This is a genomic window from Segeticoccus rhizosphaerae, assembly GCF_005222685.1.
Lineage (GTDB): Bacteria > Actinomycetota > Actinomycetes > Actinomycetales > Dermatophilaceae > Segeticoccus > Segeticoccus rhizosphaerae.
This window is the reverse complement of sequence record NZ_SWMA01000004.1, coordinates 1-57,671: the sequence shown is the minus strand read 5'-3', so window position 1 is coordinate 57,671 and position 57,671 is coordinate 1. Positions and strand designations below refer to the sequence as shown.

Sequence of the window (57,671 nt, the reverse complement as noted above, 5' to 3'; positions counted from 1 at the left end):
ACCGGGTGTGGGGCAGCGAGAAGAAGCCGGTCGTCCAGCCGGCCTGCACACCGGTCACGCCCACGCCGCCACCCACGGTCAAGGCCGGCCTCGTCTACGTCAACGTCTTCAACGCCAGCGACCGGGCCGGGCTGGCCGACGAGACCGCACGGCTGCTCGAGCACCGGGGCTTCCACGTGATCTCGGTCAAGAACGACCCCGTGCCGCGCTCCGTCCAGGGCGTTGGTGAGGTGCGCTACGGACCGAACGGCGTCACCGTGGCCAACACGATCGCGGCCCAGGTGGACGGGGTGAAGCTGGTCGAGGACAACCGGGCCGACCCGTCGGTGGACCTGTCCCTCGGTCCGAAGTTCCAGCACCTGAACCCGCTCCCCCCGGCCAAACCCGGCAGCTTCACGCTCAACGTCTACAACACGACGTGGAAGCCCGGGCTGGCCGGCGACACCGCCGCGGCCCTCAAGAAGCGCGGCTTCCGCATCGGCGTGGTCGGCAACGACCCGCAGAAGTCGTTCATCACCACGGTCGGTGTGCTCCGGTTCGGCGAGTTCGGCAAGCCGGCCGCGGGGCGGGTGGCGCTGCAGATCAAGGGTCTGAAGCTGGTCGAGGACAACCGCAAGAACAGCTCAGTGGACCTCGTGCTCGGCACCAAGTTCGACAGCTTCGTGCCCAAGGCGCAGGCCACGGTGCCGCCGAAGCCCACCCCCACCCCCACGCGGGAGTCCCGGGCCGGCTGCACCCCCTGAACCGTGGCACGGGCCACGTCAGCCCGAGCGGTCAACCCGTGCTGAGCAGTCAACTTGTGGCAGGGCGCGCGCGGGCGATCAGCGCCCGGGCGATCTGCTCCGCGGCGCCACCGAGGTCGGGTCGCGCACCACCGAACCGTCGGCTGTTGGCGTCGTGCAGCAGCAGGGCCACGAAGGTGTCCGCGGCCTGCCGGCGTCGCGTGCGGTCCAGCCGGCGGGGGCTGGAGGCGTCCAGCGCCTTCTCGGTGAGCTCGATCAGGCCCTGGTGCAGGGTTCGTAGGTGGCCACCGACCTCGGCATGGGTGCTGGCCTCGCGGAAGAGGATCGTGCGCAGCACGGTCGACTCGTGCCCGCCGAGGTTGAGCCGGTCGGCGAGCCGGACGAGGCTCCCACGCACGTCGCCCCGCACGGCTATCCCCGCGAGGTCACACAGCGGGTGTGGTGGCAGCCGTTCGGCCAGCAGCGCCAGGAGCAGATCCTGCTTGCGGGGGAAGTAGTAGAAGAGCAGACCCTTGGCCACGGACGCCTCGGTCGCGACCCGGGCGGTCGGTGTGGCGTCGAAACCGTCACGGGCGAAGAGCCGCTCGGCCGCGTCGAGGATGCGGGCACGGGTCGCCGAGTCCCCCCGCCTGGCGGCGGGAGGACGGCGGGCGGCCTGGTCGCGTCGCATCAGTGCGTGGCGACCGCCTTGTGGTGCACCCGGCGCGTGATCTGCAGGTCCGAGGCTCCGATCAGGAAGGTGACCACTCCGACGACCCAGGCCGTCCAGGCCATCGGCATGACCTCGGCCCGGAAGGTCAGGACCCAGGGTGCGATGAAGAACAACACGCCGAGGACGACGAGCAGTCCTTCGGTCGCCATCAGGTCGGGCTTGACGATCTCGGTCAGGGCCGCGAGGGCGGTGATGATGCCGAGCACGATCATCGTGGCCGTGGCCTTGCCCACGGTCGGTGTCCAGATGGGTGACAGGAAGGCGTAGATCCCGACGAGCAGGGCCAAGCCGTCTTGTGGGTGAATTCCGCGACGCATTGTCACGCGCCACCTCTCGTGTTGATGGCCCGTCGTTCCCATGGGCGGGCCGACACTTCAGTATCCGCCTTGATTGACCGCCCGGTCAACACTGTGCCGCCTTGGCGAGCGTATGCCGGTTGGGCGCCAGCCGGGTCAGGCGCCGCGGGCGCGCAGCACCCTGCGCAGCTGGTCCGTGCCGTTCCGCACCGACCGCGCGACGATCGGGCTCACTCCCGGGGACTGTGCCGCGTCATCGGCGCGGTCGGCGAAGGCCGCGTCGACCCCCGCCCGGGGAAACAGCGTCTGCGAGACCGACAACGACGGAATCATCCCCGCGAGGTGCAGGGTCGGCAGCAACGTGAGGTAGCGCTCGGCATACGGAGCCAACAGGTCTGTCTGGCTTCGTTGCCAGAACGCCCGGCGGATCAGGTGCATCGAGCCCATCGGCACCCGGTGCTCGTCCACGATGGCGGTCCACGCCTCCTCCTTGCCGGCCCGTTCGGGCCGTGCGGCATTCACGGCGAGCTCCCGCACCCATGAGTCGGGGTCGGGGTCAGCCCGCCGGAGCGCCGCGACCTCGGACTCGTCGGCCCGCCCCTGTTCGGCCAGACGCAGCTGGATGCGCCAGCGCAGGTCGATGTCGTCGCCGGCAAGCTCCCGGACCCGGTCCAGGTGTTCGTCGGTCACCGCGCAGGCGGCCAGCGTCCGGACAGCCGCGTGGCGAGCGGTCGGGTTCTCCACCAGCACGAGGCACGTGTCGGACACGTGTGACATCAGCTCGTCTCGCTGCGCGTCGGGCGACCACTCGCTGGCGGCGTCTCGTGCGAGGTGCAGGTAGGGCTCGATGACGCTGTCGACGTCCTCCGTCCGGAGAATCCCTGTGAGGCACCGCACGACGTCGGCCGTCGGGAGCTCGCCCCGCACCAGCAAGTCCCACGCGGTCGTGGCCGCGACCGCCCGCGAGATCGCCGTGGGCAGGGCCGCGGCGGAGTCGACCATCGCCTGCACGGAGGCGTCGTCGGGCTGCACGGAGGCGAAGGTGAGGTCTTCGTCGTTGACCAGCACCAGATCGGCGTCGGCCGCATCCGGCACCGGCGTGGACTCCCCCGTCGTCTCCACCGTGACCAGGCGCTGACGCACGAGCGAGTCGCCCTGCCAAGCATAGCGGCCCAGTCCGATGCGGTGAGGTCGCGGTGCGGTGCCCTCGGGCCCGCTGGCGCGCAGGACGGTCCCCTCGCCGGACTGCTCGAGGACCAGCCGGTCGGTGCCGGCGGTGTCGAGCCAGCCGTGGACCCACGCATCGAGGTCACGGCCGCTGGCCTCGGAGAACTCGGCCATCAGGTCCTCGAGCGTGGTGTTGCCCCAGGCGTATTTGCGGAAGTAGCCGCGCAGGCCCTCCACGAAGGCGTCCTCACCGAGGAAGGCGTGCAGCTGCTTGAGCACTGCCGCACCCTTGGGGTAGGTGATCATGTCGAAGCCCGCCGCCGCGGCCGCGACGTCATCGACGGCCTGGCGGATCGGGTGCGTCGTGGGCGCGATGTCGGCGGCGTAGCCTGCCAGCTCGTTGCTCGCCAGGAACCCGGCCCAGGCGTCGGTGAACCGGGTGGCTGCCTCGGCCGCCCAGTGGCAGGCCCACTCGGCGAACGCCTCGTTGAGCCACAGGTCCTCCCACCAGCGCATGGTGACCATGTCGCCGAACCACATGTGCGCCATCTCGTGCAGGAGCACGAGCGCGCGAGCCTCGCGTTCGGCGTGCGTGGGTGCGTTGCGGTACATGACGGCATCGGTCCAGATCACGCAGCCGTAGTTCTCCATCGCGCCGCCCATGTCGGGCACGAAGACCTGGTCGTACGTGCGCTGCGGGAAGGGCAGGCCGAACCGCTCACCGAAGAACGCCAGTCCTTGCGCGGTCACCTCGAACAGCTCGTCCGCGTCGCGGTCCAGGAACGTCGCGAGCGACTTGCGCGTCAGCAGGCCGAGGTCGTAGCCCGCGCGCTCCGAACGGACCTCGTGGAACGGCCCGGCAGTGATGACGGGCAGGTAGGTGGACAGAGGCGGCGTGTCCGGAAAAGTCCAGCGGCGCGCTCCGTCCACGTCCTCCACGACCGGGCCACCGCTGTTGGACACCACCCGCCACTTCGCCGGCGCGGTGACCGTGAAGGCGTGCGGAGCCTTGAGATCCGGTTGGTCGAAGCAGGCCCAGGCGCGGCGGGCGTCGTCCGGCTCGAAGGAGGTCCACACGTAGACCTCCTGGTCGGAGGGGTCGACTGACCGGCGGACGTACTCCCCCTGGGACGTGGAGGACTGCACCGTCTCGACGACCAGCTCGTTGTCGGCCGCCAGCTCGTCGAGCCGGATCCGGGCACCGCCCACCGCGTCGGCGGGGACGGGCGTGCCGTTGAGCGTGGCCGACAGCACGTCCAGCGCGGCGTCGACGAACGTGGAGGACCCAGGTCTGCGGCAGGAGAACCGCACCCTGGTCACCGCCTTGAAGTCGGCACCCGTGACGAGGTCGGTCAGGTCGACGGCGATGTCGTATCGCTCGACGGCAAGGAGCGACGCCCGCTCACGCGCCTCGGTGTGCGTCAGGCTGGGCAGCTCGGGCAACGACTCCACCAGGGGGTCTCCTCTCGGACCGGTCGACACCCGCGGATCTCCCGAGCGCCGAGCAGACCTTACCCAGTGGTGTCGTCACCTACCGCGGGATCGTCGCGACGGGTCGTTGGCGCCACGTCGTCGTCGCGACGCGCGGTGGAGACCTCCCGCCCGCGCCGGTTCGGGTCGACGTCCTTGATGCTGACCACGCTGTGCCGCCCGAGGCCGACCGAGGCCAGGAAGACGACGACCACGCCGAGCCCGACGAAGAACCCGAACTCCTCGAGCGCAGCCTGGTTCGCCGACGTGCTGGCCGGGGCGCCGGCGGCCGGGACCCCGTCGTTGAACAGCCGGCTGAGAGTCGGTCCGACGGCGAACCAGGCGCCTGCCACCGCGGCCAGCCAGCCCCCGAACAGGGTGATCGCACGGTTCGCGCTGGCGAGCAGGAGGAGCCCGCCCACGATCGTGGCGGCGGCCGGCAGGACCTCCAGGAACAGTCGGCCGTTCGTGTAGTGCCACGCGACGTCCGGTGTGTAGGCGTAACCGAAGAGCGGGCCGACGAAGGGCACGAGCCCTCCCCAGATGCCGAGCAGGACCAGCAGGATCCCGCTGATCATCCCTCGGCTGCGTGCGACGTGGAGCCGGCCGGCCCCGCCGCGGGGGTGTGTCGAATGAGTCATCGTTGTCATCTGGACCACCTCGATGTCCCGAGGGACCGTGAGAGCGTCTCCCAACACGGCCCACCCTTCGATGATCACTCCGCCAGCACCGCCACGCAATGCGGAAAAAGCCCCTACTACGCTGAGAGACGCCGACCTCGAGGCCAGGAGGCACCACCGGTGAACGACACCACGTCAACGCCTGCCATGGGTTCCACCGTGCTGGGCTATCCGCGCATCGGTCCAGCGCGCGAGATCAAGTTCGCCCTCGAGCGCTACTGGTCCGGCACGATCGACCGGGCCGCCCTCGAGGAGGCCGGCCGCACCGAGCGGCGGCGCACCTGGGAGGAACTGCGCGACGCGGGCCTCGACAGCATCCCGTCGGGCACGTTCTCGTTCTACGACCACGTCCTCGACACCGCGGTGCTGCTCGGCGCCGTCCCGGAGCGACACCGGGCCGTCCACGAGCAGGACCCGCTCGACGGCTACTTCGCCATGGCCCGCGGCACTGCGCAGGTCGCGCCCCTCGAGATGACCAAGTGGTTCGACACCAACTACCACTACCTGGTGCCCGAGATCGGCCCGGACACCGCGTTCCGGCTCGACGCCACGCGGATCCTGTCCGAGCTGGCGGAGGCGGCGCAGCTCGGCATCGCCACCCGGCCCGTGCTCCTCGGCCCGGTGAGCTTCCTGTTGCTCGCCAAGGCGGACGCCGAAGCACCGGGTGGGTTCTCGCCGCTGGATCGGCTGGGTGACCTGCTTCCCCTGTATGCCGACCTGCTGGCCCAGCTGCGCGGCGCAGGGACCACCTGGGTCCAGCTCGACGAGCCCGCGCTGGTGCAGGACCGCACGACGGCCGAGCTCGAGGCAACCGGCACGGCATACCGGACGATCGGCGACCTGAGCGACCGTCCATCCCTGTTCGTCGCCTCCTACTTCGGGCACCTGGGCGAGGCGCTGCCCGTGCTGGCCGACACCGCGGTGGAGGCGATCGGCGTCGACCTGTGCTCCGGCACCACGGTGGACCAACTCGCCGCCGTGCCCGCGCTGCGGCACAAGACCCTGGTCGCCGGCGTCGTCGACGGCCGCAACATCTGGCGCACCGACCTGCGCGTCGCCCTCGACACGCTCGAGCGCCTGCGTACCGTCGCCGGCACGGTCGCGACCAGCACCTCGGCGTCGCTGCTGCACGTGCCCTACTCGCTCGAGCACGAGGACGCGCTCGACCCGGAGCTGCGCTCGTGGCTGGCGTTCTCCCACGAGAAGGTGCTCGCGGTGGTCGCCCTGCAGCGCGGACTGGACGAGGGCGAGGCCGCGGTGGCGGCCGAGGTGCAGGCAGCAGGGGCCGCGCTCACCTCGCGTGCCGAGTCACCCCTGACCGCGATCCCCTCGGTGCGCGCCCGCGTGGCCGGCCTCACCGAGAGCGACCGCAGCAGAGGCGAGTTCAGCGATCGCGCAGCCGCGCAGGCCGAGCGTCTCGGACTGCCGGTGCTGCCCACGACCACCATCGGGTCGTTCCCGCAGACCCGGGAGATCCGTTCTGCGCGAGCCGATCACCGCGCCGGGCGAATCGACACCGAGGCCTACACCGCCGTCATGAAGGCAGAGATCGAGCGGGTCATCGCGCTGCAGGAGTCGCTCGGCCTGGACGTGCTGGTCCACGGCGAGCCGGAGCGCAACGACATGGTGCAGTACTTCGCCGAGCTGCTCGACGGCTTCGCCACCTCGGCGCACGGCTGGGTGCAGTCCTACGGCTCCCGGTGCGTGCGGCCCCCGATCCTCTACGGCGACGTGCGCCGCCCCGCACCGATGACCGTGCCGTGGGCCTCCTACGCCCAATCGCTGACCGACCGCCCCGTCAAGGGCATGCTCACGGGTCCGGTGACGATCCTCGCGTGGAGCTTCGTGCGCGACGACCAGCCGCTCGCCGAGACCGCACTGCAGGTCGCGCTCGCCGTGCGCGACGAGACGGTCGACCTCGAGGATGCGGGCATCGCGATCATCCAGGTCGACGAGCCGGCGCTGCGCGAGCTGCTCCCCCTCCGGGCAGGTGAGCAGCCGGCATACCTCTCCTGGGCAGTGGACGCCTTCCGGGTGGCGACCGGCGCGCTGGCCGACAGCACCCAGGTGCACACCCACCTGTGCTACTCCGAGTTCGGTGAGGTGGTGGGCGCCATCGACGCGTTGGATGCCGACGTGACCAGCCTCGAGGCGGCACGCTCGCGGATGGAGGTGCTGCCCGCCCTGACTCGCGGGGGCATGAACCGCGGTGTCGGCCCCGGTGTCTATGACATCCACTCGCCGCGGGTGCCGGACGTCGAGGAGATCAAGGCCCTGCTGACCCGAGCCTCCGGATCGGTGCCGGTCTCGCGTCTGTGGGTCAACCCGGACTGCGGCCTCAAGACCCGGGGCTACGAGGAGGCCGAGGCGGCGCTGAACAACCTCGTCGTGGCCGCCACCGCTCTCCGAAAGAGCCTCCCGTCCGTTTGACCGGGTCGCTTCCGGCTGCTTCCGGCTCAGGTGCGGTCGGAGCGCTCCCGCAGACGGAACTTCTGCACCTTGCCGGTGGTCGTGGTGGGGAGCTGCTCGGCGGTCAGGAAGGTCACCCCGCGGGGCACCTTGAACGGCGCGAGGTGAGCCCGGCAGTGCGCCACCAGCTCGCCGGGGTCGAGCGTGGCTCCTTCTCCCGGCACGACGTAGGCCCAGGTGACCTCGCCGTAGCGGTCGTCGGGCACCCCGACCACGTGGGCCTGGCTGACCCCGTCGTATGACGTGAGGACCACTTCCACCTCGACCGGAGCCACGAGCTCACCCCCCACCTTGAACAGCTCGCTGCTGCGACCGGTGAGCTCGAGGTAGCCCTCGGCGCTGACCCGGCCGAGGTCGCCGGTGCGCAACCATCCGTCCTCGTCGATCAGCTCCGCGGTGCGCTCGGGGTCGTCGAAGTAGCGGCGGGTCACCTGCGGTCCGCGCACGCTGAACTCACCCGGTTCACCCGCGGGGAGGGGTTGCCGGGTGAACGGGTCGACCGTGCGGTACTGCGCGAGCTTGCCGTCGAGGCCCACGCCCTCGGCGGCGACCCCACCGAGCTTGGGCGCGCCGACCACGGAGGCGACGGTCTCGATGCCGTCGCCGGGGTGGGTCAGCGCGGTGGCCGCGGAGACCTCGGTCTGGCCGTATCCGGTGTAGATCATGGTTGGGCGCAGATCGCGAATCACCCTCTCCCACAACCAGGTCGGTGCCGGAGCAGCCGCCGAGAAGACCGACTGCAGGCTGCTCAGGTCGTAGTCGCCCGAGGCCGCCAGGTCGACGACGGCGATGGTCATGGTGGGGACGAAGAGCACCTCGTTGACGCGGTGCTCCTCGATGGACTCCAGCACGGTCTTGGGGTTGAAGACCTGCTGCGGGACGACAGCCCCGCCGGCATACATCGCTGCGAGCAGGCCCTCGATGTAACCGAATACGTGGTAGAGCGGCAGGGCGAAGCTGATCCGCCAGCCGTCGTCGAAGGCGCGGTGATACGCCGAGCCGTAGGCGCTGCGCAGCACCATGTCGTGCGTGAGCTCGGCACCGAGGACGTGGCCGGTCGTGCCCGAGGTGAACACGATGTCGCACACCGCGTCCGGGTCGACGAGGGCACAGCGGGCGGCCACCGCGTCGTCTCCCACCGACCGCATGGCCAGCCCGTCCAGGTCGAGCGCCCCGTCACGGACCGGCTCGACGGTCACGACATGCTCGAGGTCCGGCAGCTGCCGACTCTGGGCGCCTTTCTCCCAGCCGGGAAGGATCCGGTCCAGCACCGCGAGGAAGTTCGTCGCCCTGGTCGCGTCCACGGTGACCAGGACCTTGGCCCGGGCCTGACGCAGTCGCGCCGACACCTCGTCGCCGGTGTAGGAGTAGTTGAGCGGCACGGCCACCGCTCCGGCACGCGCGATGGCGAGCTTGACCGCGGCATACTCGGGGCGGTTGTCGACCAGCAGGGCGACCCGGTCACCGAGCTCGACGCCGAGGTCCATCAGACCTCCCGCCAGGTCAACCGAATGTCGTTGCACCTGGGCATAACTCAGGGCGTGAGCTGCAGTGATGACGTAGGGGCGGTCGGGGAACTGCCGCGCCACCTCGTCGAAGGCTGCGGCGAGCGACCGCGGCGTCCACGCGCCGACCCGACGCTCCAGCGCCTCCCGGCGACGGGCGACCTCAGCGGGCGTGATCCCAGCCACGGTCCGACGATACCCCGGGATCGGAAGTGCCGCCCCGGACTGGAGGCTCAGACCTGCACCATCTCCGGGTGGTGTGGGCGGACCTTGACGAGCTCGAGAGCGGCCTGCTCGATCTCCTCCTCGGAGACCAGGACCAGGTTGGCCGCGTCTCCCAGCGGCACGTAGCTGTCTGCCCCCGCGACGCAGGACAGCGCACCACCAAAGCCCCGACGCACCAGGGAGCTGAGCACGGCCTCGGAAACCCCTCCGGTCTGGCGGGTTTCGTCGACCACCAGCACCCGCCCGGTCGCGTTCGCCTCGCGCACGATGTCATCGACCGGCAGCGGTGCGAGCCAGCGGAGGTCCAGCACCCGGCAGCGCACCCCCGCACGGGCGAGGCGGTAGGCGACGCGCAGGCTCATCAGCAGGCCGTTGCCGAAGGTGACGATGGTCAGGTCGGACCCGTCACCGTGGGTGCGGCCACGGCCGAGCGGCACGTGCGCGTGCTCCCACTCCTCGGGCGCCGCGTAACCGGACAGCCAGGCGTCGTCGCCCTCTTCGTGCAGGTTACGCGTGTGGTAGAGCGCGATCGGCTCGAGGAAGGCGCAGACCCGGCCGTCCACCTGGGCTGCCGCCACGCAGGTGCGCAGCATCGCGGCCGCGTCGTCGGGGCGGGCGGGCGAGGCGATGACCAGGCCGGGGATGTCACGCAGCACCGCGACCGAGCTGTCGTTGTGGAAGTGCCCGCCGAAGCCCTTCTGGTAGGCGTAGGAGGCGATCCGGACCACCATCGGGTTGAGGTACTGCCGGTTGGCGAAGAACGGCAGGCTCGCGGCCTCCCCCCGCAGCTGGTCCTCGGCATTGTGCAGGTAGGCGAGGTACTGGATCTCCGGGATCGGCAACAGCCCGGAGACGCCGGCGCCGAGCCCGAGCCCGAGGATCGACTGCTCGTCGAGCAACGTGTCGAAGACGCGGGCCGGACCGGCCTTGGCGGACAGCCCGCGGGTGACGCCGTAGACCCCGCCCTTGCGACCGACGTCTTCGCCGAAGACCATCGCCCCGTCATACGCCGCCAGGACGTCACCCAGTGACCGGTTGATGGACTGGGCCAGGGTGAGTGGTCCTTCGTCCTCGGGCAGGCGGGAGCCGAAGAAGTGGGAGCGCGCCTCCGGGCTCGCCGACCGGGACGCTCGGACGCGGACGGCGTCTGCCCGGTCGACCGCGAGCGGGGCGACCACCTGCTGCCGCGAGGTGAGCTTCGGCCGGCCCAGGGCGTCCTGGGCGACTGCCCTGACCTCCCCCCGTTTGCGCTCGTAGGCGCTGACGACGTCCTCCGCGGTGAGGATCCGCCGGGTGACCAGCAGCTGGGCGGTCCCGAGCAACGGGTCGTGGTCGAGCTCGTCGTTGATCTCCTGCTTGCTGCGGTAGGCCAGCTCGACGTCGGAGCCGGCGTGGCCCATCAGCCGGACGGTCCGCAGGTGGAGGAACGCGGGAGCCCGGTGGCTGCGCACCCAACGGGCAGCCTCGGTCGCCACGGCGAACGTCTCGTCAAGGTCGTAGCCGTCCGCGGTGAAGTACCGCAGCCCGGGACGGTGCGCGTAGTTGGCGGCGATCCACCCGTCGGGAGTCCTGACACTGATGCCGATCCCGTTGTCCTCACAGACGAACAGCAGGGGCAGCGGCAGCCCCTGGAAGCTGCACTGCATGGCCGCGTTGAGGGCGCCGACGGCGGTCGAGTGGTTGGCCGACGCGTCGCCGAAACTGCATACGGTGACCGCGTCCCGGGGCCATGCCGTGGGCACACCGAGCTTCTTGGCGCGTTCGATCGCGAAGGCCACCCCGAGGGCACGGGGCAGGTGGGACGCGATGGTGGAGGTCTGCGGCAGCACGGCGAGATCCGGGTGGCCGAAGACCTTGTGCCGTCCGCCGCTCATCGGCTCGTCCGCGGCAGCGGCCACGCCGAGCAGCACGTCTCGCAACCCGTCGTGCCCAGCGACCTGGGCCGCCCGAGCCAGGTAGAAGCCACCGGACCGGTAGTGCAGCAGCGCCGGGTCGGTCGGGCGCAGCGCCTCCGCCACCGCCGCGTTGCCCTCGTGTCCGGACGACCCGATCGTGTAGAAGCCGCGTCCCTGCGACTGCATCCATCGCGCCGCGAGGTCGAGGTGCCGGCTGCCGATCTGCGCGTCGAAGAGGCGTAGCAGCCGGTCATCCGTGAGCGGCGCGTGCCCACCGCGAGCAGGATCGGGCGGGCTCGGCGTCATCCGCCGCACACGGTGCAGGAAGTGGCTGTCGACGTCGCCCGGCACGAGGTCACTCACGGTGCCCGCTCCTCGTCCCCCGGAACGGCCCAAACCTGCCTGATCGTGCGGATACGCCCATGACAGCACCATGTCGCTCGTGCGTCGACAAGGCCAGTGCGAGAGCGCCAGACCTGTCGGGAAGCAGACCCAACGATGCTTGGCCTGCTGGCCCAGCGTTAGCATTGCTCATGCTCAACCCCGTCCACCTGACCACTCTGGTGGCCGTCGTCGGGACCGGGTCGTTCGCCGATGCGGCCCGGCAGCTGGGCTACACCGGCTCGGCCGTCTCGCAGCAGATCGCCGCGTTGGAGCGGGCCGTCAAGATGCCGTTGTTCGAGCGGTCCGCCCACAGCATCCAGCCGACGCCGGCAGCCGAGTTCCTGGCGGCTCGCGCACGCGACAGCCTGGCCAGCCTTCGGACCCTCGAGGACGACATCCAGGGCGTGGCCGATGGCACGACGGGCAGGATCCGGATCGGCAGCTTCCCGACCGCGAGCGAACACCTGCTGCCCGAAGCCCTGGCCCACCTGCTCGTCGAGCGACCCGGTGTTGAGATCCTGCTGGACGAGGGCGAGACCGACGACCTGGTCGAGCGGCTGCGCGACGGCGAGATGGACCTGGCCCTCGTCTACCACTACGACCTGGTGCCACGGCGGTGGCCGCGCACGCTGCAAGCCACGCCGTTGCTCGACGAGGACCTCGTCCTGCTACTCCCCGAACGACATGCACGGGCCACGGACCGGCCCGTGCTCCTCGAGGACCTGCGCGAGGAACGCTGGGTGTCCACTCGGGTGGGCACGGCGGGAGCCACCTGCCTGCTGCGCCTGTGCTCGGAGCACGACTTCGACCCGACCGTGGCGGTCCGCAGCAACGACTACGACGTCATCCGTGGGTTCGTGCGGACCGGCCTGGGCATCGCGCTGGTCCCGGCCCTGAGCCACATCTCCAGCCGCGGCGTGGATGTCACCCACCTCGCCGACGTGACCGTCCGCCGACACGTCACCGCCCTGCACCGGTCGCCCCGGCACAACCCTGCCGTGACGGGTGCCCTGGACGCTCTGGAGCACGCAGCCGACCATCTCGTCGACCTCCTGCCCGGTGTCTCGGCTCCCGGAACAGGCTGAGCGGCAGAGCCCCCAGTCACAGATGCGCTGTGAATGCCGTCTGTCCGCCGTCCACGACGATGGTCTGACCGGTCAGGAAGGTCGGGCTGCGCGTCGCGAGCCAGGCGATGACCGCGGCGATCTCCTCCGGCTCTCCCACCCGACCGATCGGGATCAGACCAGCGACCGCCTCGGGCGAGACTCCGGCCAGCAGCTCCTCGGACATCGGGGTCCTGACCCAGCCGGGCGCCACGGCATTCACGGTCACACCGCGCGACGCCAGCTCGACTGCCATGGAACGGGTCGCTGCGGCCAGACCAGCCTTCGAGGCCTCGTAGAGCGTGTAGTCACCGCGACTCACCTGCGCCGTGATCGACGACACCTGCACGATCCGTCCCCGGCCCTGAGCGGCGAGGTGGCGAGCCACGGCCGAGCCGACCAGCAGGGCGCCACGCAGGTTCGGTCCCATGACGGCATCCCACTGCTCGGCCGTGATGTCGGTGGCCGGAGACGGGACGTAGACCGCGGCGGTGTTGACCAGGCCGTCAAGTCGCCCGAAGGCCTCCAGCGCCGCGTCCACCACGGCAGAGGCCTCCTCCACGACGGCCAGGTCGAGCACGCGCCCGACGACGAGCGAAGGGTCGCTCACTGACTCGGACAGCGCCTCGAGCCCCTTCCGCGACCGGGCCACGGCCAGCACGCGCATCCCCTCGCCGACCAGGGCGCGGGTTGTCGCGGCCCCCATGCCGCCGGACGCGCCGAGGACGGCATACACCGGTTTCGGCTCACGCATGTCGTGACGCCCGGCGGTGGTGCCACCACAGGTCGCTCGCGTGCGGTGGCACCACTCGCCGACCCATCAGCCGATCAGCCGGGGATCGCCCGTTTCGGCCGCGCTCTTGGGCAGGTTGTTGTTCTCGAGGAACTTCGCGATGTCGCCGTTCTCGTGCAGTTCCTTGATGTCCTCGTTGACCGCCTTGAGCAGCGCGGCGTTGTCCTTCGGCACGGGCAGCGACGACTGCGCCGGCTCCTGCGATGCCGCCACGTCGGGGTGCGACTTCGCGACCTCGACCTTGAGGTTGGGGTTGTTGAGCTTGCCGGAGCCAAAGCTGTCCACCCCCACGTCGATCCGGCCGGCCTTGAGGTCCTGGTTCATGTTGAGCGTCGTCGAGTAGATCTTGAGCGAGCCGCCGAGGTAGGACTTGAGGTCCTCCACCCAGAGGTAGCCGTCGACGGTGCCGACCTTCTTGCCCTTGAGCTGGGAGATGTCACTGATGCCGTCCTTGGAGATGATCGCCATCTGGTCGGCGTACATCGGACCACTGAGGCTCACCACCTCGGTCCGCGCCTTGGTGCGATACCAGTCGCCCACAGCGAGGTCGGCGCGGCCGCTCTGGACCGTCGGGATGACTGCCGCCGTGGCCATCCACTTCGGCGTGACAGTGAGGCACTCCTTCGCGGCGATCGCCGCGACGATCTCGCCGTCGACACCGGTGATCTTCTTGCCCTCGAGCTTGGAGTAGGGCGGCAGGTCGTAGCCCGCGACGGTCAGGGTCCCCTTCTTGATCGTGGTGAACTCGTGCGCCGGCTTGCAGTTGTCGGCGGGTCCGTCCGCTGACGACCCACCCCCGCAGGCGGCTGCGGTGGCCGCGGTGAAGAGCACCGCAACGGCCGTGGTGATAGGGCGAACTCGCATGTGAATCTCCTTTATTGGTATGACGATGAGGATCAAATCAGAGGTGGCGGGCCATCCGGCGCTCCGCCCGTCCGGTGAGCCAGCTGGCGGGGATCGTGATGGCGGCGTACATCAGGCCGGCCAGGCTGAGGATGCTCATGTAGCGGAACGTGCTGGAGCCGGTGCTGTAGGCCTGGCTCATCAGCTCGGGCAGCGCGATGGTGTAGGCCAATGAGCTCGCCTGGAAGATGAGGACCGCGAAGCCCATGAGCGGTGGGATCGCGACGCGCACGCCCTGAGGAATGACGATGAACCGCAACGTGTCCCGGTTGACCATGCCGAGCGCCGAAGCCGCTTCCACCTCACCGGACGGGACCGCCTGCAGGCCGCCCCGGAGGATCTCGCTCGTGTAGGCAGCGGTCGTCAGGGCCAGTGCGATGGCCGCGGAGAAGAAGGACGAGAAGGTCACGTCCACCGTGGGCAACCCGAAGTAGACGATCTGCAGCACGACGAGCGCCGGCGTCCCGCGCCCGATCTCGACCACGCCGATGGTGACGTAGCGCAGCACCTTCTTGGGGCTGTTGGCGCTGAGAGCCAGCAGCAGACCCAACGGCATACCGATCCCGAGGGCGAGGGCGGTGACCCGGATGCTGACCCAGAGGCCGGACAGGAGGGCGGGGTAGTTCTCCGCCCAGTCGCTGAGACTCATCGGGCCACCTTCCGCCGCAGACCGCTGTCGAGGGAGCGGGCCGCCCAGGCACACGGGATGGTGATGATCACGTAGACCAGGGCCGCGTAGAGGAACGGCACGATCGCGTCGGAGGCCTGTTTCGCCTGCATGTCGGCGTTGAAGAGGATCTCCTGTACTCCCACGGTGTAGGCGATCGACGAGTCCTTGAGCAACCCGATGGCGTACGTCGCCGACGCGGGGATGGAGACACGCAGGACCTGTGGGCCCACGACCTTGGACAACTGGTCACGGTGCCCCATGCCCAGGGCCGCGCTCGCCTCCCACTGCCCTGCGGGAATGGCGGACAGCCCGCCCCGGTAGATCTCGGCCATGTAGGCGCACGAGATGACACCGAACGCGGCTATGGCAGCGCCCAAGGGTGAGATCGTGATGGCGCCCGTGCCGATGCCGAAGTAGATGAGGAAGATCCACACGATGGGCGGTATGCCGCGCAGGAACTCGATCACGGTCCGCGCGACGATCCGCAGCACCGCGAAGCGCGACCGACGGGCAAGGGCAAGCGGTATCCCGCCGATGGCTCCGAGGGTGAACCCCGCGACAGTCACCAGGAGCGTCATCGGTATGCCGGTGATGATCGCCTGCAGGTAGCCCATTGCTCAGCGCTCCAGGACAGCGCGCAGGAAACGGCGAGTGCGCTCGTGACCGGGCTTGCTGAAGATCTCCTCCGGTGGGCCTTCTTCCAGGACGGCGCCGTCCACCATCACCACGAGGTGGTCCGAGACGTCCCGGGCGAACTGCATCTCGTGCGTGACCACCACCATGGTCATGCCCTCGTCGGCCAGTTCCCGCATGACCGCCAGGACCTCCAGCCCCAGCTCCGGGTCCAGGGCAGACGTCGGCTCGTCGAAGAGCATCACCTTGGGTTCCAGGGCCAACGCCCGAGCGATGGCGATGCGCTGTTGCTGGCCGCCCGAGCAGCGGCTGGGGTACTGAGCCGCCTTGTCGGCGAGCCCCACCCGGTCGAGCAGCTCCTTCGACCGTTTGTCGGCGTCCTTGCGGCTGCGGCCCAGAACCCGCTCCTGGGCCAGTGAGATGTTTCTCAGCACGTCGAGGTGTGGGAAGAGGTTGAACGACTGGAAGACCATCCCGGCGACGCGCCGGTGCGCCACCAGCTCCTTGTTGCTGATCTCGGAACCGGCGTCCACCGCGTGTCCCGCCACGGTGATCCGCCCGCTGTCGGGCCGCTCCAGCAGGTTGATGCATCGCAGCAGCGTGCTCTTGCCGGCTCCGCTCGGACCGATGATGGCAACCACCTCGCCCTCCCTGACCGAGAGGGACACGTTGTCGAGCACCGTGTGGTCGCCGTAGCGCTTGACCACCGAGTCGAGCTCGATGGCAACGCTCTGTCTCGTGGCGGGAAGGGTCATCGGGCATCAGCTCCAGTGTTCGGGTGAGCAGCAAGAAGTGGGGCGGTCCCGTCGGCGCAGGAGGCCGTGCCGGTCGTGCCGGTCGTGCCGAAGCGGTCGACGGCGGCCTTCGCCTCGCTGAGGGCATCCACCACGCGACGGGGCCGCAGGGCGTCACCGATCACCTCGACTCGGAGGCCGTGGTCCGCGAGGCCGGCGACCAGGTCGTTGACGGGGACGCCACCGGCCCAGGTCACCAAGGCGTCGGCCGCGAGGGTCGGCGCCGCCTCCCCGAACACCCCCTCCAGGACAACCGATCCGGCCTCGACGCGGCTCGGTCGCACCCGCTCCACCACCGACACGCCGACCTCGGCGAGGCGCCGGATCATGGGAAAGAGCGTGTTGATTCCATCGCCCTCACCGATGTGCAGCCGCGACGTCGCCAGGGTCACCGACCGCTGACCCACCGTCGCCAGCCGCTCCGCGATGAGCGCGCCGTCGAGCTCGCCGACCGCGTCGAAGACGACGACCTCGCCGTTGACGCCTGCCACCAGGGCCTCCAGCGGATCCACCACGACGACCGAGCCATCGGTGGGGATGTCGAGGTCGCTCGGCCGTGCGCCGGTCGCCACGACGACCAGTTCGGGTGACCGTTCGACGACCCACGCGGCGTCCACCGCCGTGCCGAGCACGACCTCGACTCCGAGTCGGTCGAGCATCCGACGCTGCCACTGCAGGTAGTCGGCCACTTCGCTCCGGCTGGGGGCGCGGCTCCAGGCTGCCACCTGACCACCCAGCTGGTCCGAGGCCTCGGCCAGGGTGACTCGGCAGCCGGCCTCGGCCATCCGGCGAGCCGCCTCCAACCCGGCAGGTCCGCCGCCGACGACGACGGCGGAGCGACCGGACAGGTCGATTGCCTCATCCTGTTCATGGCCCACATCGGGGTTGACGAAGCAGGACAGCGGCCGCCCCTCGAGCAGACCGTTCACGCACACGTTCACCCCGACACACGGCCGCACGTCCTCCGCACGGCCCGCGCGGGTCTTGGCCAACAGATCCGGATCAGCGATCTGCGCCCGCACCATGCCCACCAGGTCGGCGTCCCCGGCCACCAGGATGTCGTTGGCCAGGTCCACGTCCGTCACGCGACCGACCGCACACACCGGCACGGACACCGCTTCCTTGATCACCCGGGCCACATCGCGAAACAGGCCGTGGGGAGCTGGCGTCGGCGGCCAGTGCCGCACGCGCGCCTCGAGCCTGTTGTTGTTGCCGACCATCACGCTGATGTAGTCGACCCGGTCCTCCAGCGCTCGGGCCACTCGCGCGGCCTCATCCGGGCGGAGGCCGCCCTCGACCAGGTCGTCGGCGCCCAGACGGATGCCGAGGATCATCTCGGGCGACAACGACGCGCGCACGGAGTCGAGGACGCGAGTGGTGAGGGTGAGCCGCCGCTCGAAGGAGCCGCCGAACTCGTCGTCGCGGTGGTTGGTGAGGGGCGAGAGGAAGGACGCCAGCAGCAGGCCGTGGGCGAGGCTGATCTCGACGCCATCGAGCTCCCCTCGGCGGCAGCGGTCGGCAGCCGCGGCATACAGCTCGATGATGTCTGTGAGCTGGGCGCTGGTGGCGGGCACCGCCACTTGGCGTGCCACCTCTGAGAAGTCCCACGACGCGCCGATGACGTCGGGGCCCTCCGTCTCGGTCGGGCCCGGGTGTGCCAGCTGGGCGAGAATCCGGCCGCCCTCCTCGTGCACCGCCTCGGCGAGCCGCTGGTATCCGGGCACGATCGACTCGTCGATGTTCCACAGGCAGATGTCGTTCCACTCGCTCGAGGGCAGGATCGGGGTGGCCCCGGTGACCTGCATCGCCACGCCGGAACGGGCCCTCGCCCGGTGGTAGGCGATGTAGCGCTCACCGGGTCGACCGTCCTCGGCGAGTCCGGGTTGGTGGGCCGGCAGGTAGATCCGTCCACGCAGCGTCTGGGGGCCGACCTGCAGGGGGCGGTCGACCAGCCAGGGTGTGGCCACGGGTACCTCCAGGGGGTGAGAGCACGACACGTCGGCATGGGTTGTGCCTGAGACTGCCCGACGAGTGATGGCGTGGAAAGGTGCGGCAGAGCCACTCCTGTTGGTGCTCCCCCTAAGCGGTTGTGAGGCTCACGTCCCAGCCTGTGAGACAACCCGTGCCGTGAGCCGCTTCACAGGCTGATCTGCTGCCCCAGGCCGCGTTCGCGAGCGGCGGTGATGACGGCCCACGCTGCGGCAGCATCCTGCACACCGATGCCGACGCTGTTGTAGAAGACGATGTCCTCCGGTCCGCTCCGGCCGGATGAGAGCCCGGCGACGACCGAGCCCAGCGAGACGAGATCGCCTGCGCCGAGGACATTCTCATGCACGGCGGCCACCACCGGGCCGGCGTGCTCCAACGACGTCTCGACGTCGTCCACGACCACGGCCGCAGCGCGCCGCAACAGCTCGACCGGCACCTCCGAACGGTCCGCCGCGAACGAGCCGACACTGATCACGGTCGCTCCGGGAGCGAGCCACTCCACCTCCAGCACCGGCGTCGCGCTGGTGGTGGCCGCGACCACGACGTCGGCCCCCGCGACAGCCACCTGAGGGTCGCGGGCCACCGAGACGTCGAAGTCGAACCGCTCTGCAAGCCGTGCCACGAGCTGCTCCGCCTTGGCTGCCGTCCGGCCCCACACCCGGACGTCGGAGAGCGGCAGCACGCGCGCCAGGGCCTTGACGTGCGCCTCGGCCTGCACCCCGGACCCGAGCACCGCCAGGACCGAGGACTCGGGCCGGGCCAGCGCCTCTGCAGCCACCGCGCTGGCCGCGGAGGTGCGGATGGTGGTCACGGTGGTGCCGTCCATGAGCGCCACCGGACGACCGGTCTGCGGGTCGAGCGCCGTGACGACAGCGGCGATGGTGGGCAGCCCCCGCTCGGCGTTCGCCGGTGCCGCGCTGCCGAACTTGCAGACGGCCCCGGTTTCGTCCGACACCCGGGCGGCGTAGCAGAACGACGACGACCCCTCCGGCCCGGAGAGCAGCAGCCGGGCGGGCAACTGCGCGTGCCCGAGCCCGAGCTCGCGAAAGGCGACCCGCTGCGACTCGATGGCGGTGTCCATGTCGAAGACCTGGGTCACGTCGGCCGCCGACAGCACCAGGAGGCCGTCCCGGTCAGCGGTCTCCATCGGTTCCTGCGTGCTCATCGCGCTCCTGGTGTCAGAGGGTTCGGTGATCGCGCTTGCGGCCCCGCTCGTTGCTGGGAGGGGGCGTCACGGATGACGCCTTCTCCCAGCAACGAGCTGAAGGGGCGGGGGTCAGACGGTGAAGTCGACGCCCTGGGCCAACGGCAGCTCGCCGGAGTAGTTGACCGTGTTGGTCGCGCGTCGCATGTAAGCGCGCCACGCGTCCGACCCGGACTCACGGCCGCCGCCGGTCTCCTTCTCGCCCCCGAACGCGCCACCGATCTCGGCGCCAGAGGTGCCGATGTTGACGTTGACGATGCCGCAGTCGGAGCCGACGGCGCTCATGAACCTCTCGGCCTCGGCCTGGTCCGACGTGAAGATGGACGATGAAAGGCCTTGCGGGACATCGTTGTTGAGCGCGATGGCTTCCTCGAGCGTGGAGTAGGTCATCACGTAGATGATCGGGGCGAACGTCTCCTGGCGCACGATCTCGCTCTGCTCGGGCATCCGCACGACCGCGGGTTCCACGTAGTAGGCGTCACCCGCGGCGTCGGCCAACCGGCGTCCACCGCCGACCAGGACGTTGCCGCCCTGTGCCTCGGCCTGCTCCAGGGCGGCGGCCATCCCGTCATACGCCCGCTGGTTGATCAGCGGCCCGACCAGGGTGCCCTCGGCGGTGGGGTCGCCGATGGGCAGGCGACCGTAGACGTCGGCCAGCCGCTTGGCGAGGTCGTCCGCGACGTCCTCGTGCGCGAGCACCCGACGCATGGTCGTGCACCGCTGCCCCGCCGTGCCCGCCGCCGCGAAGACGATGCCGCGCGTGGCCAGGTCCAGGTCGGCCGACGGCGCCACGATCGCGGCGTTGTTGCCGCCCAGCTCGAGCAGACAGCGGCCGAAGCGCGCCGCCACCTTCGGGCCGACCTGCGCCCCCATCCGCGTCGACCCCGTCGCGCTGAGCAGGGCCACCTCCTCGTGCTCGACCAGCCGCTCTCCCACGTCCGCGCCGCCGATCACGACCTGACTCAGGTGCTCGGGGGCACCGACCTCGGCAATCGCCTTGTGCAGCACCGCGTTGCAGGCGATCGCGGTCAGCGGCGCCGCCTCGGACGGCTTCCACACCACCGGGTCGCCGCAGACCAGCGCCACCGCGGTGTTCCACGACCACACCGCGCACGGGAAGTTGAACGCCGAGATGACGCCGACCACCCCGAGCGGGTGCCACGTCTCCATCAGCCGGTGTCCCGGACGCTCGGACGGCATGGTGCGGCCGTAGAGCTGGCGCGACAGACCCACCGCGAAGTCGCAGACGTCGATCATCTCCTGGACCTCGCCCAACGCCTCGGACGTGATCTTGCCCACCTCGAGGCTCACCAGAGCACCGATGTCGGCCTTGTGCTCCCGCAGCAGCTCGCCGAACCGGCGCACCAGCGCGCCGCGCACCGGTGCCGGAGTGGTGCGCCACGTCGCGAACGCCTCCTTCGCGTTCGCCACGGCTCGGTCCACGCCCGCCGCGTCGGTCCAGGCCAGCGGCAGCAGCTCCTGGCCGTTGACCGGCGAACGGCTACTCTGGTCGCCCTTCAGGGCGACCACGTCGACGCCGCAGCGCTCCAGCGCGGCCCGTGCCTGCTCCTGCAGGTCAGAGGCTGTGGGCAGGGTGTCGGTGGCGGTGCTCATGAGTGGGTTCTCCTGTACCTTCGGTGCTTTCGTGGCTGCTGGTGGCTTCAAACGATGTTGAGCTCTGGTCGTGACTGTGCCCGGTCGAACCGGGTGGCGTCCAATGGCGAGATGTCGACGTATGGCGTGCGGCCGGCATACAGGTCGCGGAGCACCTCCCCGACGGCGGGCCCCATCAGGAAGCCGTGGCCGGAGAAGCCGGTGGCGTAGAGGAACCGGTCCACACCGGTTGCCTCGCCGATCAGGGCGTTGTGGTCGGGGGTCATCTCGTAGAGCCCCGCCCAACCGCTGGCGAAGCCGACGTCCATCAGGCTCGGCGCCCGCCGCTCCATCGCCGCCCCGAGCCGCGGCAGCCAGTCATCGGTCCGGCTCAGCTTGAAGCCCGGCTCCTCGTCCGGGTCGGACATGCCGATGAGCAGCCCGGCGCCCTCGCGGTGGAAGTAGAAGCTGGACGAGAAGTCGAGCGTCATGGGCAGGTCGGGAGGCAGGTCGGCGACCGGCTCGGTCACCAGGATCTGGCGGCGCACCGGTGTGACGGGAAGGTCGACCCCGACCCACCGGCCGACCTCTTGGGCCCAGGCGCCCGCGGCACAGATGACCGTGTCGGTCTCGATCCTCCCCCGCTCCGTCTGCACCGCGACGATGCGGTCGCCGACGGTCTCGATGCCCAGCGCGGCGCAACCCGGCACGATGCGGGCGCCGTGCCGCCGGGCGCCGGTGGCATATCCGAGCACCACCGACTCCGGGGTGCAGTGTCCGTCGGTCGGTGAGAACGACGCTGCGAGCAGGCCGTCGGTGTCGATCAGCGGGGCGAGCTGCCGGGCCTCCTGCGGGCTGAGCATCCGGCTGGGCACGCCGAGCTCGTTCTGCAGTGCCACGTTGGTCTCGAAGGTGCGGACCATCTCCTCGTCGTCGAGCAGGAAGAGGTAGCCCACCTGGTGCAGGTCGATCTCCTGCCCGGGACGCTCACCGAAGCGCTGGAACGCCTCCAGGCTGCGCCGGCCGAGCTCGATGTTGAGCCGGTCGGAGAACTGCGCACGCACGCCCCCGGCCGCCTTGCAGGTCGACCCGGACCCGAGGGCCGCCTTCTCGACCAGCACCACGTCCTGGACCCCGGCCTCGGCCAGGTGGAAGGCCGCGCTGACCCCCATGACACCGCCTCCGACGATGACCACCGAGGCGCGGCTCGGCACCTGGTCGCTTCGCGTCACCGTCGTCCACCTCCTGCAGTCGTCCCGGGCACCGCCATCGTCTCCATGATCTCGCGTCTCATGCCAGCGTCCCAGCCACGGTCTCCTCGACCGGCACCTGGCCGCGTAGGCGCATCGCCGTCCGGACCCGTTCCTGCGCCAGCTGGCGAGCGGCGACGTGCGGCGTCGTGCCCCGCGCGCGGCTCTCGGCCAGGACCGTCTCGGCGTTGGCGCGCATCTTGGTGGAGATCATCGCGAAGATGTCTGCCGGGTCGGTCACGAACGCCGAATAGCGGTCCGCCATCGAGAAGGCCGCCGCGACCACCCCACCGGCGTTGGCGATGAAGTCGGGCACGACGGCGACACCGCGAGCAGCCAGCAGCTCCAAGGCTTCCGGCGTGGTCGGCATGTTGGCGCCCTCGACCACCAGCCGTGCCGGGGTCTCGCGCGCCACCTCGACCCCCACGACGTCCTGGGTGGCGGCCGGCACGAGGATGTCGCAGTCCACCGTCAGGGCACTGGACGCCGGCAGGACGCCGCCGTACTCGCGCACGCAGTCGTCACCCGCCTGTTCGCGCAGCCGGAGCAACCGGTCGAGGTCCACACCGTCGGGCTCGTGGACCGCGCCGGAGGCGGTGGAGACGGCGACGACGGTGGCACCCAAGGAGGTGAACCGCTCGGCGGCCGCGGTACCGACGGCCCCGAAGCCCTGGATGGCGACACGAGCGCCGTCGATCGACAGGCCAACCGTGGTGGCAGCGGCGTCGGCGGCCTCGGCGACCCCGAAGCCGGTGACGCCCAGCTCGTCATACGGCAGTCCACCGAGCGACCTGGGCAGTCCGACCGACGCGCCCCGGTCGCCGAGCTCGTCGATGAAGATGGCGGCGTCCTTCTCGGTGAGCCCCATGTCGAGGCCGAAGACGTACTCCCGCGGCACCTCGTTCGCCAGCGCCCGCGCGAACGCACGGAGAACCTCCTCCTTGTTCGGAGCGTTCGGGTCGCCGAGGATGCCGGCCTTGGCGCCTCCGTGGAACAGGTCCACCGCCGCCCACTTCCACGTCATCGTGCGGGCCAGCCGGGCCACCTCGCCGACGGTGAGCGAGGGGCTCATCCGCGTCCCGCCCTTGCCCATGCCGCGGGCGGTGTTGTCCAGGACCAGGACGCCCTTCATGCCGGTCCTGCGGTCCGATACGCAGACCACCTTCTCCGGTCCCCACTCGTCCATCAGCGCGAAGACGTCCTCGGTCACCAGTGCTCCTCGTGTGTCGGCATGCCACCTGAAGGATCACCGAGTCGGGCGAGGTCTGTGAAGGTGCCCACCCGCAGAGTTCGCCACCCCCAGCACCAGCCGCGCTGGTGGTGCCCGTGGACCGGGGCGGGACCTACGGCCCATCCAGAGGCGCCGCCGCGCGGAGACGATGAGGTATGACGACCAGTCGGCTCGCGGACGTGTCCGCGCAGGTGGACCGGTGGGTCCGGGAGGGGATCATCAGCGCCGAGCAGGCGGCCGCGATCCGGAACGACCTGCGGTCACGCCCGTCGAACGATGAGCAGGGGGACGGCCAGCGTTCCCGTGGTGCGCCGCGGGCCTGGTCATCCCCGCGAGGCAGGTCGACCAGTCGAACCGGTTACGGGCGGCGCTCTGGGCCGGGTCGAGCGCCGCGCTCGCCTTCGCCACGGTCCTCGCCTTCACGGAGACGCTGGGCTGGAGAGCCGTGGGGATCGCCGCCGGTGCGGCAGCGGTCACCACGTTCTAGGCGGCGGTGCTGTGGCGCCTGCACCCGACCGCCCTGCAGCACTTGGTCGCCTTCGGCGCGCACAACGTGACCGTGGGCGCCGCCGTCGCCTCCTGGGGCACCGGCATCGACTCCCGAGGGCCGCCGTCCACATCGCCCGTCGCGGGCGCAACCGGCCCGCCTGACCGACGCTCTCGTTTTGGGCGTCTTGGTCGAAGCGTGGGCGCGACTGGTCGCCCACCCGCTCCGGGCTACCCTGCCGGAAGCCCGCACGGTGCAGGCAGAGCGGAGGACAGCACGTGAGCCCCAGCAACCCGGCGCGCGACCCCCGATACGACATCCTCTTCACGCCGGTCACGATCGGGCCCGTGACGGCACGCAACCGCTTCTTCCAGGTGCCGCACTGCAACGGCATGGGCTACCGCGACCCCACGAGCGAAGCCTTCATGCGCGGGGTCAAGGCCGAGGGCGGCTGGGCCGTCGTCTGCACCGAGGAGGCGGAGATCCACCCCACCGCCGACCTGACGCCGGCCATCGAGCTGCGGCTCTGGGACGACGACGACATCCCGGCGGTCGCCCGCATCGCCGACAAGATCCATGAGTATGACGCGCTGGCAGGGATCGAGCTCACCCACGGCGGGGCGCACAGCCCCAACCTGGCCAGCCGGATCGTGCCGATGGGCCCGACCGCGCTCCCGGTGTCCAGCGACCACCACCCGGTCAACGCCCGGGCCATGACCCTGGCCGACATCGCCGACGTGCGCGCCTGGCACCGTGCCGCGGTCCGCCGCTCGCTGCAGGCAGGCTTCGACCTGGTCTACGTGTATGCGGGACACGGCATGACCGTCCTGGAGCAGTTCCTGTCGCCGCGGCACAACCAGCGCACCGACGGCTACGGCGGGGACCTGGCCGGCCGCATGCGACTGCTGCGCGAGGTGCTCGAGGAGACCCGCGAACTGTGTGCCGGCAAGGCAGCAGTGGCCTGCCGGCTCGGCGTGGACGACCCGGAGATGGGGGTCAGCCGGGCCGAGACCGAGGAGATCGTCGGCACCTTGGCGGAGTTGCCCGATCTGTGGGACTTCGTCGCGGGCGCGTGGGAGGACGACTCCATGTCCTCCCGGTTCGGTCCGGAGGGCGGGCAGGAAAAGGCCGTCGCGGGCCTGAAGCAGCTCACGTCCAAACCGGTCGTGGGGGTGGGCCGGTTCACCTCGCCCGACGAGATGGTGCGCCAGGTCCGCAGCGGCGTCCTGGATTTCATCGGTGCCGCCCGGCCGTCGATCGCCGACCCCTTCCTGCCGAACAAGATCCGGGAGGGCCGGCTCGAGGCGATCCGCGAGTGCATCGGCTGCAACATCTGTGTCTCCGGCGACTGGACGAGCTCGCCGATCCGCTGCACCCAGAACCCGTCGATGGGCGAGGAGTGGCGGCGCGGGTGGCATCCCGAGCGGTTGCGGCCCCGCCGCATTGACGCACGGGTGCTGGTCGTCGGAGCAGGGCCGGCGGGGCTGGAGGCGGCGACCTCGCTCGGACGACGCGGCTTCGATGTCACGCTGTTGGAGTCGTCCAGGCACCTCGGTGGCCGGGTCCGCCGGGAGGCGCGGCTCCCTGGGCTGTCCGCGTGGATCAGGGTGGTCGACCATCGCGAATACCTCCTCACCACCCTGCCCAACGTCGAGCACTACTTCGAGAGCGAGCTGAGCGCCGACGAGGTGCTGGAGCACGGTTTCGACCACGTGGCCGTCGCCACCGGTGCCGTCTGGCGCGCCGACGGCGTCGGCCGGTCGCGGGCTGTTCCGCTGGACCTCCCGGCGCACGTCCCCCTGCTCACGCCCGACGACCTGATGCACGGCCGACGCCCGGCCGACCCCGGCAGCCGGGTGCTGCTCTACGACGACGACCACTACTACATGGGCGGTGCCCTGGCCGAGCTGCTCGCCCGCGAGGGCTACCAGGTGGAGCTGGTCACCCCGGCCGCAGACGTCTCCGCCTGGACTGCCAACACCATGGAGCTGACCAAGATCCGCGCCCGCATCATGGGCGCGGGCGTCCAGGTCAGCACCCGGCGGTCGCTCGCGGCCGGGCCAGCGGGCGTCGTCACCACCGGGTGCGTCTTCACCGGCGAGCTGCGGGAGCACGCTGCGGACACCCTGGTCCTGGTCACCGGCCGGGCCGCGCGCAGCCCGCTGCACACCGAACTGATCGCGCGCGAGGACCAGTGGGCGGGAGCCGGGCTGAAGACCGTGGACCTGATCGGAGACGCGCTCGCCCCGGGCATCATCGCGGCGGCGGTGTGGTCAGGACGGGAGTATGCCGAGCAGCTCCAGTCGGAGGGTCCGCGCGACGCCCTTCCCTACCGGCGGGAGGTCACCCGGCTCGCGCCGATGGACCCCCTGCCCACCCCCGCGACATCAGACAACGGATGAGGCGGGACCCCCTCGCGGCGCACGGGTCCCGCCTCGTTCGTTGTGGCGGTGGCGGTGGGATTTGAACCCACGGAGGAGTTACCCCCTCACACGCTTTCGAGGCGTGCTCCTTAGGCCGCTCGGACACGCCACCGCCGGACAGGTTACTAGAGGCGGTGGGTCGCGAAGAAATCGAGCAGCAACTGCGAGCACTCCTGCTCACGGACACCACCGATGACCTCCACCCGATGGGTGGCACGACGGTCCCGGACCACGTCCCACACCGAGCCACAGGCCCCGGCCTTCGGGTCCCAGGCGCCGAGCACGACCCGCTGGATCCGCGCCAGCACCAGCGCGCCAGCGCACATCGCACAGGGCTCCAGCGTCACAGCCAGGCTGCAACCCTCGAGGCGCCACGTGCCGAGCGCCGCAGCGGCCGAGCGTATGGCGACCACCTCGGCATGGGCGGTCGGGTCACCGTCCGCCTCGCGCCGGTTGCGACCCACCCCGATGACCTCGCCGTCCGGTGCCAGCACGACGGCGCCCACCGGCACGTCGTCCGAGGCGAGCGACTCCGCGGCGACGCCCAACGCATGGCCGATCCACTCGGCATACGGCTCAGTGGTCCCGGCGGGGCTGAAGGAGCTCACCAAGCCATGGTGCCCGAGGCACACGCCGTCATCGCCCACGTCCCCTCACTCATCAGTACCCGTTGCACCATTCAAATGTACGAGCAGATCCGGTCGCAGCTCGCCACCCTCATCGCGTCCGGGGGCCTGCCACAGGGCACGGCACGGTCGTCGCGGCCGCACCACGGTTCACTGCGGCCACGAGCAGGGCCCAGCTGGAGGAGGCGGCCCGGGAGTTCGCGTCGCGGATCCATCGTCTGGGCATCTCCTCCCCCGAAGCCGTGGCGGCGGTCCGGACCGAGCTCGAACGACTTCCCGCACGGTAGGTTGCCCCCATGCGCGTCCACGTTGCCGACCACCCGCTGATCGCCCACAAGCTCACCGCTCTGCGTGACCGGGAGACGGACTCGCCGACCTTCCGGCGGCTGGCCGACGAGCTGGTGACCCTGCTCGCCTACGAGGCGACGCGGGAGGTGCGGGTTGAACCTGTCGACATCGTCACGCCGGTCGCGCCGACCAGCGGCATCCGGCTCGCGTCCCCCAAGCCGCTGGTGGTGCCGATCCTGCGCGCGGGTCTCGGCATGCTCGACGGGATGGTGCGGCTGCTGCCCACCGCGGAGGTCGGCTTCCTCGGCATGGTCCGCAACGAGGAGACCTTGGAGGCGCACACCTACGCCAACCGGCTGCCCGAGGACCTGGACGCGCGTCAGTGCTACCTGCTCGACCCGATGCTCGCGACCGGCGGCACCCTGGCCGCGGCGATCCACTACCTCGTCGACCGTGGCGCCGACGACATCACCGCACTCTGCCTGCTGGCCGCCCCGGAGGGGATCAAGCGGGTCGAGCAGGAGCTGTCGGGCCTGAAGATCCCGGTCACGCTGGTCACCGGCGCGATCGACGAGAAGCTCAACGAACAGGGCTACATCGTGCCCGGCCTCGGTGATGCGGGCGACCGCCTCTACGGCATCGTCTGAGGCGACGCCTCGCCCGCGACGTCGAAGCGACAGCGCGTTTGCGCGTGCGAACCTTGGCGAACGTCGGCCTCAGGTGGCCGGCGGCCACGCGTCTCCCCAGGCGATTTCACGAGCCGCCCGGTAGGCCGGCCCCTGCCGCTTGGACACGATCTCCCGCGATGCCGTCCCGTCCGGCCGACACAGCTCGAGCTGCACCAACCCCTTGCGCTTCACGGGATGTCGCAGCACGCGAGCGGGCGCGGCCGGATCGCTCCCGGCGACGGACGTCCGGCGTCTTGGCGGCCCTGGCGACCACTCCGCAGGACGTCCCGGATGAGCAGGCAACACGGCGACATACGAGAACTTCTCGTCCTCGTGGCCGAGCTCGCCGCCCTTGACCCTGCGGTGCAGCGCCGAGCGGTTGATCCGCGCCGCGAAGTGGCACCAGTCGTCGGCGGCGAGGGGACAGGCCTCGTCGTGCGGACAGGGTGCGACGACCACGGATCCGCCGGCGATGAGCTGTGTCCTTGCCGCGAGGATGCGGCGGTAGCCGTCGGGGGTACCGGGCTCGAGCACCACCATGGCATCGCCACAGCCCGCAGCCGCCGACACCACCTCGGCTCGCTGCCGCGGCGACAGCTCGCTGAGGACGTAGGAGAGGGTCACGAGGTCGGCTCCCGGCACCGGCTTCGCGTCGAGCCGGGCGGTGCGCCACTGCGCCGAGCGCAGACCCTCGTGGAGGGCGCCGCTGGCAAGGGACCGGCCCAGGTCGAGCGCGTCCGCGACCTGGTCGACGACGGTCACCTGCGCGAGCTCCGGGAAGACGTCGCAGGCCGCCCAGGCCGCCGCGCCGGTGCCGCCACCCAGGTCGAGCAGCGAGCGCGGGCGCAGGTCTGGCCGGGCCAGGGCGAGTTGGCCCAGGGCGAGGCGCGCGGCGCCGAACGTCGCGGGCATCCGATAGGCGACGTATGCCGTGACGTCGGCCGGCGTCGCCAGGATCGGCTCGTGCGCGGCGCCACCGGTGCGGTAGCGCGAGATGAGCCGTTCGACGGCGGCGGTCAGGGCGACCCGGTCCACGCCCGCGGTAGCGGTGTCCAGCGCCTCGCGCAGCTCGTCGGTGAGGGTCACCGGCTTCCCTCACCGGTGAGCAGGCCGCGTTCGAGGGCACGCAGCACGGCCTTGGTCCGGTCGCGCACCCCGAGCTTGAGCAGCACCGAGGAGACGTGGTTCTTGACCGTGCCCTCGGCGAGGTGGAGGGCCTCGGCGATCTGCCGGTTGGCGAGGCCCGCTGCCACCAGGCGCAGCACCTCGGTCTCCCGCGCGGTGAGCGGCTCCACGACCTGCTCGGGAGCCGACGCCGGTCCACGGTCGGTCAGCCGTGCCAGCAGACCGGCCGTGACGGCGGGCTGGACGAGCCGGCCGCCTCGGGCCAACGTCTCGATGGCATGGACCAGCTCGTCGAGGGTGACGTCTTTCAGCAGATAGCCGCGAGCGCCCGATCTCAGGGCGTCGAGCACGGCCTCGTCGTCGTCGAACGTCGTGAGCACCAGCACGGGGGGCCGGAACTCGCGGTTCGAGAGCTCCTTCAGGGTGGCGGCTCCGTCGAGCCGCGGCATGCGCAGGTCGAGCAGCACGACGTCAGGCCGCACCCGCTGGATCGCCGCGAGCGCCTCGACCCCGTCGGCCGCCTCGGCCACGACCTCGATCCGGTCCGCAAGGTCCAACAGGCTGCGAATCCCCTGCCGCACCAACGTCTGGTCGTCGACCAGCAGCACTCGGACGGACGCCCTCCCCCCACCGCCGTGGTCGCGACCATCGGCAGTCTCGGGGCCGTCGGCGGGATCGTCATCGACCTCCCGCGCACCAGCCGTTGTCCCGTCCCCGGTCATGCCGCTGTCCTGAGCCGCGCCTCGACGCGGAACCCGTCGGCGCCGTCCCAGGAGAGCTCGCCGCCCAGCCGGCCGACCCGTTCGCGCATCCCGGTCAGTCCGTGGCCGACCGCGACCTCGGTCGCCCCGCGCCCGTCGTCCCGGGCAGAGAGCACGAGCTCGCCCCCGTTGCAGGTCAGTGTGATCCAGAGGTGCTCCGCCTCGGCGTGCCGCATCGCGTTGGTGATGAGCTCCTGGACGCAGCGCAGGACGACCTCCGCCTCGTCCTCACCGAGCTCGTCCAGGTCGCCGTGGACGTCGAGGACCACCCTGGGCGTGGGCACGGCAACGGCCAGGTCGGCCAAGGCCCTCCCCAACCGCGCCCGTGGCTCGCGGAGCCGACCGACCACCTGGCGCACGTCGCTCAGCAGGTCCTTGGCGATGACCCGCGAGCGCGCCACCGGTTCGGAGGCGGGTCCCTCGGCCAGATGGGAGGCGACCTCGAGGTTGACGGCGAGGGCGCTGAGCTGGTGCCCGACCAGGTCGTGCAGGTCACGGGAGATCCGCAGCCGCTCCTCCACCTTGCTGGTCTCCGCCAGTCTTCCCTGGGCCGCTGCCAACTCGGCGTTGGCGACACCCAGCTCCTCCCGCATCCGATGCTCGCGCAGGCTCGTCTCGACCATGACCAGCGCGAAGAGCTGGAACACGGCATACATGACGGCCACCGCGGCGCCGAAGCCTCGGTCACCGTCCTGGAGCACACTGGCCACGACGAGCACGGCCGTCTGGATCCCGATGAGCGACAGCGTCGCCCAAACCTGCAGCAGGAACGCCGCGGTCGCCACGAAGATGACCATCGGGACCGCGGAGATGCCGTAGTCCGGGGCCAGCAGGTAGGTCAGCAGCACCGCGACGAACAGTGGCGCCAACAGACCCCGGGCCGCCCGGACGCCCACACGGTCGGCGCACAGCAGCCCGAACGTCCCCAGGCCGGCGGCGTAGGCCACCCACCACCATGGCGAGACGGTCGCGGCCAGCCCTGACAGCAGGGCGACCAGACCCACGAGGACGTAGCCCAGCAGGCCGGCCCCGCTGGTCAACCGGTCCAAGGACTCGTCGGCCACCTCTGCAGCATAGGTCGCCGACGTCAACGGTCGAGGTGCCGGAAGTCATGGGTGCAGGTCGTGACTGCCGGCACCTGTCTCGGCGGCGTGCCCGCCCTAGCGTCGAGTCGACGCAGGCGCCGCCGGCGCATCGGCGAGAGCGAGGCTGGCATGGACCCTCAAGAGGCGCGCAACGTGATCGAGGCAGTGGACCTGCACAAGTCGTATGGCGAGGTGCCCGCCGTCGTGGGTATCGACCTGCAGGTCACCGCCGGCGAGGTCGTTGCCGTGCTCGGGCCCAACGGGGCCGGGAAGACGACGACCCTCGAGCTGCTGCTGGGCCTGCGATCACCCTCGGCAGGCCGCGTGACCGTCTTCGGCCTGCCGCCCCACCACGTGGCGGTCCGGGGCCGGGTCGGCGCCATGCTGCAGGACACCGCCGCGCCGGAGAGCCTGACCGTGACGGAGATGGTCGACCTGGTCGGTCACTACTACCCGCACGCCCTGCCGACCGCAGACGTCGTGGCCCGTGCCGACCTGTTGGTTCACGCGAGCAAGCGGGTCACGCAGCTGTCCGGGGGGCAGCGCCAGCGACTCTCGTTCGCGGTGGCGATCGTCGGTGATCCCGACCTGCTCTTCCTCGACGAACCCACGGCTGCGCTCGACGTGCACGCGAGACAGGCGTTCTGGGAGCAGGCCCGCGAGTTCGCCCGGCTCGGCAAGACCCTCCTGTTCTCCACCCACAACCTCGCCGAGGCCGACCTGGCGGCCGAACGCGTCATCCTCATCAACCACGGCCGAATCGTCCACGACGACACCCCTGCCCGGATCAAGTCGCTGATCCCCGGCAAGACCATCGAGCTGCTCACCGACGCCACAACCGACCAGCTCGAGACCGTCAAGGGTGTGCAGCAAGTGGCGACGCTCCACGACCGGGAGGCACCCGGCATACGCGAGTCCTCTCGTCCAGGGCTGCACCGCTTGCGTCTGCAGGTCGCCGAACCCGAGCCCGTCCTGCGCGCCGTCTTCGCGGCAGGGCACCGGGTCGAGGACCTGACCGTCACCGAGGCCAGCCTCGAGCAGGCCTTCCTGCACCTCACCGGCGACCAGGGCGACCCGGCGACCACCGCCCCACGCACGAGGAGACACTGACATGGCCGGCTTGACCACACCGCAAGCGTTTTCGCATCGGCTGAGTCCGAGTGAGCGGCCCTCCACCGGCATCCTCGGACTGCTGGCGACGCAGGTGCTGATGGAGGTCCGGCGCTACCGCCGGTTGCCGGAGTACTTCATCGGTGTGGTGGTCCTGCCGGTCATCCTCTACACGATGTTCGGGCTGCCCGAAGCGGGGAAGGTGCTCCCCCGCGGCACCGACGTCGGGGCGATGATGTTCGTGTCGTTCGGCTGCTACGGGGTCGTCAGCCAGGCGCTCTTCTCGTTCGGCGGCGAGCTCGCGGCGGAGCGCGGTAAAGGGTGGCTCCGACGCCTGCGGGCGACCCCGATGCCGATGTGGGTCTACTTCGCCGGCAAGGTCGCGCTGAACCTGGTGTTCACGGCCGTGACCCTCGTCGGCATGGCCGCGGTCGCCGTCGTCGCCGGTGGGGTGTCGTTCGACCCGCTCCGTCTGCTGGCCTGCGGCGGTCTCATCGTGACCGGGGTCCTCGCCTTCTCCACGATGGGCTCGGCGATCGCCTACTGGGTGCGCCCCCGGGCCGTGGCGACGATCGTCAACCTGGTCTTCCTGCCGTTGTCCTTCCTGTCGGGGTTCTTCTACCCGCTCGACCAGCTGCCCGGTGTCTTCACGACCATCGCGCAGGCCCTGCCGACCCACCACTTCGGGCTGCTGGCCTGGGGTCTCATGGGTCCCGCCGAGGACATGGACGCCTTCGGCAACCCGGCCACCGGCAGCACCACGCTGCACGTGGTCGTCGTGCTCGCCTGGTGGTCCGCGTGCGGACTGCTGACCGTCCTCGGTTACCGCCGGGACCTCGACCGGGAACGTTCGTAGCGCCGGCCGGCACCCGGCCCCACGGTGCTCGGTATCGTCGGGACGTTCAACGGGCTCCGCCGGACCGGTCCGGCGGGTGGGCCCGGCGCGGCGGCTGTGAGGACTCGGCAGGTGGCACACCAGACGGCAGGCGACCACCGAGGGTCCGGCGCGCCAAAACGCTCCCCCCGCGAGTCGTTCATCACGGTCTATGGCCGCAAGCCGGTCCAGGAGGTGCTGCTGGACGACGAGCTCGCCCTCGACAAGCTCGTCGTCGCCGAGAACGTCTCCCGGCCCGCCGTGAAGCACCTGCTCGAGCTGGCCAAGCGGCGCGGCGTGCCCGTCGAGTGGGCCACGCCGCAGCACGTCAAGCGGCTCGCGGGCAACGGCAAGCACGACCAGGGCATCGTGGCCGATGTGGTCGCTCCCGGGCTGCGCTCGCTGGAGGAGTTCGCCCGGCTCGCGCCCGCGACCGCCGCGGTGCTCGTGCTCGACGGGGTCACCAACCCGGCCAACGTCGGGATGATCATCCGCACCGCCACCGCCGCCGGGTTCGACGCGATCGTGCTGCCGAGCGCCGGTTCGCCCGGGGTCGGGCCCCTGGTGATCAAGGCCTCCGCCGGTATCGCCTACCGCGCCAGCATCGTGCGCTGTCGGCGCCCCGAACACGCGCTGCAGGCGCTGCGCGCGGCGGGCTACACGACATACGGCCTCGACGCCTCGGCCCGCGAGTCGATCTATGACGCACGGCTCGAGGCACGCTCGGCCTTCGTGCTCGGCAACGAGACGGACGGGTTGTCCGACGCGTGCCGCGAGCTGGTGGACGTCGACCTGGCGATCCCCATGCACGGCGGGGTGGAGTCGCTCAACGTGGCGAGCTCGGCGGCCGTGCTGGCGTTCGAGGTCGCCCGGCGCCGTCTCGCAGGCTCCACCTGACGCCCCTCGGCCGCTCGTGGGAAAGCGTCGCCACGGCGCGCCTCACCAGTCTCAACCGTCACACTGGCACGATGGTGGACGAGTTGTGGCCACGTCAGCACTGCCATGATGAGCACATTGACGCAAGGTCAGTGGGACCCCCATCCGACCAAGGAGCACCGATGTTCAACCTGAAGCGGCTGCTGCAGTTGCTCGTGGTCGCCTTCATCATCTACGCGATCTTCACCTCGCCCGACCGGGCCGGCGACATCCTGCACTCCGCGTGGGACGTCATCGCCCAGGGCTTCAAGTCGCTCGGCTCCTTCTTCGACTCGTTGCTCGGCAGGGGGTAGCCGTCGTGGCGCGTGCGGGACCGGGCGTCCCCCACGGCACGACTGGCCGCTACCTGCTCGACGGCGAGTCGATGATCATCGCCGTCCACCAGCACTGGGCCAAGGTGGCCGAACCCGTCGCGTCCACGCTGGCTGGCCTGCTCCTCGTGCTCTGGGTCAGCGTCGTCGCCCCGGCCAGCCTCGGCGTGCTCACCAACCTGCTGTGGTGGGCGTGGTTCGTGCTCGTCGCGCGGATGCTGTGGAAGGTGCTCGAGTGGCGGCACGACTGGTTCGTCGCCACCGACAAGCGGTTGCTGCTCACCTACGGCCTGGTCACTCGCAAGGTCGCGATGATGCCGCTGACCAAGGTGACCGACATGTCCTACAACCGCTCACCGATGGGGCGCCTGCTCGGCTACGGCCGGTTCGTGATGGAGAGCGCGGGGCAGGACCAGGCGCTGCGCTCGGTGGGTTGGGTGCCCGATCCCGACCACACCTACCGCGCGATCTGCGCCGAGATCTTCGGGGTCAGCGACCACGACCGGGTGCGGCACCTCGACGAGGGCGAACCGCTCGACGAGGCCGCGTATGACGTGCCCCTCCCGTCGGACCCCGGTGACGACCCGGGGTGGGCGGTGTCCTACGAGGACGCGGAGCCCTACAGCGCCGTCCACCAGGACTCCACGGGCATCCCGGCCGATGGCCTCGAGACCTTCCCCGGCGAGACGCACGCGGACGCCGACTCGCAGTCACGGGCGATCCCGACGCGTGGGCCGTCCGACGCCGGCCGCTCGGTCTACCGCAGTCCCGATCTGCGCGGCCGGGGCAAGGACGACACCGGACCGATCCCACCGTTCCGGCGCGATCCCACGCTCTGACGTCCTGGGCTCCGGCCGAGCAGCCGGATCGGGCAACGCCCGGTGCGGCGCCCCCGCGGAGCGCTCGTCGGACGGCTGTCGGCGCACGCACCTAGAGTCTGCGCATGGCACTCACGTTCCAGGTCGTCATCGACAGCCACCACCCGCACGAGCTCGCCGACTGGTGGGCCGAGACGCTCGGCTGGAGCGCCGAGCCGCAGGACGAGGCCTTCATCCGCAGCATGATCGAGCAGGGGCTGGCGAGCGAGGCCGACACGATGCGGCACCGCGGCGCGCTGGTGTGGAGGGAGGGGGCCGCGATCAACCCGCCCGAGGGCGGCCCACGAGTGCTCTTCCAGCTCACCGACGAGGACAAGGCCGGCAAGAACCGGATGCACCTCGACCTGCGCGACGTCCCCGAGGACCGCACGGAGCTGTATGCCGGGCTGGTCGCCCGCGGCGCGCGGGAGCTGTGGCGCGCTCGGCAGGGGCCGCACGAGTGGGTGACCTTCGCCGACCCGGAGGGCAACGAGTTCTGCGCCTGACCGGCGGCGGGTCCCGGCCGCCGGCCGAGCCGGCGCGGGACGGGTGGGCACTCGGCTTACGGCGTCGATTAGGGTCGTGGTGATGATCGGGGACACGAAAGGCTGCCGCGGATGACCGTCCGGGAGATCACCGTCGTCGGGCACAAGGCCCTGCACCAGCGCACCAAGCGGGTCAAAGAGGTCACCGACGAGGTCCGCGCGCTCGTGGCCGACATGTTCGAGACGATGGAGGCGGCCGACGGTGTCGGGCTCGCCGCCAACCAGGTGGGGTCGCGGCTGCGGCTGTTCGTCTACGACTGCCCCGATGAGGAGACCGGTGAGCGCCGTGTCGGGCACGTGATCAACCCGGTGCTGGAGAAGAAGGGCGCGCCGGGGGTGGCCGACCCGGAGCACGACCTCGAGGGGTGCTTGTCCGTGCCGGGCGAGTCGTTCCCGACGGCACGGCCCGACTGGGCCCGCGTCACCGGCACCGACCTCGACGGCAACCCGGTCGAGCTCGAGGGCACGGGGCTGTTCGCGCGCTGCCTGCAGCACGAGACCGACCACCTCGACGGCGTCCTCTACCTCGACCGCCTCAGCGCCCGCTACAAGCGTGAGTCCCGTGAGGCGATCAAGGACCGCGGCTGGGAGGCCGCCCGGATCACCCGGTGGGATCCCTCCGCCGGCAAGGCCGAGGACGTCTGACCCGGGCCCGCATCAGCTGGGCAGGCCCGGGACGGACAGCGGGTCGAAGCCGTAGGGCAGCTCGAGCCGGTGGGCGTCCATGAGCTCGCGGTCGGCCAGCAGCTCCCGGGTCGCGCCGTCGGCGACGATCCGCCCTTCGTCCATGAGCACCGCCCGCGAGCACAGCTGCAGCGCGTAGGGCAGGTCATGGGTCACCATCAGGACCGTCACGTCCAGACCGGTGAGTATGTCGGCCAGCTCGCGGCGGCTGGCCGGGTCCAGGTTGCTGCTGGGCTCGTCGAGCACCAGCACCTGCGGTCGCATCGCGAGCACCGTTGCCACGGCCACCCGCCGCCGCTGTCCGAACGACAGGTGGTGGGGGGGCCGGTCGACGAACTGCGCCATGCCGACCTGGTCGAGCGCCTCGAGAACCCGGGCGCGCAGCTCGTCACCGCGCAACCCGAGGTTGGCCGGGCCGAAGCCCACGTCGTCGGCGACGGTCGGCATGAAGAGCTGGTCGTCGGGGTCCTGGAAGACCAGGCCCACCCGGCGCCGGACCTCCTGCAGGTTGGCCCGCTCGACGGGCAGCCCACCGATCCGCACCGCGCCACTGCCCGTGCCCCCGGTGACCGCCCCCAGGATGCCGTTGAGGTGCAGCACGAAGGTCGTCTTGCCTGCACCGTTGGGCCCGAGCAGCGCCACCCGCTCGCCCGCCGCGATGGTGAGGTCGACGCCAAACAGCGTCTGCCGGCCGTCGGGGTAGGCGAAGGCGAGCCGCTCGGCCGCGATCGCGGGGGCCGGCTCGGTCGTGGTCTCGGACCTCGCCGGTGCGCTCCTGCCCGGGCTCATCGCGCGCCCAGCCGGAACCGGGCGACGAGGAGCACCGCGAGCGCCGCGACCGGCAGCACGGCGCAGCGGACGACCTGCGCCGCCGACGTGGAGTCCGAGGACAGCGTGGGCATCCGGCCGTCGTAGCCGCGGGCCAGCATGGCGAGGTGGACCCGCTCGCCGCGCTCGTAGCTGCGCACGAACAGCGACCCGGCACCCGCCGCGACGGCCTTGAGGTGGCCGACCCGACCGCCCGAGTATCCCCGGGACTCGCGCGCCACCCGCATCCGTTGCAGGTCGCCGCTGACCACCGAGACGTAGCGGACCATGAAGGACAGGATGGCGACGAGCACCGCTGGCAGCCGGAGCCGTTCGAGGCCGGCGAGCAGATCGCGCGGCGCGGTCGTGGCCGCCAGCACGATCGCCGCGACCACACCGAGGGTGGCCTTGGCGAGCAGCGTGCCACCGCCCAGGAGTCCCTCGCGCGACAGCGACAGGCCGAGCACCTCCACCCGTGGCCCGGTCGCGACGAACGGCATCAGCAGGGCGAAGACCACGAAGGGCAGCTCCACGACCATTCGTCGCCCGGCGAGGCCGAGCGGCACGCGGGCGACCAGGAGCGTGGCGACGAGCAGCACGGCATACGTGCCGAAGGCCCACCACGTGCCCGCCGGCGTCGCGACGGCGACCAGCACGAAGCCGAGCAGGGCGAGGACCTTGCCGTGGGCGGGCAGGCGGTGGACCGGGCTGTCGGCGAGGACCACCAGCCCGTCGGTGGCGGACGCTCTGTTCCGACTCTCACGCGCGGCCACGGTTCAGGCGTCGACGCGCGGGCGCGCCTGCGGGCGGTGCGGCGCGGGGCTCGTGGCGCGCCGGCGGACGAACGACGCGATCAGGTAGAGGACTGCGAGGACCACGCACACCCCGATGATTCCCGCGAGCCCGCCGGCGAGGGCCGAGTTGCCGATGCCGCTGACGCCGTAGTCGGCGAGCGGGCTGCCCGCGACCGCTGACTCGGTCGCGTGGGACGAGATCCCGAGCTGCTCCCCGACGAACTCCAGCCCGTCCGGGTGCGCACTGGCGAAGAAGCTGACCACGCCGGCCACGACGAGGGTGGTCAACAGGCCGATCGCGAGGGGTCGCCGCCCCGGCCGCCCCGGCACCGGGGCGTCCGCCGACACGGTCTCGGTGGGGTTGCCGTCGGCGTCCACCAGGACGAGGACGGGCCGCAGGTGCCGGGCGACGTGGACCAGGTCGGGGCGGGTCGCCACGACCGCGCCCACCACCGCGGCGGTGATCACACCCTCGCCGATCCCGATCAACACGTGCCACCCGACCATCGCGGTGGCGAGCGTGCCCAGCGGGATCGAGACCGCGCCGCCGACCGCGTAGAGCAATGTGAAGACGAGGGCGGCGACCGGCACGGACACGAAGGCGGCGAGGCCGGCGGCGGGTCCGACCAGCGAGGTGCGTTTCGGCAGCATCCGCAGCAGCGCGGTGATGAGCACGAAACCGACCAGGACCGTCGTGAGCCCCATGACCGTCACGTTGGTGCCGAGCGCCGTGAGGCCGCCGTCGGCGAAGAGCAAGCCCTGGACGAGCAGCACGACCGTCATGCAGAGCACACCGGTCCACGGCCCGACGAGGGCCGCCGCGAGCGCACCACCGAGCAGGTGGCCGCTCGTGCCCGCCCCGATGGGGAAGTTGACCATCTGGACCGCGAAGATGAACGCCGCGGTCAGGCCGGCCAGCGCCGGGCCGGACTCGCGGATCTCACGGTTGGCGCGCTGCAGGCTGAGCCCGACCACGCCGAACGCCACCGCTCCGGTGGCGATCGAGGTGGGGACGTCGAGGAATCCGTCGGGCACGTGCATGGCCGCCATCATCGTCTTGTTGCGACTGGTTGGCAACAAGAGCAGGTATGCCGTCACGACACTGCGGTGCGCGCGTCACCCGCCGCACCAGTCGCTGGCGATTCGCGCCGCATGTGACGCCCTCGCCAGCAACTCCTGGGGTCAGACCGTCGCGCCGCCGACGGCGCCGTGCGGCAGTGGCTGTCCGAGCCGACCGGCCTGGTAGTCCTCGAAGGCCTGCATCACCTCGGCCTTGGTGTTCATCACAAACGGACCGGCCCAGGCGACGGGCTCGCGGATGGGCAGCCCGCCGAGCAGGATGACCTCGAGCCCGGAGGAGTGGCGGGCCTCCTGGGTCTGAGCGGCCGAGACGCGCAACGCGCCACCGGCGCCGAGGACGGCCAGCTGGCCGGTGCCGATCGGCGTCTGCTTGGGGCCGATGAACCCGTTGCCGCCCATCACGTAGGCCAGCGCGTTGAAGTCGCGGCGCCAGGGCAGGTCGACCTGCGCACCCGGCGTGAGGGTGGCATGCACCATCGCCATGGGGGTGTGTGTGGAGCCGGGTCCGGTGTGGCCGGCGATGTCCCCCGCGATGATGCGCAGCAAGGCGCCGCCGTCGGGGGAGGAGACGAGGGCGACCTGGTCCGAGCGCAGGTCCTGGTAGCGAGGCGCGGCAAGTTTGCCCGCACGCGGGAGGTTCACCCACAGCTGCAGGCCGTGGAAGAGCCCGCCCGACACGACGAGCTGCTCGGGCGGGGCCTCGATGTGCAGGATGCCGCTGCCGGCGGTCATCCACTGGGTCGCGCCGTCGGTGATCGAGCCACCGCCACCGTGCGAGTCCTGGTGGTCCATGATCCCGTCGATCATGTAGGTCACCGTCTCGAACCCGCGGTGCGGGTGCCAGGGCGTGCCCTTCGGCTCCCCCGGTGCGTACTCGACCTCGCCCATCTCGTCCATGTGGATGAACGGGTCCAGCGCGGCCAGGTCGACACCGGCGAAGGCACGCTTGACGGGGAAGCCCTCACCCTCGAACCCCCCGGGGGCACTGGTGACCGAGATGACAGGGCGCGAGGTGGTCTCGGGCGAGAGCGCCTCGAGGCGGGGTAGGACGGTGAGGTCGGGAACGGTGACAGCCGCCATGGCGAGCTCCTCAAGTAGTTTCGATTTCAACTATCTCTCTCAACCACCCGGCCCGTCAAGCCATTCCCGGGATCCCAGGCAGGCCGCGGCGGCGTGACCGCCCCAGCCGAGCGGCAACCGGCGTGGGCGCTGGGCCGGCTCGTATGGTGTGTCCCATGCGTGCACACCAGGTGACCGATCCGTTGGCCCACCACGCCGAAGGGCCGGTCTGGTGGGAGGCGTGGGGCGGGCTGAAGTACGTCGACATGATGGCCGGGGACGTGCTGACCCTGCACCAGGGCGGCACGGTCGACCGGGTGCACGTCGGCAGGGTCGCGGCCGCGCTGCGCCCCCGCGCCGGGGGCGGCGCGGTCGTCGGCCTCGAACGGGCCCTCGGGCTCGCCGGGCGCGACGACCTGACCGACCTCGCGCCCCTGCCCGAGGTGTGGAGCGATCGCGGGATCCGCTTCAACGACGGTGGCTGCGACCCCGACGGCCGATTCTACTGCGGGTCGATGGCCTACGACCAGGCGCCAGGCGCCGGCTCGATGTTCCGCCTGGCGGCGGACGGCTCAGGGGGCTACGCGACCGAGCAGATGTGGAGCGGGGTCACGGTCTCCAACGGCTTCGCCTTCAGCCCGGACGGCTCGCTCGCCTACTACAACGACACCCCCACCCACCAGGTCAGCGTGATGGACTACGACCGGGAGGGCGGGCTGGGTCCGCGCCGGCCACTCGTGACCGTCGACCTGCCGGACATCTCGGGGCCGGACGGGCTCTGCGTCGATGCGGAGGGCTACGTGTGGACCGCGATCTACGGCGGATCGGTCGTGCACCGCTACTCCCCGGACGGGCGACTCGACGGCGTGGTGGAGCTTCCGGTGCGGCAGGTGACCGCCTGCACCTTCGGCGGACCGGACCTCGACGAGCTCTTCATCACGACCTCGCGTGAGAACCTGCCCGTCGATGAGCAGCCGCAAGCGGGCTCGGTCTTCTCGGTCAAGCCCGGCGTGACGGGCCAGCGCACGATCGCGTTCGCCGGCTGACACCCCGCCCCGCCCCGCCCCATCCGGCGGGTCAGACGTCCGGGCCCTCGGCTCGCCGCTTCTCCACCTCCGACATGGCGTCGCGCAGTCCCGACAGCCACTCGTCCGTGTGCTTGCCGACCAGGCGGACGCACCATGCCAGGGCGTCCGAGCGCGAGCGTGCCACCCCCGCGTCGACCAGGGTGTCGAGGACCTGCCGCTCGCTCTGTCGCAGGCGGGTCATCGACGGCACCGCCAGATGGGTGAACAGACGGCCGGTCTCGCCGATCCGGGCGCCCCAGGACACGGTGCGGCCGTAGCGGTCCTGTGCCTCGTCGGCGATCCTCATCCGCTGGGCTCGGGTGTCCTCGCGCCACCGGGTGATCCGTCCGTCGGCCGCGGACGTCCCGCCCTCGACCCGCGGCAGCTCGCCCACGACCGTGATCTCGTCGCGGTCCACCGTGATCGTCGGCTCGCCGGTGAACCAGTCGTCGGGCAGCCGCCCGGCGAACCAGTCTCCGGCGTCCGACGCATCCGGCAGCCGCCGGCTCTCGCTCTGTCGTCGCATGACCTGCACCTCTCATGATTACTTTGTTACCAAGTAATCATGCGTCGCGTCGTCCCGCACCGCAAGGGGGTTTGACGTGTTGCCGGGCACGGGGTCGCGTCACCTCCGCGGCGCCCACGGCGACGTCACGGCATACAGGTGCTCCGGATCAGGGGCGCTAGGCCATGTCCTCGAGTTGTCGACCCTTGGTCTCCTGGACGAACTTCAGGACGAAGCCCAGGGACAACAGCGCGAAGACGGTGTAGAAGCCGTAGGCGAAGCCGAGCCCGATGTCGGCCATCTTGGGGAAGCTCGTGGAGATGGCGAAGTTGGCGATCCACTGCGCGCCCGCCGCGACGCCGAGTGCGGTCGCGCGGATCCTGTTGTTGAACATCTCGCCGAGGAGCACCCAGACCACCGGGCCCCAGGAGACGCCGAAGAACACGACGAACAGGTTGGCGGCGATGAGTGCCGTCATCCCTCCCCCGCTGCTCAGCACCGGCTCCATGTGTCCGTCGGCGTTCAGCTTGGTCGGTGCGGTCGCGAAGACGATGGCCAGCGTGCCCAGGGTGACGAACATGCCCGAGGAGCCGATCACCAGCAGCAGCTTGCGGCCGATCCGGTCGACCAGGGCGATGGCCACCAGGGTCACGACGATGTTGGTGACCGAGGTGATGACGGTCTGCTTGAGCGCGTCGGCCTCGGTGAACCCGACCTGCTGCCACAGCGCCGAGGAGTAGTAGAAGATCACGTTGATGCCGACGAACTGCTGGAACACCGACAGTGCGATCCCGACCCAGACGATCGGCAGCAGCCCGCTGCCCTTCTTGCGGATGTCGGAGAAGGACGAACGGCGGTCGATCTCGATGGTGCGGCGGATCTCGTCGATGCGGGCTCCGACGCCGGTGCGCATCACCTGGCGCAGCACCGCACGTGCCTTCTCGGTCTGGCCCTTGGCCATCAGGTGGCGCGGCGACTCGGGGATGGTCAGCGCCATCGCGCCGTAGAGGACGGCCGGCACCACGCCCACGAGGAACATCCAGCGCCAGGCGTCCATCCCCCACCACAGCTGCTCGCTCGCGCCCCCAGCGATGTGGGCCCAGAGCGCATCGGACAGGAGCGCGACGAAGATGCCGGTCACGATCGCGAGCTGCTGCAGCGACCCCATCCGCCCGCGCAGCACCGCGGGCGACGTCTCGGCGATGTAGGCGGGCGCGATCACCGAGGCCGCGCCGACGCCGAGTCCACCGATGATCCGCCAGAAGGTCAGGTCCCAGGCGGAGAAGGCGAACGCCGACCCGATGGCGCAGACGAAGAACATCGCGGCGGCGATGACCATGACCTTGATCCGGCCGATCCGGTCGGCGAGCCGCCCGGCGAGGTAGGCACCCACCGCGCAGCCGAGCAGGGCCGACGCCACGACGAACCCCTTCGGCCCGGGCGCGAGATCGAACTCGTCACCGACGGCGTTCACCGCACCGTTGATGACCGCGGTGTCGAAGCCGAAGAGGAAACCACCGAGCGCCGCGACCGCGGCCAGCATCACCACCCGACCCAGGACGTAGTCCTCCTGGACCTCCGCATCCTCAACCGTCATGACCGACCTCCGTGCCCTCGAGCGTGCGGACCCCGAGCGCCGAGCGGCGACGGGCAGTCGTTGTCTACCACGGCCCACCTGCCCCGGTGCGGATGACGATCCGCAGTCTCGCCCACCGGCACGGCCACATCCGGGACGGCGCCGCGGGCGGCATACTCCCCCAGCCTGTGGTCCGTCCCGAGGTGACGATCTTCGGGCTGACCGACGCCCAGCGCCGCTTCGTGCCGACCCACGGCAGGTCGACGACGAACGCGGGATCAGCTGCGGCGCGGGCGGCGGGGATGGCGCACCCGGGCCGCTGCCCGGGCCAGGCGCGTGCGGACGGCTCGAGCCGCGGGGCGGGGCGAGAGTCGCCGGAGCAGGTGGGCCACCAGCCGGTGGACGCGGTGGGCGGGGCGTCGGTGCTCGTCGTGCCCGATCGCCCACACCTGGTAGGCCATCGGCACGAGCAGGGCGAGGCCCAATCCGCGCAGCAGCCAAGACCGCCCGGGGATGGAGGAGCCGATCAGGACACCTGCCCCGAGCGCCGTCAGGCAAATCCCCGCCAACCGGAGACGCAGCCTACGGACCAGACCCCCAACCATCAGAGCGAAGGACTCATCGATGTGCAGCTGCCGCTCGAGGGCGTCCAACTGTCGCTGTTCGTCGTTGGAGAGTGGCAATCCTGCGCCTCCCTTCCACGAAGAGGTGTCCGCTCTGCCGGGGCCGCGCGGGAGAGCAGGTGACTCATGCGTCATACCCATGATCCTCCAGCGCTAACCGAACGGCGGGCCGAGAACTCCGGATTCGGCGTTTGGCCGCACCCCGGCGCGGGTACCGACCAAGGGGACAACCTGGAGGAGGGTGTCATGGCGAACGAGGCCCCCGAGAAGAACGTGATCGCCGTGCTGGTTCAGGACCACGACCGGATCCGGTCGCTGTTCGGGGAGGTCCAGGCAGCGCGGTATGCCGATCGCCGCCAGGAGGTCGCCCACGAGCTCTCCGCCCTGCTGGTCCAGCACTCCACCGCCGAGGAGATGTTCCTCTATCCCGAGGTCCGCGAGTCGATCGCTGACGGGCCCTCGCGGGCAGACCGGGGGCTGCAGGAACACAAGGATCTCGAGCGCCGGCTCAAGAAGTGGGGACGCGGGGGCGACGACGAGGAGTTCATGGCCGCCTTCCACGACGTGCGCGCGGCCGTCCTCCAGCACGTCGAGGAGGAGGAGCAGGAGCTCTTCCCTGCGCTCGAGGCGCAGATTCCGGTGGAACGACTGCACGAGCTCGCGCTCCGGATCGAGCAGAGCGAACGGATCGGTCCGACCCGACCGCACCCGTCGGCGCCCCACCGCCCCCCGGTCAACAAGCTCCTCGCCCCGGGGATGGGCATCGTCGACCACCTGCGCGACCGGCTCGCCGGCCGTCGCGGTCACTGAGCCGCCCAGCCGCGCCAGTCGGCGCGCCGACTCACGCCGGGATCAGGCAGACCTTGCCGGCAGCACCCGCGGCCGCGACGGCATACGCCTCGTCCGCTCGCTCGAGCGGGAAACGGTGGGTGACGATGCGCTCGGGCCGCAGCCGCCAGCGCACGAGGTCCTCGAGCAGCTGCGCCATGTGCCCCAGGGACGTCACCCAGGACCCGTGCACGGCGAGCTGCGGGTGGATCAGCACGGGCGACACGTCGATCTCGAGCCGGCCCCCCTCCCCGACGAACGCGCACCGCCCCCAGGTGCGGGTCGCCGCCAGGGCGGTGGCCCGGCCCGCGGCGCTGCCGGACGCATCGAGGGTCGCCGAGCACCCGCGGCCCCCGGTCAGGTCGAGGACCGCATCGACCGTTCCCTCGTCGGCGGGCAGCGCACGGTCGACCAGCCCGAGGTCGAGGGCGAGCCGGCGTCGCTCGGCTGACGGGTCGGTGCCGATGACCGGGGACGCGCCCATCGCCCGGCCCATCATGGCGGCCGCGAGGCCCACCGGACCCAACCCGGTCACCAACAGCTGGTCGCGGCCGGAGACGTCCAGTCGCAACAACGCCTCGTATGCCGTCCCGAAACCGCAGGAGACCAAGGCACCGTCGACGAGCGAGAGCGCGTCAGGCAAGGGCAGGCAGCTGCGCTCCTCCGCGAGCAGGAACTGCGCGTGTCCGCCGTCGCGTTGCCAGCCGTAGGCGGCTCGGGAGGGATCGGTGCAGCCGATCTCGTAGCCGTGCCGGCACTCGTCGCACCGGCCGCAGCCGACGATGTGGTAGACGGCGACCCGGTCTCCCACGGCGAGCCGACGGACACCCGGCCCGAGCGCAGCCACCTCCCCGGCCGGCTCGTGACCGGCGATGACGCCCTGGTAGGCCTCAGGTCCCCGGCCGAGGTGCTCGCGGTAGATCGAGCGGATGTCACTGCCGCAGATCGAGGAGGCGCCCACGCGCAGCAGCACCTGCCCCTGACCCGGCACCGGCACCGGCACCCGCACGTGGGACACGGTGCTGGCGCCCGGTAGACGGACCGCGTCCATCGTCGTCACGAGGAACTCAAGAGCCCCAGGCCTCGAGGGTCGCCCGCGCGCCGACGGAGTGCAGCGACTCGAGGGCCTTGGTGTAGGTCGCGACGAAGCGGGGTTGGTCGGCCAGGTCGCCGAAGAGGCTGCGTTCCTGCAGGAAGGAGAGCGGCTCCTCCTGCTGTCGGCGGGCTCGCTCCACCAGGCGGTCGCGCAGCCGGTCGACGACCTCGATGGGCCGGCCCTGTTCGTCCACGCCCTCGGCATACCGGGCCCAGGCGGCCACCACGAGCGCCGACCTCTCGATGGGGCCACCGGCCGCCAGCTGGTTGCGGATCACCGGCACCAACCACTTGGGGATCCGGTCCGAGCTCTCGGCACACAGGCGGGCCAGGGTGTCCTGGACCTCCGGGTTGGCGAACCGCTCGATGAGCTGGTGCTCGTAGTGGTCCAGGTCCACCCCCGGCACCGGCTGCAGCGTCGGCTGCCCCTCGTGCCTCATGTAGCCGAGCAGGAAGTCGGTGAACAGCTCGTCCTGGCAGACCTCGTGCACGAAGCGGTAACCGGCGAGGTAGCCGAGGTAGCACAGTGCCTGGTGGCTGGCGTTGAGCAGGCGCAGCTTCATCAACTCGTAGGGCGTGACGTCGTCGACGACCTGCACACCGACGTCCTCGTAGGCGGGGCGGCCCTGCGGAAAGTGGTCTTCGAGAGCCCACTGGGTGAACGGCTCGGTCACGACCGGCCATGCGTCCTCGATGCCGAACTCCTCGGTCACCCGTTGCCGGTCCTCCTCGGTGGTGACAGGGGTGATCCGGTCGACCATGGAGTTGGGGAAGGCGACCTGAGCCTCGATCCAGTCGGCGAGCTCCGGATCCTTCAGCCGCGCGAACGCCGTGATCATCCGGTGCGCCACGTCACCGTTGCCCTCGATGTTGTCGCACGACATCACGGTGAACGCCGGTGTCCCGCTTGCCCGTCGACGTGCCAGGGCCTCGGTGATGAACCCGAAGACCGAGCGGGGGACCGCGTCCGGCTGCAGGTCTGCCTGCAGGGTCGGGTCGTCCGGGTCGAACTCCCCGGTCGACGGGTGGAAGTGGTAGCCGCCCTCGGTGATGGTGAGCGAGACGATCCGGGTGGTCGCCGCCGTGAGGACCGTCAGCACCGACTCGGCGTCGTCCGGCGCGTAGAGGTAGCCGGTGATCGACCCGATGACGCGGGCATCGAGCGAACCGTCCGGGTGCTTGACGACCAGGGTGTAGAGGCCGTCCTGTCCCTGCAGCGCGTCGGCCATCCGTCGATCGCCGGGGAGGGTGCCGACACCGCAGATGCCCCAGTCGGTGGCCTCTCCCCGCTCGAGCAGCCGGTCGAGGTACATCGCCTGGTGTGCGCGATGGAATCCTCCGACCCCGAAGTGGACGATCCCGGTGGTCACCTGGCTCCGGTCGTATGCCGGGACCGCCACCTTGCTGCCGAGCGTCGCCAGCGCCTCTGTGCCCAGTCGCGTCACCGTCGTGCCCCCGTCCTACTTGACCGCGCCGAGTGAGAGCCCCTGCACCAGCTTGTCCTGGGCGCCGAACCCCGCGGCCAGCACAGGGAGGGAGACCACGATCGAGGCGGCACACACCTTGGCGAGGAAGAGGCCCTGGCTGGTGACGAAGCCGGTGAGGAAGACCGGTGCCGTCTCTGCCCGGGTGCCGGTGAGCACGCGGGCGAACAGCAGCTCGTTCCAACTGAAGATGAAGCAGATCAAGGCAGCGGCGGCGAGTCCCGGAGTGATGACCGGAGCAACGACCGATCGCAGCGTTCGAGCCAGTCCGGCGCCGTCGATCTGGGCCGCCTCGAGCATCTCGATCGGGACCTCGATCAAGAAGGATCGCAGCATCCAGACGGCGATCGGCAGGTTCATCGTGGTGTAGACGATGATCAGCAGCCAGATGTTGTCGAGGAAGGAGACGCTCTGGGCGAACAGGTAGATGGGCAGCAGCGCGGCCACCATCGGGAGCATCTTGGTCGAGAGGAAGAAGAACATCACGTCGCTCCACCTCTTCACGGGGCGAATCGAGAGCGCGTAGGCGGCCGGGAAGGCCAGCAGCAGCACGATGATCGTCGAGATGACGCTGGCGGTGAGCGAGTTCAGCAGCGGAGGCCAGGGTCCCGAGCTGAAGAACTCGCGATATCCCTGCAGGGTGAGTGGTGCGGCGATCGACGGCGGGTTGGTCGCGGCGTTCTCCTCGCTGTGGAAGGAGGTCAGCAGCATCCACAGGATCGGCAGCACGAAGAGGATGCCCACGATCCACGCGATGATGCCGAAGAACGCGCGGCTGCGCCGTCCGCCCAGACCGGGTGGCCCCTCCTGGCGCAGCCCGGTCGACCCTTGGCGTGACCTGGCCGGTTGCTTGGCGGTGACGGTCATCGCGGTTCCTCTTTCAACAGCGTCGACACGGTGCGCAGGGCGAATGTGGCGATCAGGATGGTGCCGACGACGACGATGACGCCCTCGGCGGAGGCCCGGCCGTAGTCGTGTGCCAGGTAGAAGTTCTGGTAGATGTCGTAGGGGAGGTTTGCCGTGCCCAGGCCACCGGAGGTGATGGTGAAGACGTGGTCGAAGTTCTGCACGATGTAGACCGCGCCGAGGAGGACGCTCAGCTCGAGGTAGCGACGCAGGTGCGGCAGGGTCATCATCCGGAAGATCTGCCAGGCGCTGGCCCCGTCGATGCGGGCCGCCTCGACGACGTCCAACGGGCGGCTCTGCAGACCGGCCAGGATGATCAGCATCATGAACGGTGTCCACTGCCAGATCAGGGCGGCGATGATCGCACCCAGTGGGAACGAGCTGATCCAGTCCGGTTGTGGAGCGTTGTCCCCGAACAGCCAGGTGAGCACACCGTTCAACAGGCCATAGTCAGGGTTGTAGAGGGCGTGCTTCCAGACCAGCGCGGCAGCCACCGGGACGATGAGGAAGGGCGCGATCATGAACGTGCGCACCACTCCTCGCCCGAGGAACTTACGGTCCAGCAGCAGCGCGATCAACAGGCCCAACACGAGACTGATGAGGACGACCGCCACCGTGAGCAGGATGGTGACGAGGATCGCTTGACGGGTCGTCACGTCGGTCAGCACCCGGCGGTAGTTCTCGATCCCACCGAAACCCCGGTCCTCGGGGTAGTAGGCGTTCCAGTTCATGAAGGAGATCACCAGGGTTGCCACCATGGGTAGCTGGGTGACGATGATCATGAACACCAGCGCGGGCATCAGTGGCGCCCGACGGGCCCAACCTCCGGCCCGTCGCTTCAGGGACCGGTCTGCGCGCGAAGGTGGCTTGTCACGGCGATCTGCCGAAGCGCTCGGGGCGGCAACACTCATGGGCTACTTCTCCTCCCGAGTTCGATACGTCTCGGCGACGTCGTCCGCGAGTGCCTGTCCACGGCGCAACGCCTCCGACACCGACATCTGCCCGGCAATGGCAGAGCTGACGTACTGAGAGACCTGAGTGCCCAACGCCGGGAACTCGGGGATGTCCACGAACTGGATGCCGGGCGCCGGCCGTGGCTGAACGCCGGGATCGTTCGGGCGTGCGCCCCTGATCGCCTTCACGGTCGGGTTGGCGAAGGCACTGGCGACCTTGAGGTAGTTCTTGTTCTTGTAGGTGGACTCACGCTTGCCGGCAGGCACCGAGGACCACCCGACCTCCTTGCCGACCAGCCGTTCATATTCCTTGCTCGACGCCCACGAGATAAACTTCCAGGAGGCATCCTTGTGGGTGCTCGCCTCCTGGATCGCCCACGCCCAGGAGTAGAGCCACCCGGAGCTCTTGGTCTTCACGACCGGGGCCGGCGCGTAGCCGATCTTGCCCCGCACCGGTGAGGTCTTGGCCTCCAGCGAGCCAGCGGCGGAGGTGGCGTCGTACCACATGGCCACGTGGCCCTGGATGAGGTCGTTGAGGCACTCGGTGAATCCTGCCTGCGCCGCGCCGCGCTCACCGTGCTTGCGCACCAGGTCCACGTAGAACTTCGTCGCCTTGGTGAATCCCGGTCCGTCGACCTTGGCCTGCCAGTCCTTGCTGAACCACGTCCCACCAAAGGTGTTCACCACGGTGGTCAACGGGGCGAAGATCTGTCCCCACCCCGGTTGCCCCCGCAGACAGATACCGGCCATGCCGGGCTTCGCCTTGTCGACCTTGGCGGCGATGTCTGCGACCTGCTGCCAGGTCGGATGCGCCGGCATCGTGACGCCCTTGGACTTGAGGATGTCCTTGCGGTACATCAGGAACGACGACTCGCCGTAGAACGGCTCACCGTAGACCTTTCCGTCCGCGCTGAGAGCCTGCCGCAGAGCCGGGAAGATGTCCTTTTGGTCGAACGCCTTGTCCTTCGCCAGATAGCCGTCCATCGGGGCCATCCACCCGGCCTTGGCGTAGATGGGGATCTCGAAGTTGCTCAGTGTCGCCACGTCATACAGGCCCGCCTGGCTGGAGAACTCCTGGCTGATCTTGTCGCGGACGTCGTTCTCCGGCAGCACGGTGAAGTTGACCTGGATTCCGGTCTTCTTCGTGAAGTACTTCGGCGTCAGCTTCTGCAGGTCGATCATCTGCGGGTTGTTGACCATGAGCACATTGATGCTGCCCTGCCCTCCCGCACTCGCTCCGCCACCCCACCCGGCGCAGGCGCTCAGGCCGGCGACGCATCCCACGGCAGTCGCGATGACCAAGGCAGTCCGCAAGCGTCCTCGCACGGTGCACTCCTCGATCGCGTGGCCCTTGCCCTGATGAGCACCGGCCTGCTCATCAGCAGTGAACCGATCCGGGGCAAGGGGTGTCAAGAGGTGTGCAACAATTAGCGTTCGGCCGCTCATATGGGCGCAAACCCGGGAACCCGGCCGACGGCGACTCCGAGGAGGACCTGCCGTGGCAGCACGCACCAGAGCACCTGCGGAGCTCGTCCTGATGGCCACGGCCGCGCGCCGGCACTTCATCGACGGACGCTCCAAGATCGAGATCGCCGAGGAGCTGGGCGTCAGTCGGTTCAAGGTGGCGCGGCTGCTCGAGACGGCGCGCGCCACCGGCGTCGTCCGCATCGAGATCTCGGTCCAGGACGACATCGACGTCGACCTGTCGGACCGGCTGCGCGACCGGTTCGGGCTGACCCATGCGATCGTCGTCGACACCGTGGAGGAGGACCCGGCCGTGCTCAGGCGCCGCCTCGGGCAGGTGGCCGCGGAACTCGCGACCGAGATCGTCACGGAGGCCGACGTCCTCGGCCTGTCCTGGGCGCGCTCGGTGCACGCCATGACGAGGGAGTTGAGCCGCCTGCCCCATGTGCCCGCCGTTCAGCTGACGGGAACCCTGTCCCGCGCCGACATGGACGAGAGCCCGGTGGATCTGGTCCGAGACGTCGCCCGCATCGCCCGCGGACCGGCATACGTCTTCTATGCACCGATGGTCATGCCGGACGCCGCGAGCGCCCGGGCCCTGCTCCGACAGCGCGAGCTGGTCACGACCTTCGCCCAGTTCTCCTCTGTCACGAAGGCTTTCGTCGGGATCGGCCACTGGTCCGCAGGCGCATCGACCCTCTACGAAGCGATGACGGACAAGGAGCGCGGCCAACTCGCCCGCAGGGGCGTGGTCGGCGAGATCTCCGGAATCTTCATCACCGCCAAGGGCAAAGCGGTGCACGGCCCGATCAGCAAGCGCATCGTCGCCATCGACGACACGAGCATGCGGTCGATCCCCGAGGTGGTCGCGATCCCCTACGGGCTGGCCAAGGAGCCTGCGGTGCGGGCGGCACTCCTCAGCGGGCTGGTCGACAGTGTGGTCACCGACTCTTCGCTGGCGCGGGCCCTCCTCGACTCTTGAGGTGTCGGCTCTCGGTTGCCTGCCGGTGGCGCCTGCGCCGGAGAGTCAGTCGGCGACCGACGCCGGCTCCCGGCTGGTCGCGAAACTGCCGTAGCGATCCATCCGCTGCCACCGCAACCGGACGCCCGCAAGCGCCGTCACCACCGACTGGATGACCACGAGGTACATCAGCTGTCGGTAGACGAACTGCTGCAGCGGCATGCTCCACAGCGCTCCGGCCCGCTCGCGATCCAGCCGGAACGCGATCCATCCCATGAACATCTGGACCGACAGGAACGCCAGCCAGACGCTCATGATCCGGGAGGGGTCGAGGAAGACGAGCCCGTAGAGCGCGAACACGTCGACGACCGGGGCGAACAGGGGCAGCAACACCTGGAACAGCAGCAGGTAACCCAGACCGCGCCGGCCGAACCGCCCGCCGGCACCGCGCTGGAACACCGTGCCGCGGTGCCGCCACATGGCCTGGAGGGTGCCGTAGCACCAGCGGTAGCGCTGGCGCCACAGGGCACCGAGGGTGGCCGGCGCCTCCGTCCAGGCCCGGGCCTGCTCCTCATAGACCACCCGCCACCCGTCGCTCGCCAGCGACATGGTGAGGTCGGTGTCCTCCGCCAGGGTGAGCCGGCCCACGCCGCCCACGCGGTCGAGCGCGGACCGGCGAAACGCGCCGACTGCCCCGGGCACCGTGGGCATGCACCGTGCGAGGTCGAACAGCCGCCGATCGAGGTTGAATCCGACGACGTACTCGATGTGCTGCCACAGCCCGAGCAGCCCATCGCGGTTGGCCACCTTGGCGTTGCCCGAGACCGCGCCGACGAGCGGATCGCTGAACGGCTGGACCAGCATGCGGACCGTCTCCGGCTCCACCACCGTGTCACCGTCGACCATCACCACGTAGTCGTAGCGCGCCAGCGAGATGCCGGTGTTGAGGGCAGCAGCCTTGCCGCGATTGGGCGTGCTGACCAGGACCATCTCGGGCAGGTCCAGCGACTCCACCACCTGGGCGGTGTCATCGCTCGAACCGTCGTCGACCACGATCACCTCGACCGGGTGGTCGGAGTCGAGCAGAGAGCGGACCGTCGCCTCGATGCCGAGTTCCTCGTTGTATGCCGGGACCACCACCGACACGGGGCCGGTCATCTCGGGGCCCCAGCCGCGCTTGCGCACCCGACGGTGGCGACGAGCGGCGACGACGAGGATGACGGCACGGAGCACGGTCAGGAAGGCAGCGGCATACAGCAGGAAGGTCAACGCAAGGAGCACGACGTGACTCGCCTTCAGGGCCACGATCAACGCCGTGCCGGCGGCCTTGTCGCTCCACGTGCCCGGGCGCATGGGATCGCCCGTCCCGACCGCGTCACTGACCGTCGTCACCCGCCAACCCTTGTCCTGCAGGACGGGGATCAGCCGGTCGAGCGCGGCGACGGTGTCGGCCCGCGACCCACCGCCGTCGTGCATCAGCAGCACCTGGCCCTGCGAACCGTGGGGGGTGCTGTGCCGGAGGATCTGCTGGATGTCACCCCGTTGCCAGTCCTGACTGTCACGGGTCGTGAGCACGGTCAGGTAGCCGTGCTCCCCGGCTTGTCGCACCACGTTCCACGCGGCGTCGTCGAGCGCGTTGTTCTCCGACGAGAAGGGCGGACGGAACAGCGAGGTGCTCTGGCCGGTGGCCCCGACGATGGCGAGCTGGCTCTCCCGCACCTCCATCCGCCGCTGCCAGTCAGGCACTGCGGCCAGGTCCGCGTGGGTGAAGCTGTGCACGCCGATCTCGTGGCCGTCGGCCACGATCTCCCGCGCCACCTCGGGGTGCGCGGCGACCTCGTTGCCGAGCAGGAAGAACGTGGCCTTCACATGGTGACGATCGAGGACCTGGAGGATCTTGGGGGTCCACTTCGGGTCGGGCCCGTCGTCGAAGGTCAGCGCGATCGTCTTGGGACGCGGCTCGGCGGTGCGGTGGCCAGGACCGGCCCCGCCGTTGATGATCGGCCCGCCGTGGCTGACCTCGCGGGGCACCATGGCACTGGCACCGGGAGGGGGACCGGTGTAGTCGCTGTTGCCGTAGAGGTGATGGGTGTAGCCCTCCACACCGAGCGCCAGCGCGAGCGCAGACAGCACCACGGCCAGCACGACCCAGTGCGCGCGCGGTGGGGTGCTTGCCGTGGTGTCTCGAGGTTTCCGGAGCAACGGCACCGGTCAGGGCCGTCCCGTCGGGACCTCGTGCGCGGGAGAGCCCGACGGCTCCGGCGTGCGGGTCTGGCCGGGGGCGCTGTCGCTGTTACCGCGCGACGCCCCGGGCACGTCACTCGGCGGACCCGGCACGGTGCTCGCCGGTGTCGGCGCGGAGGTCGGTGCCACCGCAGGAGACGAGGGACTTGCCGTGGTGCTGGCGGGGCTCGGGACGTCGACGAAGCTGGTGGCAGGAGCCGCCGCCGGCAGACTGCCGTCGGTGGTCTCGGCCTCATCCCTCACCTGTCGGCCCGCGTGCTGCACGATGACCGGCCGGGCAGTGGCACCGGCCAGGTCGGCTACCCGGACCGAGCCCGCGTGGTCGTCACCGCGCGACTCGGGCCTGTCGTGGTCCCGGATACCGATCGCTGCGGCGGCCTCCGCCGGGAGGTGCGCTGCCTGCGCCTCGCGCTGCTGGGAGGGGAGGGACAGCCGATCCACGGGAGGGCCGTCGAGCACGGAGAAGCCGAGGGTGGCCGCGAAAGCGAGGGCGGGCAGCGTCGCCAGCACTCCCAGGCCAGCGACCCGGCGATGGCGCTGTCCGGTCTGGTCGACGAACACGGGGCCCGCATGCCGACTGTGGGCGACAGGCCTCCCGGGACGAGAGGGCTCGAGCGGTTGAGGACACATCGTCGCGAGAACATACCGGACAGAGCGGGCGATTTCAGCCCCACCCACGCGTCGGGCCGTGAGCGTTCGCGTGTCCGAGCACGGCCGCCAGCACGGCGGTGACGTTGCTCACGTATCCCGTCGACGGCGGTGGCTCCTGCCACCGTGAAGCTCAGGAAGACTCGGCGATCCGCTTGATCGCCGCGAGCGTCCGGGGGATCCCGTCCTGCGCCTGCCGGGTGCGGTCCTCGATCTCGGTGGCCGCCCGGTCGCCGTACTTCTCGCCGAACATGGTGATCCCGTCCGGCAGGAAGTCCCAGCGCTCGGTCAGCCGTGTCGCCGCGCCGTCGGGCGCGAACGTGAAGCCCCACCGGGCGTACCTGCCGCCCACCAGCCAGGCGAACTCCCGCGCCCGGTCTGCGACCTCGATCCGCGATCGTGTCTCCCAGGTGCGGTCGGGCAGCTCGTTGTGGCCGGTGAACCACGCGCCGACCTGGCCCGCCTGGTCCGGGTCGTCCCACCAGCACGCCGTACAGACCGGGCTCCACTCGCCCGTGCGGGTGATGTCGCTGACCAGGTCGTAGAGCGCCTCCGGGGTGGCCTCGACGACGATCGACTGTTCGTGGGTGCGCACGGGGGTCTGGGTCATCGATCGCTCATTTCTGTTGTCGACGGCTGCCGGCGTGCCAGTCCTCTTGCTGACCGATGGCGTCGGCCGGCACCCCGAACCCCACCAGTTGCGGCCGCTCTCGAAGGCTGCGCTTCAGCTCGCTGAAGCCGGGGAACCGAGCCAGGGCCACCACGTGGTCCCACAGCTCGCCGGCTGTGCCCTGGTCGGGGAGCCGGCTGATCACCGGGCCGAAGAACGCGACCCCGTCCGGGGGCTCGAAGTGGATGATCGGCGTGCCGACATCCTTGCCGGTCAGCATGAGCGCTTCCTCACCGTCGGCGCGGATCTCCGCGTCCCAGGACTCATCGTCCAGGGCGTCGGCCAGACCGAGGGGCAGACCCGCGTCACGCAGGATCGGTTCGACGAACTCCCGGGTGCCGCGGCGCTCCCGGTGCTCCTGGTCGTCGACCAGGTCACCGGCCGGGGGCGTGTCGAAGATGTGCGCCCCGAAGGCGGCCTGCAGTGGGTCGAGCGCCTGCGGGCCGTGTTCGGCGCGCGCACGCGCGGCCACCCGCAGCAGCCGGAGGCCGGCGGTGTGCCCGGCTTCGTACTCCGGCGGGAAGTGCGCGTCGTAGTCGATGTGGGAGTTGATCAGACGCAGCGAGATGAACCGCCACTCCACGGCGAGATCGCGCTCGGTCTGCACCATCCGGATCCACTTGCTGGTCAGCCAGCAGAACGGGCACACCGGGTCGAAGTAGAAGCGGATGTCAGCGGAACTCATGAGCCAACCGTAGTCCGCGTGACGAACCGTTTATCCGCCCGCCCGTCAGGCCGCGACGCCACCCAGCTGGGCCCCGAGGTCCACGAGAGAGGTGGCCTCGATGTCGGGGGCCGCGAAATACGCTGGGTAGCGGGCATCCGTGCGGTTGATCCACGCCGTGGCGAGGCCGGCCTTGTGGGCACCGTCGATGTCCCACGGATGCACGGCGACGAGCATCGCATCGGACGCCTCACAGCCACACGCCTCCAAGGCGAAGGAGTAGGCAGCCTCGGCCGGCTTCCACAAGGGCGCCTGTTCCACGGACAGCAGGCGGTCGAAGTAGCCGCCGAGGTCGTTGCGGTCGAACAGTCCTTGAGCAACGGCTGTGGATCCGTTGCTGAGCGTCACGAGGCTGATGCCCAGACTGTGCAGGTTATGGACGCCCTCGACGACGTCAGGATGCACCGGAAGCTTGGAGAACTCAGACATGATGCGCTCGACGGCAGCGTCGACGTCGCCGACCTGGCCAGCGAGACGGCCGCGCAGTGCTTCGGCGCCCAGCTCTGCGAAGGAGGGGTTGGCGCCGGTGGCAGTGAGAGCAAATCCGTCCCGGAGCAATGAGGCGAACCACGTCGCTGCCAGATGCGGTGGAGCGCCCACTTCGGTGAAGCGCTGCGCAAGAGGCGACAGATCGGAGAGGGTCTCGTTGACGTCGAACAGCAGGACCCGTGGCTGCTGGCGCCCGTCCGCCTGGTCGTGCTCGTCGTGCCCTTGGGAGTCGGTATGTGCTGTGATGGCGAGCTCCTGTCCGGTCCGCTGTCCACCCTGAACGACGTGGCGATCGAGTCCTACCAGCAGGCTAGCCCAGCACTCGGGACGAGAACCATGAAAGCATCCCGCGCCTGCGATGGACGACGTGCAGCGAATCGATGCGCTGCGCTCACGCCGTTGCCGTGTCCAGCTTCGTGCGCTGTCGCAGGATGGTGAGGAGGATGTGTTGGAGCTCGTCGACGGCGAGTGGGACCGCTGTGCTGCGGCGCACGAAGGAGGTGCGACGCACAGCGAGGTCTTGCACCGCGGGGCGCAGCTCGACAGCGAAACGGGTGTCGACGGCACTTGGGGTGGTCAGGGTGCAGCCGAGTCCTTCTGCGACCAGGCCGTGGATCATGTTGAGGTCGTCGGTGCGCATGAGCACCTTCGGCTCGAAACCGAGTGATCGACAGGTGCGGCGCAGGACGCGGTCCGACGTCTCGGCCTGGTCTCGGCTGCAGATCCAGTCGGCCTCAGCGAGAGCGGCCATGTCGACCTCGCGCTCGGCCGCGTGGGGACTGTCATGGGCGAGGAGTATCCGGTAGGTCTCCTCGAGCAGGACGGTGGAGTCCAGCTCGGGTGAGGCGAAGGCAGGCTCGTCGGCGGAGTCATAGATCAGGCCCGCGTGGATGTTGCCGGCCTGCAGCAACTCGACGATGTCGGTCGGCTCGGCCTCGACCACCTCCACCTGCACCTGCATCCGGTCGCGCAACTGTCGGATGGCCCGGGGCAGCAGCTGGGATCCGATGGAGGCGAACGTGCCGACGCGGATCGTGGTCAGGCCGAGGTCGCGTTGGGTGCTCACCAGCCGTTCCGCCTGCTCGAGGCGATTGAGGATGTCTTCGGCCTCGTCGACGAGCACGGCCCCAAGAGGTGTAAAGCGATGGGGACTGCCGTCCGCGTGCCGAGGGATGAGAATGGGGCTGCCGCTCGGCGACGTCGCG

53 protein-coding genes and 1 tRNA gene (1 of these 54 running past the window's edge) are annotated in these 57,671 nt (G+C 70.4%); 15 read left to right on the top strand and 39 right to left on the bottom strand.

Features of this window, described 5'->3' with window-relative positions:
- Nucleotides 1-743 carry the 3' portion of a LytR C-terminal domain-containing protein gene (locus FCN22_RS04430; RefSeq protein WP_137120335.1) on the top strand. 118 nt of this gene lie to the left of the window's left edge, so the window shows 743 of its 861 coding nt (coding positions 119-861); its start codon lies off the left edge, out of view; it ends in the stop codon at nt 741-743.
- A 49-nt stretch (nt 744-792) separates the two neighbouring features.
- Here FCN22_RS04430 and FCN22_RS04425 read toward each other — a convergent pair whose 3' ends face one another.
- The 4 genes from FCN22_RS04425 to FCN22_RS04410 all read right to left on the bottom strand — a co-directional run bounded on the left by FCN22_RS04425 (nt 793) and on the right by FCN22_RS04410 (nt 5,029).
- Nucleotides 793-1,413 (bottom strand): TetR/AcrR family transcriptional regulator, encoded by a 621-nt coding sequence (locus FCN22_RS04425; RefSeq protein ID WP_137120334.1) that lies wholly within the window; start codon nt 1,411-1,413, stop codon nt 793-795.
- The gene (locus FCN22_RS04420) at nt 1,413-1,772 is read right to left on the bottom strand and encodes an SPW repeat domain-containing protein (protein WP_162308133.1); all 360 of its coding nucleotides are present in this window, start codon (nt 1,770-1,772) and stop codon (nt 1,413-1,415) included. The genes FCN22_RS04425 and FCN22_RS04420 overlap by 1 nt, the downstream gene beginning before the upstream one ends.
- 135 nt (nt 1,773-1,907) lie before the next feature.
- A complete protein-coding gene (pepN, locus tag FCN22_RS04415) occupies nt 1,908-4,370 on the bottom strand; it encodes an aminopeptidase N (RefSeq protein WP_137120332.1) in 2,463 nt (820 codons plus the stop codon).
- A 59-nt stretch (nt 4,371-4,429) separates the two neighbouring features.
- Nucleotides 4,430-5,029 carry a hypothetical protein gene (locus FCN22_RS04410; RefSeq protein ID WP_137120331.1) on the bottom strand — a complete coding sequence of 200 codons (600 nt, stop codon included), beginning with the start codon at nt 5,027-5,029 and terminating at the stop codon, nt 4,430-4,432.
- A 159-nt stretch (nt 5,030-5,188) separates the two neighbouring features.
- Between FCN22_RS04410 and metE the strand changes: the two genes are divergently transcribed.
- Complete coding sequence (gene metE, locus FCN22_RS04405) at nt 5,189-7,498, top strand: 5-methyltetrahydropteroyltriglutamate--homocysteine S-methyltransferase (RefSeq protein WP_373681278.1); 2,310 nt, start codon at nt 5,189-5,191, stop codon at nt 7,496-7,498.
- Nucleotides 7,499-7,524: 26 nt separating this feature from the next.
- On the opposite strand, the gene FCN22_RS04400 is transcribed toward metE, so the two are convergent.
- Together FCN22_RS04400 and FCN22_RS04395 are read right to left on the bottom strand one after the other, a co-directional pair.
- A complete protein-coding gene (locus tag FCN22_RS04400) occupies nt 7,525-9,228 on the bottom strand; it encodes a class I adenylate-forming enzyme family protein (RefSeq protein ID WP_137120330.1) in 1,704 nt (567 codons plus the stop codon).
- A gap of 47 nt (nt 9,229-9,275) precedes the next feature.
- On the bottom strand, nt 9,276-11,525 hold the full coding sequence (locus FCN22_RS04395) for a thiamine pyrophosphate-dependent enzyme (protein ID WP_238384515.1): 2,250 nt from the start codon (nt 11,523-11,525) through the stop codon (nt 9,276-9,278).
- Nucleotides 11,526-11,695: 170 nt separating this feature from the next.
- Between FCN22_RS04395 and FCN22_RS04390 the strand changes: the two genes are divergently transcribed.
- Entirely contained in the window at nt 11,696-12,631 is a 936-nt protein-coding gene (locus FCN22_RS04390) for a LysR family transcriptional regulator (RefSeq protein ID WP_137120329.1), read from the top strand.
- Nucleotides 12,632-12,647: 16 nt separating this feature from the next.
- Here FCN22_RS04390 and FCN22_RS04385 read toward each other — a convergent pair whose 3' ends face one another.
- From FCN22_RS04385 to FCN22_RS04340, 10 genes are all read right to left on the bottom strand, one after another.
- Nucleotides 12,648-13,403: an SDR family NAD(P)-dependent oxidoreductase gene (locus tag FCN22_RS04385; protein ID WP_137120328.1), complete on the bottom strand. Its 756-nt coding sequence runs from the start codon at nt 13,401-13,403 to the stop codon at nt 12,648-12,650.
- A gap of 66 nt (nt 13,404-13,469) precedes the next feature.
- Nucleotides 13,470-14,306: a substrate-binding periplasmic protein gene (locus tag FCN22_RS04380; protein WP_137120327.1), complete on the bottom strand. Its 837-nt coding sequence runs from the start codon at nt 14,304-14,306 to the stop codon at nt 13,470-13,472.
- Between the two features lie 37 nt (nt 14,307-14,343).
- The gene (locus FCN22_RS04375; RefSeq protein ID WP_137120326.1) at nt 14,344-14,994 is read right to left on the bottom strand and encodes an amino acid ABC transporter permease; all 651 of its coding nucleotides are present in this window, start codon (nt 14,992-14,994) and stop codon (nt 14,344-14,346) included.
- Nucleotides 14,991-15,629, bottom strand: coding sequence for an amino acid ABC transporter permease (locus tag FCN22_RS04370; RefSeq protein WP_137120325.1), 639 nt, complete (start codon nt 15,627-15,629; stop codon nt 14,991-14,993). The genes FCN22_RS04375 and FCN22_RS04370 overlap by 4 nt, the downstream gene beginning before the upstream one ends.
- Before the next feature lie 3 nt (nt 15,630-15,632).
- Nucleotides 15,633-16,403: an amino acid ABC transporter ATP-binding protein gene (locus tag FCN22_RS04365; RefSeq protein ID WP_137120324.1), complete on the bottom strand. Its 771-nt coding sequence runs from the start codon at nt 16,401-16,403 to the stop codon at nt 15,633-15,635.
- On the bottom strand, nt 16,400-18,409 hold the full coding sequence (locus FCN22_RS04360; protein WP_137120323.1) for an oxidoreductase: 2,010 nt from the start codon (nt 18,407-18,409) through the stop codon (nt 16,400-16,402). Before FCN22_RS04360 ends, FCN22_RS04365 begins: the two co-directional genes overlap by 4 nt.
- 170 nt (nt 18,410-18,579) lie before the next feature.
- Nucleotides 18,580-19,596, bottom strand: a complete 1,017-nt coding sequence (locus FCN22_RS04355; protein ID WP_202911394.1) for an ornithine cyclodeaminase family protein — start codon at nt 19,594-19,596, stop codon at nt 18,580-18,582.
- 111 nt (nt 19,597-19,707) lie between these two features.
- Entirely contained in the window at nt 19,708-21,249 is a 1,542-nt protein-coding gene (amaB, locus tag FCN22_RS04350) for an L-piperidine-6-carboxylate dehydrogenase (protein ID WP_137120322.1), read from the bottom strand.
- Nucleotides 21,250-21,296: 47 nt separating this feature from the next.
- Nucleotides 21,297-22,460 carry an NAD(P)/FAD-dependent oxidoreductase gene (locus FCN22_RS04345; RefSeq protein WP_238384514.1) on the bottom strand — a complete coding sequence of 388 codons (1,164 nt, stop codon included), beginning with the start codon at nt 22,458-22,460 and terminating at the stop codon, nt 21,297-21,299.
- A gap of 58 nt (nt 22,461-22,518) precedes the next feature.
- Nucleotides 22,519-23,688 (bottom strand): Glu/Leu/Phe/Val family dehydrogenase, encoded by a 1,170-nt coding sequence (locus FCN22_RS04340; RefSeq protein WP_238384513.1) that lies wholly within the window; start codon nt 23,686-23,688, stop codon nt 22,519-22,521.
- 786 nt (nt 23,689-24,474) lie between these two features.
- Here FCN22_RS04340 and FCN22_RS04335 point away from each other — a divergent pair.
- Nucleotides 24,475-26,598, top strand: coding sequence for an oxidoreductase (locus FCN22_RS04335; protein ID WP_137120321.1), 2,124 nt, complete (start codon nt 24,475-24,477; stop codon nt 26,596-26,598).
- A gap of 43 nt (nt 26,599-26,641) precedes the next feature.
- Here FCN22_RS04335 and FCN22_RS04330 read toward each other — a convergent pair.
- A tRNA-Ser gene (locus tag FCN22_RS04330) sits at nt 26,642-26,731 on the bottom strand.
- A gap of 13 nt (nt 26,732-26,744) precedes the next feature.
- Entirely contained in the window at nt 26,745-27,227 is a 483-nt protein-coding gene (locus FCN22_RS04325) for a nucleoside deaminase (RefSeq protein WP_238384512.1), read from the bottom strand.
- Between the two features lie 314 nt (nt 27,228-27,541).
- Here FCN22_RS04325 and upp point away from each other — a divergent pair, with 314 nt between their 5' ends.
- A complete protein-coding gene (upp, locus tag FCN22_RS04320) occupies nt 27,542-28,180 on the top strand; it encodes a uracil phosphoribosyltransferase (protein WP_137120320.1) in 639 nt (212 codons plus the stop codon).
- 69 nt (nt 28,181-28,249) lie between these two features.
- Here the strand turns inward: upp and FCN22_RS04315 are convergent, their stop codons facing one another.
- The 3 genes from FCN22_RS04315 to FCN22_RS04305 are packed head-to-tail and all read right to left on the bottom strand — an operon-like array spanning nt 28,250 to nt 31,151.
- Complete coding sequence (locus FCN22_RS04315) at nt 28,250-29,287, bottom strand: small ribosomal subunit Rsm22 family protein (protein ID WP_137120319.1); 1,038 nt, start codon at nt 29,285-29,287, stop codon at nt 28,250-28,252.
- On the bottom strand, nt 29,284-30,048 hold the full coding sequence (locus tag FCN22_RS04310) for a response regulator (RefSeq protein WP_137120318.1): 765 nt from the start codon (nt 30,046-30,048) through the stop codon (nt 29,284-29,286). The genes FCN22_RS04315 and FCN22_RS04310 overlap by 4 nt, the downstream gene beginning before the upstream one ends.
- A complete protein-coding gene (locus FCN22_RS04305; protein ID WP_137120317.1) occupies nt 30,045-31,151 on the bottom strand; it encodes a sensor histidine kinase in 1,107 nt (368 codons plus the stop codon). The genes FCN22_RS04310 and FCN22_RS04305 overlap by 4 nt, the downstream gene beginning before the upstream one ends.
- 150 nt (nt 31,152-31,301) lie before the next feature.
- Between FCN22_RS04305 and FCN22_RS04300 the strand changes: the two genes are divergently transcribed.
- From FCN22_RS04300 to def, 7 genes are all read left to right on the top strand, one after another.
- Entirely contained in the window at nt 31,302-32,282 is a 981-nt protein-coding gene (locus FCN22_RS04300; protein WP_137120316.1) for an ABC transporter ATP-binding protein, read from the top strand.
- Nucleotide 32,283: 1 nt separating this feature from the next.
- Nucleotides 32,284-33,138 carry an ABC transporter permease gene (locus FCN22_RS04295; RefSeq protein WP_137120315.1) on the top strand — a complete coding sequence of 285 codons (855 nt, stop codon included), beginning with the start codon at nt 32,284-32,286 and terminating at the stop codon, nt 33,136-33,138.
- Between the two features lie 111 nt (nt 33,139-33,249).
- Entirely contained in the window at nt 33,250-34,053 is an 804-nt protein-coding gene (locus FCN22_RS04290; RefSeq protein ID WP_137120314.1) for a TrmH family RNA methyltransferase, read from the top strand.
- A gap of 161 nt (nt 34,054-34,214) precedes the next feature.
- Nucleotides 34,215-34,385 (top strand): hypothetical protein, encoded by a 171-nt coding sequence (locus tag FCN22_RS21820; protein ID WP_202911393.1) that lies wholly within the window; start codon nt 34,215-34,217, stop codon nt 34,383-34,385.
- A gap of 5 nt (nt 34,386-34,390) precedes the next feature.
- Nucleotides 34,391-35,242, top strand: coding sequence for a PH domain-containing protein (locus FCN22_RS04285; RefSeq protein WP_238384511.1), 852 nt, complete (start codon nt 34,391-34,393; stop codon nt 35,240-35,242).
- A 104-nt stretch (nt 35,243-35,346) separates the two neighbouring features.
- Nucleotides 35,347-35,766, top strand: a complete 420-nt coding sequence (locus FCN22_RS04280; protein ID WP_137120313.1) for a VOC family protein — start codon at nt 35,347-35,349, stop codon at nt 35,764-35,766.
- Between the two features lie 111 nt (nt 35,767-35,877).
- On the top strand, nt 35,878-36,450 hold the full coding sequence (gene def, locus FCN22_RS04275) for a peptide deformylase (protein WP_137120312.1): 573 nt from the start codon (nt 35,878-35,880) through the stop codon (nt 36,448-36,450).
- Between the two features lie 12 nt (nt 36,451-36,462).
- Here def and FCN22_RS04270 read toward each other — a convergent pair whose 3' ends face one another.
- The 4 genes from FCN22_RS04270 to FCN22_RS04255 form a co-directional block, all read right to left on the bottom strand.
- Complete coding sequence (locus tag FCN22_RS04270; protein WP_137120311.1) at nt 36,463-37,278, bottom strand: energy-coupling factor ABC transporter ATP-binding protein; 816 nt, start codon at nt 37,276-37,278, stop codon at nt 36,463-36,465.
- A complete protein-coding gene (gene cbiQ, locus FCN22_RS04265) occupies nt 37,275-38,021 on the bottom strand; it encodes a cobalt ECF transporter T component CbiQ (RefSeq protein ID WP_238384510.1) in 747 nt (248 codons plus the stop codon). The genes FCN22_RS04270 and cbiQ overlap by 4 nt, the downstream gene beginning before the upstream one ends.
- 51 nt (nt 38,022-38,072) lie before the next feature.
- Nucleotides 38,073-39,188 carry an energy-coupling factor ABC transporter permease gene (locus FCN22_RS22080; protein ID WP_238384509.1) on the bottom strand — a complete coding sequence of 372 codons (1,116 nt, stop codon included), beginning with the start codon at nt 39,186-39,188 and terminating at the stop codon, nt 38,073-38,075.
- 84 nt (nt 39,189-39,272) lie between these two features.
- Nucleotides 39,273-40,250 (bottom strand): pirin family protein, encoded by a 978-nt coding sequence (locus FCN22_RS04255; RefSeq protein WP_137120310.1) that lies wholly within the window; start codon nt 40,248-40,250, stop codon nt 39,273-39,275.
- A gap of 155 nt (nt 40,251-40,405) precedes the next feature.
- Between FCN22_RS04255 and FCN22_RS04250 the strand changes: the two genes are divergently transcribed.
- Nucleotides 40,406-41,275 carry an SMP-30/gluconolactonase/LRE family protein gene (locus FCN22_RS04250; RefSeq protein WP_137120309.1) on the top strand — a complete coding sequence of 290 codons (870 nt, stop codon included), beginning with the start codon at nt 40,406-40,408 and terminating at the stop codon, nt 41,273-41,275.
- Between the two features lie 31 nt (nt 41,276-41,306).
- On the opposite strand, the gene abmR is transcribed toward FCN22_RS04250, so the two are convergent.
- The 3 genes from abmR to FCN22_RS04235 form a co-directional block, all read right to left on the bottom strand.
- Entirely contained in the window at nt 41,307-41,822 is a 516-nt protein-coding gene (gene abmR, locus FCN22_RS04245) for an ATP-binding transcription factor AbmR (protein ID WP_137120308.1), read from the bottom strand.
- 157 nt (nt 41,823-41,979) lie between these two features.
- Complete coding sequence (locus tag FCN22_RS04240) at nt 41,980-43,398, bottom strand: sugar porter family MFS transporter (RefSeq protein ID WP_137120307.1); 1,419 nt, start codon at nt 43,396-43,398, stop codon at nt 41,980-41,982.
- A gap of 257 nt (nt 43,399-43,655) precedes the next feature.
- A complete protein-coding gene (locus FCN22_RS04235) occupies nt 43,656-44,060 on the bottom strand; it encodes a DUF3040 domain-containing protein (protein WP_162308132.1) in 405 nt (134 codons plus the stop codon).
- A 186-nt stretch (nt 44,061-44,246) separates the two neighbouring features.
- On the opposite strand from FCN22_RS04235, the gene FCN22_RS04230 reads away from it, so the two are divergent.
- Nucleotides 44,247-44,810, top strand: a complete 564-nt coding sequence (locus tag FCN22_RS04230) for a hemerythrin domain-containing protein (RefSeq protein WP_162308131.1) — start codon at nt 44,247-44,249, stop codon at nt 44,808-44,810.
- Between the two features lie 31 nt (nt 44,811-44,841).
- Here FCN22_RS04230 and FCN22_RS04225 read toward each other — a convergent pair whose 3' ends face one another.
- The 5 genes from FCN22_RS04225 to FCN22_RS04205 are packed head-to-tail and all read right to left on the bottom strand — an operon-like array spanning nt 44,842 to nt 50,592.
- Complete coding sequence (locus FCN22_RS04225; protein ID WP_137120491.1) at nt 44,842-45,879, bottom strand: zinc-dependent alcohol dehydrogenase family protein; 1,038 nt, start codon at nt 45,877-45,879, stop codon at nt 44,842-44,844.
- A gap of 16 nt (nt 45,880-45,895) precedes the next feature.
- Nucleotides 45,896-47,368, bottom strand: a complete 1,473-nt coding sequence (locus tag FCN22_RS04220; protein WP_137120304.1) for a mannitol dehydrogenase family protein — start codon at nt 47,366-47,368, stop codon at nt 45,896-45,898.
- Nucleotides 47,369-47,383: 15 nt separating this feature from the next.
- Nucleotides 47,384-48,274, bottom strand: coding sequence for a carbohydrate ABC transporter permease (locus FCN22_RS04215; protein WP_137120303.1), 891 nt, complete (start codon nt 48,272-48,274; stop codon nt 47,384-47,386).
- Nucleotides 48,271-49,224, bottom strand: a complete 954-nt coding sequence (locus FCN22_RS04210) for a carbohydrate ABC transporter permease (RefSeq protein WP_137120302.1) — start codon at nt 49,222-49,224, stop codon at nt 48,271-48,273. Before FCN22_RS04210 ends, FCN22_RS04215 begins: the two co-directional genes overlap by 4 nt.
- Nucleotides 49,225-49,227: 3 nt before the next feature.
- Nucleotides 49,228-50,592 (bottom strand): ABC transporter substrate-binding protein, encoded by a 1,365-nt coding sequence (locus FCN22_RS04205; protein ID WP_238384508.1) that lies wholly within the window; start codon nt 50,590-50,592, stop codon nt 49,228-49,230.
- Nucleotides 50,593-50,764: 172 nt separating this feature from the next.
- On the opposite strand from FCN22_RS04205, the gene FCN22_RS04200 reads away from it, so the two are divergent.
- Nucleotides 50,765-51,712 (top strand): sugar-binding transcriptional regulator, encoded by a 948-nt coding sequence (locus FCN22_RS04200; protein ID WP_137120300.1) that lies wholly within the window; start codon nt 50,765-50,767, stop codon nt 51,710-51,712.
- A gap of 45 nt (nt 51,713-51,757) precedes the next feature.
- On the opposite strand, the gene FCN22_RS04195 is transcribed toward FCN22_RS04200, so the two are convergent.
- The 6 genes from FCN22_RS04195 to FCN22_RS04170 all read right to left on the bottom strand — a co-directional run.
- On the bottom strand, nt 51,758-53,899 hold the full coding sequence (locus FCN22_RS04195) for a bifunctional polysaccharide deacetylase/glycosyltransferase family 2 protein (protein ID WP_202911391.1): 2,142 nt from the start codon (nt 53,897-53,899) through the stop codon (nt 51,758-51,760).
- Between the two features lie 3 nt (nt 53,900-53,902).
- A complete protein-coding gene (locus FCN22_RS04190) occupies nt 53,903-54,496 on the bottom strand; it encodes a hypothetical protein (RefSeq protein ID WP_137120299.1) in 594 nt (197 codons plus the stop codon).
- 220 nt (nt 54,497-54,716) lie between these two features.
- Nucleotides 54,717-55,193 carry an SRPBCC family protein gene (locus FCN22_RS04185; RefSeq protein ID WP_137120298.1) on the bottom strand — a complete coding sequence of 159 codons (477 nt, stop codon included), beginning with the start codon at nt 55,191-55,193 and terminating at the stop codon, nt 54,717-54,719.
- Nucleotides 55,194-55,200: 7 nt separating this feature from the next.
- Nucleotides 55,201-55,938, bottom strand: coding sequence for a DsbA family protein (locus FCN22_RS04180; RefSeq protein WP_137120297.1), 738 nt, complete (start codon nt 55,936-55,938; stop codon nt 55,201-55,203).
- Between the two features lie 45 nt (nt 55,939-55,983).
- Nucleotides 55,984-56,637 carry a haloacid dehalogenase type II gene (locus FCN22_RS04175; protein WP_274381540.1) on the bottom strand — a complete coding sequence of 218 codons (654 nt, stop codon included), beginning with the start codon at nt 56,635-56,637 and terminating at the stop codon, nt 55,984-55,986.
- Between the two features lie 220 nt (nt 56,638-56,857).
- A partial coding sequence (locus tag FCN22_RS04170) for a LysR substrate-binding domain-containing protein (protein ID WP_137120296.1) occupies nt 56,858-57,671 on the bottom strand: 814 nt, incomplete at its 5' end.

Coding starts and splice junctions, on each gene's coding strand:
- FCN22_RS04380 (WP_137120327.1), bottom strand. CDS start 14,306: ATGCGAGTTCGCCCTATCACCACGGCCGTTGCGGTGCTCTTCACCGCG.
- FCN22_RS04270 (WP_137120311.1), bottom strand. CDS start 37,278: ATGAGCCCGGGCAGGAGCGCACCGGCGAGGTCCGAGACCACGACCGAG.
- FCN22_RS04240 (WP_137120307.1), bottom strand. CDS start 43,398: ATGACGGTTGAGGATGCGGAGGTCCAGGAGGACTACGTCCTGGGTCGG.
- FCN22_RS04425 (WP_137120334.1), bottom strand. CDS start 1,413: ATGCGACGCGACCAGGCCGCCCGCCGTCCTCCCGCCGCCAGGCGGGGG.
- FCN22_RS04375 (WP_137120326.1), bottom strand. CDS start 14,994: ATGAGTCTCAGCGACTGGGCGGAGAACTACCCCGCCCTCCTGTCCGGC.
- FCN22_RS04215 (WP_137120303.1), bottom strand. CDS start 48,274: ATGACCGTCACCGCCAAGCAACCGGCCAGGTCACGCCAAGGGTCGACC.
- FCN22_RS04420 (WP_162308133.1), bottom strand. CDS start 1,772: ATGCGTCGCGGAATTCACCCACAAGACGGCTTGGCCCTGCTCGTCGGG.
- FCN22_RS04280 (WP_137120313.1), top strand. CDS start 35,347: ATGGCACTCACGTTCCAGGTCGTCATCGACAGCCACCACCCGCACGAG.
- def (WP_137120312.1), top strand. CDS start 35,878: ATGACCGTCCGGGAGATCACCGTCGTCGGGCACAAGGCCCTGCACCAG.
- FCN22_RS04390 (WP_137120329.1), top strand. CDS start 11,696: ATGCTCAACCCCGTCCACCTGACCACTCTGGTGGCCGTCGTCGGGACC.
- FCN22_RS04370 (WP_137120325.1), bottom strand. CDS start 15,629: ATGGGCTACCTGCAGGCGATCATCACCGGCATACCGATGACGCTCCTG.
- amaB (WP_137120322.1), bottom strand. CDS start 21,249: ATGAGCACCGCCACCGACACCCTGCCCACAGCCTCTGACCTGCAGGAG.
- FCN22_RS04410 (WP_137120331.1), bottom strand. CDS start 5,029: ATGACTCATTCGACACACCCCCGCGGCGGGGCCGGCCGGCTCCACGTC.
- FCN22_RS04255 (WP_137120310.1), bottom strand. CDS start 40,250: ATGGCGGCTGTCACCGTTCCCGACCTCACCGTCCTACCCCGCCTCGAG.
- FCN22_RS04300 (WP_137120316.1), top strand. CDS start 31,302: ATGGACCCTCAAGAGGCGCGCAACGTGATCGAGGCAGTGGACCTGCAC.
- upp (WP_137120320.1), top strand. CDS start 27,542: ATGCGCGTCCACGTTGCCGACCACCCGCTGATCGCCCACAAGCTCACC.
- abmR (WP_137120308.1), bottom strand. CDS start 41,822: ATGCGACGACAGAGCGAGAGCCGGCGGCTGCCGGATGCGTCGGACGCC.
- FCN22_RS04385 (WP_137120328.1), bottom strand. CDS start 13,403: ATGCGTGAGCCGAAACCGGTGTATGCCGTCCTCGGCGCGTCCGGCGGC.
- FCN22_RS04185 (WP_137120298.1), bottom strand. CDS start 55,193: ATGACCCAGACCCCCGTGCGCACCCACGAACAGTCGATCGTCGTCGAG.
- FCN22_RS04310 (WP_137120318.1), bottom strand. CDS start 30,048: ATGACCGGGGACGGGACAACGGCTGGTGCGCGGGAGGTCGATGACGAT.
- FCN22_RS21820 (WP_202911393.1), top strand. CDS start 34,215: ATGTTCAACCTGAAGCGGCTGCTGCAGTTGCTCGTGGTCGCCTTCATC.
- FCN22_RS04365 (WP_137120324.1), bottom strand. CDS start 16,403: ATGACCCTTCCCGCCACGAGACAGAGCGTTGCCATCGAGCTCGACTCG.
- FCN22_RS04250 (WP_137120309.1), top strand. CDS start 40,406: ATGCGTGCACACCAGGTGACCGATCCGTTGGCCCACCACGCCGAAGGG.
- FCN22_RS04230 (WP_162308131.1), top strand. CDS start 44,247: ATGGCGAACGAGGCCCCCGAGAAGAACGTGATCGCCGTGCTGGTTCAG.
- FCN22_RS04210 (WP_137120302.1), bottom strand. CDS start 49,224: ATGAGTGTTGCCGCCCCGAGCGCTTCGGCAGATCGCCGTGACAAGCCA.
- FCN22_RS04295 (WP_137120315.1), top strand. CDS start 32,284: ATGGCCGGCTTGACCACACCGCAAGCGTTTTCGCATCGGCTGAGTCCG.
- FCN22_RS04225 (WP_137120491.1), bottom strand. CDS start 45,879: ATGGACGCGGTCCGTCTACCGGGCGCCAGCACCGTGTCCCACGTGCGG.
- FCN22_RS04180 (WP_137120297.1), bottom strand. CDS start 55,938: ATGAGTTCCGCTGACATCCGCTTCTACTTCGACCCGGTGTGCCCGTTC.
- FCN22_RS04355 (WP_202911394.1), bottom strand. CDS start 19,596: ATGAGCACGCAGGAACCGATGGAGACCGCTGACCGGGACGGCCTCCTG.